42 protein-coding genes and 2 pseudogenes are annotated in these 45,428 nt (G+C 42.0%); 18 read left to right on the forward strand and 26 right to left on the reverse strand.

Annotation, left to right across the window (positions count from 1 at the left end):
- Position 1: 1 nt before the first annotated feature.
- The 4 genes from H6H03_RS32530 to H6H03_RS32545 all read right to left on the reverse strand — a co-directional run bounded on the left by H6H03_RS32530 (position 2) and on the right by H6H03_RS32545 (position 2,398).
- On the reverse strand, positions 2-229 hold the full coding sequence (locus tag H6H03_RS32530; RefSeq protein ID WP_190959205.1) for a hypothetical protein: 228 nt from the start codon (positions 227-229) through the stop codon (positions 2-4).
- A 130-nt stretch (positions 230-359) separates the two neighbouring features.
- Positions 360-1,094: a DUF6753 family protein gene (locus tag H6H03_RS32535; RefSeq protein ID WP_190959165.1), complete on the reverse strand. Its 735-nt coding sequence runs from the start codon at positions 1,092-1,094 to the stop codon at positions 360-362.
- Positions 1,094-1,870 (reverse strand): hypothetical protein, encoded by a 777-nt coding sequence (locus H6H03_RS32540; RefSeq protein ID WP_190959166.1) that lies wholly within the window; start codon positions 1,868-1,870, stop codon positions 1,094-1,096. Before H6H03_RS32540 ends, H6H03_RS32535 begins: the two co-directional genes overlap by 1 nt.
- Positions 1,871-2,398: a hypothetical protein gene (locus tag H6H03_RS32545; RefSeq protein ID WP_199339168.1), complete on the reverse strand. Its 528-nt coding sequence runs from the start codon at positions 2,396-2,398 to the stop codon at positions 1,871-1,873. It lies immediately after the preceding gene.
- Positions 2,399-2,854: 456 nt separating this feature from the next.
- Between H6H03_RS32545 and H6H03_RS32550 the strand changes: the two genes are divergently transcribed.
- The 6 genes from H6H03_RS32550 (at position 2,855) to H6H03_RS32575 (ending at position 9,409) form a co-directional block, all read left to right on the forward strand.
- The gene (locus H6H03_RS32550) at positions 2,855-3,253 is read left to right on the forward strand and encodes a plasmid mobilization protein (RefSeq protein WP_242058098.1); all 399 of its coding nucleotides are present in this window, start codon (positions 2,855-2,857) and stop codon (positions 3,251-3,253) included.
- Positions 3,234-4,412 (forward strand): relaxase/mobilization nuclease domain-containing protein, encoded by a 1,179-nt coding sequence (locus tag H6H03_RS32555; protein WP_190959167.1) that lies wholly within the window; start codon positions 3,234-3,236, stop codon positions 4,410-4,412. Before H6H03_RS32550 ends, H6H03_RS32555 begins: the two co-directional genes overlap by 20 nt.
- Positions 4,413-4,444: 32 nt before the next feature.
- Complete coding sequence (locus H6H03_RS32560; protein WP_190959168.1) at positions 4,445-5,125, forward strand: hypothetical protein; 681 nt, start codon at positions 4,445-4,447, stop codon at positions 5,123-5,125.
- 6 nt (positions 5,126-5,131) lie between these two features.
- On the forward strand, positions 5,132-6,715 hold the full coding sequence (locus tag H6H03_RS32565) for a type IV secretion system DNA-binding domain-containing protein (RefSeq protein WP_242058099.1): 1,584 nt from the start codon (positions 5,132-5,134) through the stop codon (positions 6,713-6,715).
- Positions 6,716-6,741: 26 nt separating this feature from the next.
- Positions 6,742-7,257, forward strand: coding sequence for a hypothetical protein (locus H6H03_RS32570; RefSeq protein WP_190959169.1), 516 nt, complete (start codon positions 6,742-6,744; stop codon positions 7,255-7,257).
- 85 nt (positions 7,258-7,342) lie between these two features.
- Entirely contained in the window at positions 7,343-9,409 is a 2,067-nt protein-coding gene (locus H6H03_RS32575) for a DEAD/DEAH box helicase (protein ID WP_190959170.1), read from the forward strand.
- A 129-nt stretch (positions 9,410-9,538) separates the two neighbouring features.
- Here H6H03_RS32575 and H6H03_RS32580 read toward each other — a convergent pair whose 3' ends face one another.
- The 7 genes and pseudogenes from H6H03_RS32580 to H6H03_RS32610 form a co-directional block, all read right to left on the reverse strand.
- Positions 9,539-10,498: a ParB/RepB/Spo0J family partition protein gene (locus H6H03_RS32580; RefSeq protein WP_190959171.1), complete on the reverse strand. Its 960-nt coding sequence runs from the start codon at positions 10,496-10,498 to the stop codon at positions 9,539-9,541.
- The gene (locus tag H6H03_RS32585) at positions 10,498-11,250 is read right to left on the reverse strand and encodes a ParA family protein (protein ID WP_190959172.1); all 753 of its coding nucleotides are present in this window, start codon (positions 11,248-11,250) and stop codon (positions 10,498-10,500) included. Before H6H03_RS32585 ends, H6H03_RS32580 begins: the two co-directional genes overlap by 1 nt.
- 893 nt (positions 11,251-12,143) lie before the next feature.
- Positions 12,144-12,623, reverse strand: coding sequence for a mannose-binding lectin (locus H6H03_RS32590; protein WP_190959173.1), 480 nt, complete (start codon positions 12,621-12,623; stop codon positions 12,144-12,146).
- A gap of 127 nt (positions 12,624-12,750) precedes the next feature.
- Positions 12,751-12,933 (reverse strand): group II intron maturase-specific domain-containing protein, encoded by a 183-nt coding sequence (locus tag H6H03_RS32595; RefSeq protein WP_190959200.1) that lies wholly within the window; start codon positions 12,931-12,933, stop codon positions 12,751-12,753.
- Positions 12,934-13,245: 312 nt separating this feature from the next.
- On the reverse strand, positions 13,246-13,881 hold the full coding sequence (locus H6H03_RS32600) for a response regulator (protein ID WP_190959174.1): 636 nt from the start codon (positions 13,879-13,881) through the stop codon (positions 13,246-13,248).
- Positions 13,881-15,446, reverse strand: a complete 1,566-nt coding sequence (locus tag H6H03_RS32605) for a GAF domain-containing sensor histidine kinase (protein WP_190959175.1) — start codon at positions 15,444-15,446, stop codon at positions 13,881-13,883. The genes H6H03_RS32600 and H6H03_RS32605 overlap by 1 nt, the downstream gene beginning before the upstream one ends.
- A gap of 200 nt (positions 15,447-15,646) precedes the next feature.
- A pseudogene (locus H6H03_RS32610) lies at positions 15,647-15,796 on the reverse strand (IS5/IS1182 family transposase); the annotation flags it as partial.
- Between the two features lie 91 nt (positions 15,797-15,887).
- On the opposite strand from H6H03_RS32610, the gene H6H03_RS32615 reads away from it, so the two are divergent.
- A complete protein-coding gene (locus tag H6H03_RS32615) occupies positions 15,888-16,130 on the forward strand; it encodes a hypothetical protein (RefSeq protein ID WP_390842912.1) in 243 nt (80 codons plus the stop codon).
- A 1,173-nt stretch (positions 16,131-17,303) separates the two neighbouring features.
- The gene (ltrA, locus tag H6H03_RS32620; protein WP_190959176.1) at positions 17,304-18,977 is read left to right on the forward strand and encodes a group II intron reverse transcriptase/maturase; all 1,674 of its coding nucleotides are present in this window, start codon (positions 17,304-17,306) and stop codon (positions 18,975-18,977) included.
- A gap of 73 nt (positions 18,978-19,050) precedes the next feature.
- Here the strand turns inward: ltrA and H6H03_RS32625 are convergent, their stop codons facing one another.
- Positions 19,051-19,644: a tyrosine-type recombinase/integrase gene (locus tag H6H03_RS32625; protein ID WP_190959177.1), complete on the reverse strand. Its 594-nt coding sequence runs from the start codon at positions 19,642-19,644 to the stop codon at positions 19,051-19,053.
- Between the two features lie 253 nt (positions 19,645-19,897).
- Here H6H03_RS32625 and H6H03_RS32630 point away from each other — a divergent pair, with 253 nt between their 5' ends.
- The 5 genes from H6H03_RS32630 (at position 19,898) to H6H03_RS40750 (ending at position 24,163) form a co-directional block, all read left to right on the forward strand.
- Positions 19,898-20,164 (forward strand): hypothetical protein, encoded by a 267-nt coding sequence (locus H6H03_RS32630; protein WP_190959178.1) that lies wholly within the window; start codon positions 19,898-19,900, stop codon positions 20,162-20,164.
- Between the two features lie 138 nt (positions 20,165-20,302).
- A complete protein-coding gene (locus H6H03_RS32635; protein ID WP_190959179.1) occupies positions 20,303-20,878 on the forward strand; it encodes a 7-cyano-7-deazaguanine synthase in 576 nt (191 codons plus the stop codon).
- On the forward strand, positions 20,856-21,854 hold the full coding sequence (locus H6H03_RS32640; protein ID WP_190959180.1) for a hypothetical protein: 999 nt from the start codon (positions 20,856-20,858) through the stop codon (positions 21,852-21,854). Before H6H03_RS32635 ends, H6H03_RS32640 begins: the two co-directional genes overlap by 23 nt.
- A gap of 5 nt (positions 21,855-21,859) precedes the next feature.
- Positions 21,860-22,798, forward strand: a complete 939-nt coding sequence (locus tag H6H03_RS32645; RefSeq protein WP_190959181.1) for a CBASS oligonucleotide cyclase — start codon at positions 21,860-21,862, stop codon at positions 22,796-22,798.
- Positions 22,799-22,804: 6 nt separating this feature from the next.
- Positions 22,805-24,163 carry a TIR domain-containing protein gene (locus H6H03_RS40750; RefSeq protein ID WP_242058100.1) on the forward strand — a complete coding sequence of 453 codons (1,359 nt, stop codon included), beginning with the start codon at positions 22,805-22,807 and terminating at the stop codon, positions 24,161-24,163.
- 124 nt (positions 24,164-24,287) lie between these two features.
- On the opposite strand, the gene H6H03_RS32655 is transcribed toward H6H03_RS40750, so the two are convergent.
- The 5 genes and pseudogenes from H6H03_RS32655 to H6H03_RS32675 all read right to left on the reverse strand — a co-directional run bounded on the left by H6H03_RS32655 (position 24,288) and on the right by H6H03_RS32675 (position 29,165).
- Entirely contained in the window at positions 24,288-25,283 is a 996-nt protein-coding gene (locus H6H03_RS32655) for a ComEC/Rec2 family competence protein (protein WP_190959182.1), read from the reverse strand.
- Positions 25,270-25,971: a hypothetical protein gene (locus H6H03_RS32660; protein WP_199339170.1), complete on the reverse strand. Its 702-nt coding sequence runs from the start codon at positions 25,969-25,971 to the stop codon at positions 25,270-25,272. The genes H6H03_RS32655 and H6H03_RS32660 overlap by 14 nt, the downstream gene beginning before the upstream one ends.
- 5 nt (positions 25,972-25,976) lie before the next feature.
- On the reverse strand, positions 25,977-27,989 hold the full coding sequence (locus H6H03_RS32665; RefSeq protein WP_199339171.1) for an ATP-binding protein: 2,013 nt from the start codon (positions 27,987-27,989) through the stop codon (positions 25,977-25,979).
- A gap of 309 nt (positions 27,990-28,298) precedes the next feature.
- Positions 28,299-28,454 (reverse strand): annotated as a pseudogene (locus tag H6H03_RS40755) (tyrosine-type recombinase/integrase); the annotation flags it as partial.
- 108 nt (positions 28,455-28,562) lie between these two features.
- Entirely contained in the window at positions 28,563-29,165 is a 603-nt protein-coding gene (locus H6H03_RS32675) for a tyrosine-type recombinase/integrase (RefSeq protein WP_190959183.1), read from the reverse strand.
- Between the two features lie 633 nt (positions 29,166-29,798).
- Here H6H03_RS32675 and H6H03_RS32680 point away from each other — a divergent pair.
- The gene (locus H6H03_RS32680; RefSeq protein WP_190959184.1) at positions 29,799-30,881 is read left to right on the forward strand and encodes a pYEATS domain-containing protein; all 1,083 of its coding nucleotides are present in this window, start codon (positions 29,799-29,801) and stop codon (positions 30,879-30,881) included.
- Positions 30,882-31,209: 328 nt separating this feature from the next.
- Here the strand turns inward: H6H03_RS32680 and H6H03_RS32685 are convergent, their stop codons facing one another.
- The 7 genes from H6H03_RS32685 to H6H03_RS32715 all read right to left on the reverse strand — a co-directional run bounded on the left by H6H03_RS32685 (position 31,210) and on the right by H6H03_RS32715 (position 36,668).
- Complete coding sequence (locus tag H6H03_RS32685) at positions 31,210-32,661, reverse strand: hypothetical protein (RefSeq protein ID WP_190959185.1); 1,452 nt, start codon at positions 32,659-32,661, stop codon at positions 31,210-31,212.
- The gene (locus tag H6H03_RS32690) at positions 32,658-33,227 is read right to left on the reverse strand and encodes a hypothetical protein (protein WP_190959186.1); all 570 of its coding nucleotides are present in this window, start codon (positions 33,225-33,227) and stop codon (positions 32,658-32,660) included. The genes H6H03_RS32685 and H6H03_RS32690 overlap by 4 nt, the downstream gene beginning before the upstream one ends.
- 64 nt (positions 33,228-33,291) lie before the next feature.
- The gene (locus H6H03_RS32695; RefSeq protein ID WP_190959187.1) at positions 33,292-33,933 is read right to left on the reverse strand and encodes a hypothetical protein; all 642 of its coding nucleotides are present in this window, start codon (positions 33,931-33,933) and stop codon (positions 33,292-33,294) included.
- A gap of 260 nt (positions 33,934-34,193) precedes the next feature.
- Positions 34,194-34,832: a hypothetical protein gene (locus H6H03_RS32700; protein ID WP_190959188.1), complete on the reverse strand. Its 639-nt coding sequence runs from the start codon at positions 34,830-34,832 to the stop codon at positions 34,194-34,196.
- A 12-nt stretch (positions 34,833-34,844) separates the two neighbouring features.
- On the reverse strand, positions 34,845-35,354 hold the full coding sequence (locus tag H6H03_RS32705) for a hypothetical protein (protein ID WP_190959189.1): 510 nt from the start codon (positions 35,352-35,354) through the stop codon (positions 34,845-34,847).
- Positions 35,355-35,942: 588 nt separating this feature from the next.
- Entirely contained in the window at positions 35,943-36,512 is a 570-nt protein-coding gene (locus H6H03_RS32710) for a hypothetical protein (RefSeq protein ID WP_190959190.1), read from the reverse strand.
- Between the two features lie 3 nt (positions 36,513-36,515).
- Positions 36,516-36,668: a hypothetical protein gene (locus tag H6H03_RS32715; RefSeq protein WP_190959191.1), complete on the reverse strand. Its 153-nt coding sequence runs from the start codon at positions 36,666-36,668 to the stop codon at positions 36,516-36,518.
- A 333-nt stretch (positions 36,669-37,001) separates the two neighbouring features.
- Between H6H03_RS32715 and H6H03_RS32720 the strand changes: the two genes are divergently transcribed.
- The 4 genes from H6H03_RS32720 to H6H03_RS32735 all read left to right on the forward strand — a co-directional run bounded on the left by H6H03_RS32720 (position 37,002) and on the right by H6H03_RS32735 (position 40,593).
- Positions 37,002-37,181, forward strand: coding sequence for a hypothetical protein (locus tag H6H03_RS32720; RefSeq protein ID WP_190959192.1), 180 nt, complete (start codon positions 37,002-37,004; stop codon positions 37,179-37,181).
- Positions 37,178-37,390 carry a hypothetical protein gene (locus H6H03_RS32725; protein WP_190959193.1) on the forward strand — a complete coding sequence of 71 codons (213 nt, stop codon included), beginning with the start codon at positions 37,178-37,180 and terminating at the stop codon, positions 37,388-37,390. Before H6H03_RS32720 ends, H6H03_RS32725 begins: the two co-directional genes overlap by 4 nt.
- The gene (locus tag H6H03_RS32730) at positions 37,383-37,622 is read left to right on the forward strand and encodes a hypothetical protein (RefSeq protein WP_190959194.1); all 240 of its coding nucleotides are present in this window, start codon (positions 37,383-37,385) and stop codon (positions 37,620-37,622) included. Before H6H03_RS32725 ends, H6H03_RS32730 begins: the two co-directional genes overlap by 8 nt.
- 253 nt (positions 37,623-37,875) lie before the next feature.
- On the forward strand, positions 37,876-40,593 hold the full coding sequence (locus H6H03_RS32735; RefSeq protein WP_313931983.1) for a DUF3854 domain-containing protein: 2,718 nt from the start codon (positions 37,876-37,878) through the stop codon (positions 40,591-40,593).
- Positions 40,594-40,736: 143 nt separating this feature from the next.
- Here the strand turns inward: H6H03_RS32735 and H6H03_RS32740 are convergent, their stop codons facing one another.
- Positions 40,737-45,014, reverse strand: coding sequence for an NB-ARC domain-containing protein (locus H6H03_RS32740; protein WP_190959195.1), 4,278 nt, complete (start codon positions 45,012-45,014; stop codon positions 40,737-40,739).
- A 24-nt stretch (positions 45,015-45,038) separates the two neighbouring features.
- On the reverse strand, positions 45,039-45,188 hold the full coding sequence (locus tag H6H03_RS41875) for a hypothetical protein (RefSeq protein WP_190959196.1): 150 nt from the start codon (positions 45,186-45,188) through the stop codon (positions 45,039-45,041).
- Positions 45,189-45,428 lie beyond the last annotated feature (240 nt).

The following is a 45,428-nucleotide window of genomic DNA, read 5'->3' on the forward strand; positions in this document are numbered from 1 at the left end:
TTCAGTTGCAATTAATCCTGGCTGAAGCGTAATTATAGTTGCAGTTAATCCTGGTTTGAAAATCTCTTGATTGCAGGTTTGAGCGATTAGTATTGCAGGTCGTTACAGTTATGAGGAACTGACCAGTCTTATCCCATAAAGTTTCGCCTACCTTTTCGCCTGTTTTTTCCAAAGCCTTAGTCGCAATGACAGTCGCAATGGCGATCGCACCAGCAGTTAATGGTTCCATGTACTACCTCGTCAGCGCAGCCTTCTATTTATACCACATGGTTTTGAGTGTGAATTCCGTAGTTACACGTATGGGCTAATTCGTGTAATGCTGACACAGTTGTTTGAAATCACGTTTCAACAGCAAATTTTTACCGCCGTCTAGAGTTAGGATCTGTCCCTAAATTTTTCTCAACCCGTTGAAGCTTGGTATTAGTCCAGCCAGTCTGCTTCAAAATCTTCTGTAGAGACTCAGTAGTTTCAACAGGGGTGGGTATTGGGGTAATGTGTGAATAAAACCAAAACAGAATAAAAAATGTAACGGGAGAGACAAGCCAGATAATAAAAGCTCTACCCCAACCTCTAGCGACTGATTCCGCGTCTTTTTGGTTCAATAGAGAAATCTTCGCCTGAATCTCGTTCAATTGTTCTTGCAACGGTTGGCTCAATGTCTCTGGTTGCCTTGGGGAGGTATTGTTCAAATTCTCGGAGAGTTTGGTTAAGCTCGTCAATTGCTTGAGCTGTTGCTGCGACGTTAGATTTAATGCGCTCAAGGCTGTCCCTAGCTGACTGCAACTGTTCGCTAGATTTTTGATGTTCTCCGTGTGGTCGGCTTGAATCTTCAATTGCTCCGCCGTCAGTTGACTCCATTCGTTTAACTCATCTTGTAAATTTTCAAATAATAATTTCCAATCATTGGGTGCAGTTTCTGTCAACTGCGCCAAATAACCGATGTACTGCACTAACCTAAAAGCTGGGTCATCCTGTTTCATCCCAGAATCCATAGCAAACCGCAGCACTTTCGCTTGAAATTCTGGCGGCTTTTCTGACAGCAACCTATCTAAATGAGATACTCCGCCATTACCGTTACCATTTGCGATCGCCATTACTCTAGCCCCAATTGCACAGCAGCCTTAGCAAACTCAGTTTCAACCGTATCAATCCAGCCATAAACTCTCGATTGATTACTCAAACTGAAATCTTCATGCTCTAACGCTTCCCTGAACGTTAGATCCTTCGAGTCAATCAAATCAAAAATATCGTCATATAACTCAGGCAATAAAAGTTCAATTGCCCCCAATGCTTCTACAGATTGTTTCACCTTAGAATTGTTGTAGCGAGTAAATTTGTGTTCATCACCCCAGTAAAGATTTTTCACAACCACATAATCAACACGGTCGCCACAGAAATCTACCAGCCGTTTTAACTGCAAAACACTATCCTTTACCCGACCCAAAACCGATACCATAGTGATGCGATAACCCAAACGCTGGGCATTCTGAAAAAGAAAAATATCCTTCGCCACCGACTCAAAATACTCAGCAGCCCCAGCAGGCAAATCCACCAGAGAAACTTTAGGAGAAAGACGCTTCAAATCATCCTGCAAAGCATCAGCACCACCGCGCTGATTAAGTTTCAACCCTGACACCCCAGGAGCCACCTTATTGTAATGCCGATAAAGCTGAGGATTCGACTGGTCACATTCGTAAGCAATACAGTTAATATTTCTGTGACGATAAATATCAAGCAGAATTCGAGCAACGACACTTTTACCAGTCCCGCCCTTATCACCAGTGACCAAAACTAATCGCCCAACAGTTTTTGGCTCATTATTCGGTTTTTGGTCAGCCGAATCAGTCGATTCTTTTGCTTTAACTACCATTTATAAATCCTCATCTGATATCAATTGAGGCACAAAAGCAGGGCGAGAGGAATTTTGATACTCACTGCCGTTACTATCAGAGATTTTTTGAGCCGTTTTAGTGTTTGTTGAGTTTGTTGAGTTTGATGAAGCGGATTTTGATTTTGCTTGTGATTTCGACTCAGGTTTTTTGGCAGATTGAGTATTGCTTCGTGTTCTGTCAGAATTCTCGCTCTGAAGAGGCTCATCAATAACTGGAGTATTGCTATCCTCAAGACTCGGAGTAGAAGAAGGCTTTTTGCGCGTAGACCTTTTAATATCGTTAAGTAAATAACGGATACGTTCGGGACTGATATTGATATCCAAAGGGGCTAAAGTTTTAGACACTTCCTCGTAGCTATAGCCCAGACGAAGTACCCGTTCAATTTGACGGCGCATTTTTCTAATAGCCTCTCGTGCCGGAATATCATCTAATTCCTTAGCATTTAAAGCCCGTAAAGCATCAAGAGCCTCTGGAATCTTCGACTTAGGAATATTATCTTTAGTCACAAAGAGTAAAAACCCAATTAATGTCTATGTTTAAAACTTTACTTTCCCTTGAAGCATCTATCTAAAGACAGGTAATTATCAATGCAACAAATAGTTAAGAGACAGCAACAGATATTAACGTAAATGATTGAAGAGTGATTAGTAATAACGTGTAAGATAACGAGAAAACAGTTAATCAAAAATAAATCACACAGTTATCAGTAAGAATTGACCATGCCTAAGAAGCGCGTGATGAGTAGCTCGTTTTCGTAGCAGTAGCCGCACTTCTTTCTGCTGTGTCCCCACGCTGGCAGTTGCCCCCATCCTTCCCTCTCCCGCCCGCGTCTGGTTTGGAGCAAGCCATGCCTACCCCTGCGGGGTGCCGTCGCTGCGCTCGGCTCGGCAGGCTTGCCAAAGGGGGAGGTATCCCCGCTTTGGAAACCCCCTCAAAGAGTTGCCCATCATTTGGTTTGACTTATGCCTAAGCGTTCTTCTCAGTCACTCATCCGCACCAAAATGTTGCAAGCGCGATTCAGCCCAATTGAGTATGAAATGATTCGCTCGAAAGCAGAAGATGCGAGCATGAGCTTGGCAGAGTTGACAAGACGTTGTGTATTACTGCGGCCAATCCCACCACCACCGCCGCGACTGGGCAGAGTTACCGTTGCCACTTACCTAGAACTTTCTCGCATCGGCAACAATATCAACCAACTGGCCAAAGCCACCAACACTGCCATTAAAATGCAGCTGCCACCACCGGCATCGCCAGAACTATTACAAGAACTTCTAGAACTGCTACGACACTGCCAACGAGAAATAGCCAATACCTTCATCGAAGAATCGGAGGAGGAAACAGATGATTGGCAACCAGACTAAAGGGCGAGGATTCCGCGGACTACTGGACTATCTCGAAAAGCAAGAAGATGCCAAACTCATTGGTGGCAACATGGGTGGCAACGATGCCATAGCACTGGCCAGAGAATTTAAAATTTCCCGACAACTAAACCCAGAAGGCGACAGAGTAGTGTACCACGCATCACTGTCACTACCACACGGCGAGCGGCTAGACGATGCAACCTGGAACGAAATCGCCAACCGCTACCTTGAAGAGATGGGATTTGACAGCAACCAGTATGTAGTCTACAGACACAGCAACACTGAACATGACCACGTACATATTTGCGCCAGCCGCATTCGTTTAGATAACGGGAAGATTGTACATGATGGCTGGGATTACAAACGCAGTGAAACTATTATTCGGCAGCTTGAAAAAGATTATGGCTTACAACAAACCCCCAGCAGCCATGAGAAATTATCGCGCAACCCAAGTATTGGGCAACAAAGACGCTTAGAAAGAGAACAACAAGAATACATTAGTGGCGATCGCCCAACACCTCAAGAACGCCCCATCAAACAACAGCTTCAGGAGCTAATCGACCGCGCCACCGCAGATAACCCGACAATGCCCCAACTGATTGAACGGCTCCAAATAGAAGGTGTGAAAGTTCGCCACGGTCTAACACGCAATGGTAAAAGTAAGGGCATCTCATACTCATGGAAAGACCAGCAGTTTAGCGGCACACATTTGGGAGCAGCTTATACATTCCCCGGATTGCAGAAACACAAAGGAGTTAACTACCAACCAAAACGCGACGACGCACGCATTATTTCACTGCTGTTAAATCCTGCCAAACCAACACAACAGTCAAAACCAGTTGAATCATTTAAATCTAAGGAGCATCAAGAGAACGCTGAACAAGAACCTCAAAATCAACCTGAACTGAACCACTGGCAGCAGAGATATCAACAGCTATCACTGACTCTGAAGCTAACAGCACTGTCACCCAACGACCGGGATAGAAAAATCATTTGCCATTTAATCAACCAAGAACAATCAGTTCAAGATATCAAAGACATCATCAAAAATGGTTCAATACAGCGCACCCAATCAGAATTCAAACAGTTAGTGGAATTGGCAATAGATGAGTCAGAGAAACAAGAACAAAAGCCCATTCGACGCGGATTGAGCAGATAAATCAACCACCAAAAAAACTGAGAGGCATTTCCATGAGCTCTAGCCCAGACCATCCTCAACCAAAACGCACCTCTGCCCAAAAACAAGAGCAAGAACCAGATTTAACAATTGAGCAGTTAAGACTCATCCAGCAGCAGTCAACGGTTAACCAACAGAACAACCAGCTTCAATCACAAAAACCTGACCCCGAAACCGATAAACGAACCGACCCTCAAGAACTCAACAAACACGCTAACTCTCCCAAGCTGGGCAAAGAATTTGGATACCTCCCAGCTTCTTATTATTTAGAACCTGCTTCAGAGCAGATTCCCGGCTTAGGAGACAAGGGAAAGAACATCACCCCAGCAGGTTTAGCAGTATTCGGCCGACTAGGGCTTGACCTCACAAAATCAGACCCAGCCCCAGAACGCCCCACATTAGATTCGAGGCTGGCAGCAATTCGCGCTCAACGCGACTCCTTGAGTACACCCCCAACACCAGAACCAGAACAAATAAAGCAGGGGAGTAAAGAAGCAGAGAACCAAGAGAAAAACTTGGATGAAAATCTCCCCTTAAACTCAACACTCCTACAGCCCAGCAGTCCAGATGCAGAAACCCACCAGGAGCGCGTTGACCCCTCAAAGATGACCTTAGACGAACGCATCGCACATAACAGGGCGAAAAGTGCAACACCAGAACAATCCAAACAAATTAATCAAGACTTAAATCGGTAAGAGCAAATGTTTGGTCAAAATCAACAACCTGACCCATCAGCTTTAGTAGGCTTGGGCATAGCATTTTTCTTCGGTGCTGTAGCTTACGGTATAGCTAAAATCAGCGGGCCTATTTTCCCTATGATGCTCTGTGGTATCTATGTATCGTCGGTTGCTACTAGTAAAGAACTGGCATTAAAAATTGGTCTAGGGATATCCGCAATTGAACTGCTACTCACACCTTTTGTAGGTTGGCAGAACTTTTGGAGCTACAACTTAATTTTGGGCTTAGTGCTTGCGGTGATTCCAGAAAGATTGGTGTCGGGAGTTGTGCGCGGTTCCCAACTGCAAACACCAAAACAGCTACAGAAACAACTGCGTCACAAAGAACAAGTGATGCAAAGAAAGCAGCAAACGCCACCGCCGACACTTCCCAAATTAGAAATTGCAGATATTCAACTACCAGACGACCTAGCGCCATTATCATTTCTGTTCTTGGGTTCCCCCGGTTCCGGCAAGACCCAAGCCATTTTAAAAATGCTTGACATTATGCGCCAGCGCCCAGACTACCGCGTTATCTGCTTGGACAGGTCAGGCGAAATTTTGGAAAAATTCAGCGATCGCAATACCCTAATCTACAACCCCAGAGACAGCAGAACAGTTCACTGGAGCCACCGCAGCGAAGGGATTGATTTTGAAACTATAGCCGCTGGTTTAATTCCTCCCAACCCAGATGCCAAAGATCCGTTTTGGAATGAAGCCGCCAAAGGGTTGTTGTCTGATTTGTACGCCCAAACATATAACAACGCTGAAGTTTGGGAGATGATGGCCAAAAGACCCTTGCAAGATTTAAAAGACTTACTGACTGGGACATTAAGCGCCACTTACCTAGAAGCAGAAAACACAGCCGCAGGCATTAAAAGTTCAGCCATTAACTATCTGCGATTCTATAAAGTCCTAGCTGACAATCAAGCCACAGCTAACTTTTCTTGGAGTCGATGGGGAAGAGAAGATGATCCGCGCTGGATATTCTTACCGATATTTGAAAATGAGGCTGAACTCTTTAAACCTCTGTACACAATGGCATTTTCATTAATGCTCAGGGGACTGTTGAGCAATGAGAACCACCACATCAAAACCGTGATTTGCATTGACGAACTCTCAGCACTGGGTAAGCTGGTTGGTTTAGAGCGTTTATTAGCAGAGGGGCGGAAGTTCTCAGGTATCGGAATGCTCGGTACTCAACTTACAGGACAGATAGCCAACATTTACGGGGAGTACGGGATGCAAACCATCCTCCAGGGCTGTTGCACCAAACTCATCCTTAATTGCCGGGATTACAACACGGCTGAATTATGCTCCAAATTGATTGGTGGACAGGAACGCTTAGAAACGACTCAAGGCAGAAGTAGTAACAGCTGGTTCAGTGAAACACGTTCTGTTAATCAGCAAATACGAGAAACTTTTGCTGTACTACCCAGTGAGTTGCAAGCACTGCCACCCCTGGAAGGATATTTATTAATTGCTGATGGTACAAAACCAGCAAGAGTCAAAGTAACCCCAACAGACTATGCTCCCAAAGCTCCGAGATTTGTAGATGCTGCTATTTGACAATTGAGAGGGTGCAAATGATGTTTATGTCTCGTGGTCTTTTAGCCAAAGCTTGTATCTTGGGCTTGTTAGTTGGGTCGTTGACTGAACTACCCAAAAATTATGCAAATTCCCGTCAATCCAAAATCGAACATTTATTGTCACAGACTGATAGTAAACGCCAATCCTCACCAGCAGTAAGAGCAACAGCCGAGAATGAACTGCTAAGAGAGGCTAATATTAGTGACAACAATGAGGCGATCGCTATTTATCAGCAGATGCTTAAAGTTAATCCCAATTCTGCCAAAGCACATTTTCTCTTGGCTAAAATTCAACTACTTAATTGGTTCTATCAGCAAAGAAAGCAGCCAGTAGGAGCTAAACTCAAGCAGACAGGGTTGAACCATTTAAAAACAGCCACATATTTGTATCAAAGGCAAGGAGATACTGTAACGGCGGCACAGTTGCAAAAAGTATACAGTCAGGTGGAACAGGAAATAGACCCAAGACAATGGCTATTTCCAGAATGGCACTACATTAATGTTCAGCTTTCAACGCAGTAAGAACTTAAACGTTAAGACCAATGAAATGAAGCAAAACGCTACATTTTAAATATCCAAGCTTGACAAAGTATTACGGGTGTAAATTATGCAGCTAGAGGCAATAACTGACAAAGTGGTTGAAACTGACACTCTTGAAAGGCAGTCGCTACTTGTCGGAAAACCCAATAGCTCAAACTTAGTTTCAGTCAACCGAACTGGGGAGCCAATTCATCAACACAGTGGCTTATTGCCGACCCCCATAGTGACGGCGGGTGCTGCTCAATCTGCATCAATTAAATTGCGGGACTATCAACAACTTGCTATTGCCCAAGTTTACGCTTTTTTTCGCAAAGGCATCAAAGCCGTTCTGCTTTACGCACCCACAGGAGCAGGCAAAACAGTACTGGCAGCAAAAATGATTGTTGATGCAGTCAAAAAAGGTCGCCGAGTCCTGTTCCTTGTCCATAGAGCCAAACTCGTAAAGCAGACAGTCAAAACTCTACTTACTCAGGGAATTGAGCCGAGTGTCATTTGGGCTGGATGGGACGAACTGCCAGACTACTCTTCTCTAGTACAAGTGGCAATGGTACAGACTTTACAGAATCGAGAACTACCACCTGATATCGGCTTAGTCATTGCCGACGAAGTGCATACTACAGCTTTTTACAAGTTGTATAGTGAAAAAGTAGTACCCACCTATGGCGGCAAGATACTAGCTCTATCTAAATGCTTTTTTGTAGGGTTGTCCGCATCACCTTGGCGCACCAAAGCTACAGAAGGATATTGCCATCTATTTCAAGCACTCGTCCGCGCACCATATCCCCAGGAACTGATCGACATGGGATACTTGGTACGCAGTAGGCAGTTTGGCTATGATGGGCTAATCGATTTTAAAAAGCTCGACACTGGCGGCAATGGCGACTTTACCCAAAAATCAATGGAAAGTGTCTGCACTCCAGTTTACAACCGTGAAGTAGTCAAGCGTTATCAAGAAATTTGTCCAGAACGCAAAGCCATCGTATTCTGCGCTGGTGTCAACCAAGCTTTAGATATCACCGCCAAATTTCGTGCTAGTGGGATAACTGCTGAGTGCATCATTGAAGCAACACCAGAAAAAGAACGGGATGCCATCTTTGAAAGATTTCAGGATGGTACCACACATATTCTCATATCAGTCAATGTCCTTTGTGAGGGTTTTGACGAACCCACCGTTGAAGCTGTTCTGCTGGCCAGACCCACCAAAAGCCGCGCCTTATTAGTGCAAATGTGCGGTAGGGGACTGAGGCTATCACAAGGCAAGGAGAATTGCTATTTTCTCGACTTTGCCGAGAATTTTAAACGCCTGGGACTGCACACCAAACGATTTACAACTCCTTTGTGTCCCAGAGGCTCAAAGGAAACTGTTAAAGAAGAAGAGTCAATAGAACTAAAAACCTGCCCGAATTGTGGTGAAATTATTCCAGCAATGCTTGGGGTCTGTCCCAATTGTGGTTACATATTTCCTAAAAAAATCAAAATTGCCCCACCACCTAGACCTTTTGGTGAAATCCTCAGTCCCGAACAGGAGAAACAAGCCAAGTACCTGCGTAAGTACCTTTACAATGCCTACTGGAAGGAAAAACAAGGAATATTAGAAATAGAAGCGAATTTCAGTAAGCGATTTAAGTACCAGATACCTAACTCTTGGTGCATGGATGCTATATTCCAGGGCGATACTAAGTTGATGCTCTATCATCAACAGCTTTATATACGATTTTTACGTCAAGAGTGCAGTCATAAAGACGATCGCTTGAGCAATGAGTGGATTAGGCTGATGATGTATCGGGAATTTGGCGACAAATCAAATCCAGATTATCAGCCTTGGTGGTCAATTTTGGGGCTGAGTAAGCCAATAAAGGATGTTGAGGAAATCAAATTCCTTTACCGCAACAAGTGTGAATATTACGCCAACACAACCTATGGGCGAGATATGTTAGAGTTGCTTTCTTTAGCGATGTGTGAAGCACTCGACAGGGAAATTAGACCAGGAGTTGTTGTTACCTGGATTAAATGTCCTGGCTATTTGGAATGGATGCAGCCTTTTAGAGTGATACGTGTAGATGTCCATGAGGAGCAGGCTGAAATTGAGGGTATACATCACAAAGTACCAATCAGTCAACTGTCGGCTGCTTAAGAAAGCATTGCGGCTGCCTCTGGATACTGCCCAAAACGTTTTGGGCAATTTTTATTACAGCTAAGTTCCAGGTTGAAAACAAAACACAACTATCAAATTCGTTAGGTTAATGCTCACTAAAGATGCCGTTCACTCTGACTGAGAATCTGTCTGTTCAAAATCCTTTTCATCTGTAACTAAGGCTTCCAGCCTTTTCAAGAGTGTCTGCACTTGTTTCCATTTTTTGGGGTTTTCCCAAACTTTTGACTGCGTAATGCGACGGGTAATAGTTTGAATTGTGGCTTGCGGCGACTCGGAATCTGTTGCAGGTTGTAGTGCTTTAACTCGCTCTCGAATTTCACTAAAAGATAAATCGGCGGCTATCGCTTCTTCTAACAGATTATGTCTCTGTTGTTGATCTTTGACTCTGGCAATCAGTTGAGCTTTGGTGTAAGCGATTTTCCCGGCTCGGAGTGCTGATAAAATCTCTGCTGGCAACTTCAGCAGTGGCAGACGACTAGAGACAAAAGATTCCCAACTTAGCTTTCCTAATTCCTCAAAAACTGCCATTATTGTCTGTCCTTGTTCATTGCCCAAAACGTTTTGGGCAACTTTCCCTTTGGCTTCATGTTGCATCCGGTAAAGTAGATTAGGGACATCGGCTACTGGCACAGAAAGCCGGATAGCCAGCAGTTGCAATATGCCTTCTGTCTCTTCTACTGGATTGAGGTCTTCACGTAGCAAGTTTTCTACCAGAGCAAGCGAGAGTGCTTGTTCAGCCGTGAGTTCACGAATAGTAACAGGAACTTCCTTGAGTCCAGCCGCGATAGCTGCTCTATAGCGTCTTTCTCCTGCTACCAACTCGTACTGATTTTCTTGGTTAGGAAGGGGACGGACAAGTAGGTTCTCTAAAACTCCGTGAGTTTTGATAGATTGAATTAGCTGCTCGGTCTTCACCGGGTCGAAGTAACGGCGAGGTTGGCTATCAGGTAAAGAGATAGAGTCAATTGGCAACATAGAAGGCTCTGTCAAGGGTAGTTCCGCACCCATCAACACACTGATGTCAGCTTTGGCTTTGTAAGGTTGCTCTGTTTTGCGGGGTCGGGCCATTATAATTGCTCCATTTTTTCTGCTATCTTGTCTAATATTTTGAGAACTGGATGCTTGGGATCGTAGACAGCTAAGGGTACTTGTTGTTCAGAAGCATCTACAAAAGCTGTAGCCCTGGGAATTGGATCGTAAACGGGGGCAATGTCAGAAAATTGTTCTGAGATAGCTTTGAGGGTGCGTTGGTCTTGGGAGTTAGAAGCAGCATAGCGAGAAGGAATGAACCCAGCTATTTTTAAGTGGCGATTTCCCCTTTTTTTTACTTGGGCTATAGTTTGCAGCAATAGATTTGTTCCCTGGAAAGCCTTGTAGTGGGTTTCAATGGGAATGAGCAAGTGAGAGGCAGCGACAAGGCTGCTATAACTTAACAGCCCTAAACTGGGTGGGCAGTCGATGAGGATAAAGTCGTAGCCATTGCGAATTGGCTCAATAGCCTCTTTCAACCGGACTTCACGAAAATCCATGTTAACGAGTTGAATTTCAGCGACGCTGAGGTTGATATTAGTAGGAGCTATATCCATACCATGCTGTTTTGGCTGGATGAATAGTGGTTCCTCATTTATAAGTGCATCAAAAGGAGTTTTGTCTAATTTTTCTGGGTCAAGACCCATAAAAGAAGTTAGGGAAGCCTGGGGGTCAAGGTCAATGAGAAGAACTTTGTGACCCCGTAACAGCACTTGATAGCCCAGGTTCATGGTCAGGGTCGTTTTACCAACCCCTCCTGCTTGATTGAAGAATGCGATGACCCGACTCATTTAATTACTGGTACTCTGCATCTAATTTGATTGCCAGCATAACCTAAATGAGTGAAACTGGTACTTTTATACTCTCAGTTGGTGTCACAATCCTTGTATAGCAAGGTTATTGAGAGCCAATGCTGCTCAGGCGTATTGCCCTGTCGTGGCTATAAGGATTGAATATTTTTTTACTAAAGCAGAAATTACAAAAAATAATAGTATATATCTTGATTTTTTTATCTATTAATGATATGTTACTTTTCTGAATTTAATAGTATTTTTGTACTAAAAATCATGAACAGTCAAAACATTATTGAATATAAAGGGTATTCTATACAAATCGGACGAACACCAGTAGATAAGATGACTGGTGAGCAATATTGGACTTTCAGTATAGGGTATCCGCCGAGATATGTGCAAAATGGGACACGTTGTAAAGTTTTGTAAAGCTAAGTGCCAAAAACCTTGATTTACCGTGGTTTCAGCCTCAGCCAAAACTTGGCTATTCAAATGAAGACATTCCCTAAGAGGGTCATTTTTGGGCAAGTGTCAGGGACAAAAAGAGGTGAAAGCTTGGTTTTATCGTGCAAAAGTTTGATTTGCCCATTATCATTTTTGGGCAAGTTAGTAAATTAACAAGGGATTATTTGCAATATTTATTTACAACGTGTCTCTTTTTGCACGTATCTCGGCGGCTACCCTAGTTCGCGCGATGGTACGCAAATGGTTCTAAAACCCAGGTTTTTGACCCGTGAAAAAAATTTTGACTTGAAAACAGTTCTAAGATAGTTCGCAAATGGTTCGCGCGTTAGTTCGTAAATGGTTCCAAAATGGTTGGATGCCATTTGAGGAGATTTTGACTTAAATAAGTGCTGTACACACAGATTTAGTTATTAAAAGTTCATTGATGACTAGTATTGTCCTCGCAACCTACCAGGCATACCATTCCAAATACTATCGATTCCTAAAACACCATCATGATTATGATATATTTTATTTAAAGGAAGTACAGTTTCTTTCCATCTTCCGTTTACTTTTCGACAAGTCGCGTATAAGACAGCGTTTCTATTTAAGCGTATATTGTAACAGCTACGAGAGAAATTACCATAACCTTTAAAAACATCCCAAGTTAAACGACCATCTTCATTCCAAATACTCTCATCTAAATTTACTGATGTTCTAGTATATTCTTTATTAAATGTTCTACAATCAGCAAATAATCTTACGTGACGCATTTTATTATTATCTGAGAGACTAATATTTTTACAAGTAGCCATAAAATTATCTTTCCAAGCTATAGCTTTATTATTCAAAGAATTGAAAATTATAACTACTAAAAATATTACAAATGTAGTACTTAACTGTACTAAAAGTAATTTTGTTTTTTTCATTATCTACAATCCTCACTCTCATTATTTGATAGTTATGGGGTTTAAATACCCAATTATCAGACCCTACAGTTTGCCAATACTTTTGATAACTCCATCGGGAAGATTTATTGGGGTGACGATGTTCTGCCTATGCTTTTAGCTGGCTGAATAATGTTGTATCAGCCTGGTTAAATATGCGTTTACTAACGACACCTGAGTAGTAGTTTGTCCATCCACGGATGACGGGATTTAAATGAGCGATTAAATCAGATTGTGGTACTGACTTATGCCCATCAATCAATTTACCTATCTTCTGCTTACTGTAGGCAATTTGCTTGACTTTGTCGCTAGTCTTTCTCTCAGTTTTACAACTAGGATGACTGCCAGGTTTTGACTACACTAAGTCGATGGGGACTCGACCCTAACTATTGGTCAGGTAATACTAACTATTTGGTATGGAGCCGGATCTGATGCTATTGGCGAAAGTGTTACAAACGCATAAACAAAAGTGTTACAACTAAAAGCCACAACCACAGATTGAAGGTTTGAACTTACGTTGTACTTGAAAATACAAATATGTATTGCATTCGCCAACAGTATTTACGCTATATCTATGCCTGTTGGACTGTTACGTGCAAAGTTTTTACAGAGTGATGATGCCGCGCTTCAGAGCTAAGATAACGGCTTCAGTCCGATCATTCACCTGTAACTTTGAAAGAATATTATTGACGTGAAACTTGACTGTACCTTCACTGATTCCCAAGACCTCTGCAATTCCTTGATTCGTCCGACCTGTTGCGATCAAGCGCACTACTTCGCGTTCTCGTTCACTCAAAGTTGGCAGGTTCATGCGTTGAAAGAACTTGGTGCTGATTTTGGGTGGAATGAAGGACTCTCCAGAGTGAACGGCGCGGACGCAGTTGAGCAAGTCCTGATGTGGCGCATCTTTAAGCAAATAGGCTTTTGCTCCAGCATGGAGTCCGCGATAAATATCTTCTTCGCTGTCATAAGTCGTTAAAATCACCAACTTTGCCGTGGGAAATCGTTGGCGAATGGCGATGATCACTCCTACTCCATCTACTTTTGGCATTCGTAGATCAATTAAGGTGACATCTGGTTGCAGTTGGGTGAACAGATCAATTGCTTCTTGTCCATCACTGGCTTGCCCAACCACCACAATGTTTTCTTCTGGGTGAATTTCCAGGATAGCTGCAAGTCCTGTACGCACAACTGGATGGTCATCAGCAATCAGCACGCGGATTAGGGGATTCTGATTCATCACGACCTCCGAATCGGAGCATTGCTCTTAGCAGACAGTGGCGCAGTAATAAGAACCATTGTTCCACAACCTGGTTGACTGGTGAGGGTGAATTCCCCGTTGATACAGTCAGCCCGCTCTTGCATACTTATCAGCCCAAAGCCGTGTCCTCGAACAGCCATTGGCTCAAATCCCTGCCCATCGTCGCGCACGCATAATTCGACTTTTTGAGTGCCAAACGTTAATTCAATTTGAATCGTGCTGGCTTGAGCATGAGTGAGGGCATTATTGATGGCTTCTTGAGCAATTCGCAATAAATGAGTTTCCACCTCTGGCGTGATCGCACATTCTATCCCCTGAATTTGTAGGTGAATTTGAATCAAGGTGTTATGAATCAGGGCTTGTAATAGCTGTTCCAATGCACTCCGCAAGTTGTTGTTCTCTAGAGCTTGCGGGCGCAACGACCAAACCGAGCGCCGGGCTTCGACTAACCCAGCCCGTGCCAAATCTTGTGCTTGAGTCAGGAGCGGCTGTAGGGGTGCATCTTGAGGGGTGATCATTTTTGCTGCTTCAAGATTTACAACCACACCAGTAAATGCTTGGGCAAGAACATCATGGATCTCCCGTGCCATACGGTTGCGTTCTTCTAAGATGGCAGACTGTTTTGCTTGGATCGCCGCTTGCTTCTCCTGTTCTGCCTGCAACAAAGCTTTCTCTTGTTGCTGACGTTCAATTGCGGCTGTAATACTATCGGCGGCAATTCTCAGAATGGCAATTTCGGCTGTATCAAATAATCGAGGCGCTCCGCAGTTATCAAAACTAATCACACCCCAACAGTCCTCCTGCATCATAATTGGAACAAGTAGCATTGAAGTGTTGCCTTGCCCGACAAACACATCACGAACAGGGGGTTGTAAATCAGCGATTAAAACATTAACAATCTCTCCATACAAAATCTGAACACCCAAGTCAGCAAATATCTCTGTGGGCAGGCCTAGTTCTAAATCAGGCGTACATTCGATTGACGTGGAGACTCCTGGCTGACACCATTCCGCCACGGCCCTAACCATACGTTTTCCTGACGCTGGAACAATCAGTATTTGTGAAAGACCACACCGATGGCTCCCCACTGTTTCGCCTAATAGCCGCACTACATGAGGTAGCACGGAAGTGTAATCGGACGCTTGCAACAACAAATTTGCTACTTGCGCGATTGTCTCCAGGAGTTTGATCTGTTTAGTAGCAGCATGATCACGCTCTTGCTGTAATTTCTGCTGTGCTGCCAATAAATCAGAAAAGTTAGTCCTAATTTTGACAATTTCTCGTACCACTTCTGCTTTGTCTCTAATCGGGAAGTAATGCCCCTTACCGTAAATTAATTGGCCACTGTCAGAAATTCTGGAACTATCGTAGTAAGTTGGTTTTTCAATCACTGTTTCCCCTACTATTGTTCGCAACAGGTTAGGTAACGGCCATTTTCGACAAGCAGAGCATTGGTAAAAATTGAGCAAACTTGCTGATTTAACTGCTATAATTCCTAAGTAATCTGAGTTTTTACTCTCTAAGTTTTCTTTTCGGTCATTCATATTTTTTGGCATTCTTATTTAATTAAGATTTATTTTCTCATTTTTTCTCCTGATTTTATTGTCAATAAGTTCAAATAGCCACAATTTACAAAATCTCTAATATTAACTTTTGTTGGAGAATCCTAACCTAAAAAGTTGAGATAACGAAATGATTCAGCAATTATTTATTTGCTGAATTATGATGATTAATTATGCTGTATTTAAGCTTTTAAAGCTAATTCATAATTATAGATTCCGGCAATCAGATTAGACCTTAAGCCAAATTTGTAATGGCGATTTCGGTATTGATTAGATAAAATATTGAAGATTTTTAGCCGACGGTTAACGTGTTCAAAGACAATTCTTAATTGGATGCCTAAGGCAGGAAGTCACCCCAATACGGTTCGGTTAAGCTCAAAAGCAGGTAGACTGAGAGTTGTTACCCAAGTGTACTGATGTTGAATGCAACTCAAAGAATTCTCACTGATCTCGTCAGCAATTGAGTCGGGTACAGTACTCAAAGCTTTAGAAACAGCTATACCAGCAAAGGCAATTACGCAAGCGATCGCAGACACACACAGTAATGAAGAAAGGAAGCGAGCTTTACCAACACCTAAGCGTGATTTGTTTGGTGGTAGCAATGAGCTTGTGGTTAAAAGCATCAATGAGAACAGTGTTGAAAAATCTGGTAGATGGGTTGAGTGAAGTGGGGATAAGTATGCTTTGAATCATAATATGAGAAAAATTTTGAACCATAAATTAGAAAAAAGTTAACGAAATTTCAGGCTTTTGCGCCAATCACAAAATTAAACTTTGCATTCATACATGAGAGAGAGTTGAAATTCTGAAGTATAACTAGAGAATGAGTTGGGGTCATCGTGCCGAAACGGGAAAATCGCACGCTAAGAAATTTAGATAATCGCCTCAATTATTGCCCAGACTGAATTACAGCTTCTTAAATTTGAAAATTTTTGATTTTTTAGGTTTAAAGCTCTGAAGTGGCATTGATCATTGCCAAAAGAACTATTTATGGATAAGTTTTTGACCTGAAGTAGTCTGAAAAGTTGATTCTACCGTACCCAGATTCACAGCACCCAAGCATCGTTTATGAGCAAGTTAGTTTTAAAACCTAGTTCTGCCCCAATATTCAAAAAAAATCAATCAATTAGCGTCTGTAAGTCAAGCATAGTAAGGATTTGAGAGTCTGAAAGTATTCCTTAACGTACAATTTTCCCAAAATGGGTGCGATACGATGGCGCACGAAGGGCTGGAAGCCCCTATATACAAAGCTTCCAGAAGATGAGTGAGGAACCGATTCCTCCAGTCTAGTGTCCAAGGCTGTTCCTAACATTCCCATGCGCCACTGATAACGGTGGTGTGTGAAGCGGAAAGTAAAGCCCAAGGAAGCATTTAGCCTAAAAATGTAACCGGGCAAAGGAAAGATTGGATGGGTGAATGTAAATGAATCCTTATTGAGGCATCGTAAGAAAAGGTCATCGAAAAGGCTGACACGGTGATACGAGTGAATGTACTGAATACCTCAGAAATACTCAGTCAAGGTTCAACTCCCCATTTTAGTTGAACTGGGACACCAAACACTCCGGTGTAGAGAGGACACCCTACCCAATTACATCTCATCCGTGCGTAACGTAGTAACCCCAATGAAGTCTGGGATTTACCCAGTAAGCAACCCGTAAGGGAAGCCTAATTCTTCAGTGGGTCAAGGATGCTTCCAAAAGCGAAAGCCACCAGCCGAAAGGTTCGGGGAATCCATAACCCGGTGGATAAGACAGATGTCTAACCTGAAAGGGTGCTGACGGGAAGCAGGTGAGTCAACCAATATCCGTTGTAATGATTTCAAACCGAGGTGTAAGTTAGATGCAGGCAACTGTAAACCGAACCAAGGGACAGACTGATTGGAATTGTGTTAATTGGCGCAAAGCTAATCGGATTGTTCGGAATTTGAGACAGCGAATCTTTAGGGCAAAAACTGAGGGCAAACTGAAAAAGGTACGCTCTCTCCAGAAACTGATGCTACGCAGCTATTCTAATCGCCTAGTTAGCGTTAGAAAAGTGACGCAGTATAACAGAGGTCGAAACACACCAGGAATAGATAAAGTAGTAGTCAAAACTGCTACAGCCAGGGGTCAGTTAGTAGATAAATTAACTGATTATTCCCCCTGGAAATCATCACCAGCACGACGAATTTACATCCCAAAAGCTAATGGAAAGAAACGACCTTTAGGAATTCCAGTAATACAAGACCGTACCATCCAGGCAATGGTTAAAAATGCCTTAGAACCCGAATGGGAAGCAATTTTTGAAAGGTCAAGTTACGGTTTCCGACCAGGACGTAGCCCCCATGATGCCATTGAAAGTATCTATAACCTCGCACGTCCGAATAAACGGAAGAAATGGGTGGTAGATGCAGACATTCAAGGATGTTTTGACAACATCTCACATAATTTTCTGTTAGAGCTTTTAACAGGCTTTCCAGCCCGTGAATTAATTAAACAGTGGCTACTAGCAGGATATATGGAAGCAGGTTCATGGCATCCAACAGATGCTGGTACACCGCAAGGGTCTGTTGTCAGTCCGTTGTTAGCAAATATAGCTTTGCACGGTATGGAATCTGCCTTGGGAGTTAAATATAATAAAGACGGAGAACTCCGTGCATCTAGAGCTTTGGTGAGGTTCGCCGATGATTTTGTGGTATTCTGTGAAACACTTGAAGATGCAAAAACTGTTCTTCAAATCCTGAATAACTGGATGCAAGCTAGAGGGCTTACCCTCTCTCAGGAGAAAACCAAAATATCGCATCTCACAGAAGGGTTTGACTTTTTGGGTTTCAATATCAGACACTACAAAGACCAAACTACTAAAACTGGATGGAAGCTGTTAATCAAACCTAGTAAAAAGTCTGTGCTAAATATTCGGAGTAAACTGCGTTCTGAATGGCTTAACTGTAAAGGTAAGTCAACAGATGCAGTCATTAAAAAGCTCAACCCGATTATTCGGGGACAAGCGAATTACTTCCGAATTGGGGTATCCTCAAAAATTTTCAATTCTCTTGACCACTGGTTATATGAGAAACAGAAAATGTATGCCAAACGCACTCATCGCAATAAATCTGATAGCTGGTGTAAGGCTAAATACTGGGGATATCTAAATCTTGATAGACCATTTGACCGATGGGTTTTTGGTAATAAACAAACCGGAGCCTATATGTTGAAATTTACTTACTTCAAGATTAAAAGGCACATTCTTGTTAAAGGTAAATCATCACCCGATGACCCCAAATTAAGGGACTACTGGATTAAACGGCAAGAAGCTAAAACTAAATCCGAATTAATCAAAAGTAGGCAGAAGATAGCCCAAAGGCAACAATATGTCTGTCCTGTCTGCGGGGAATCGCTATTAAATGATGAAGAGTTACATCTTCATCATAAAAAGCCAAAATCCCAGGGTGGTGGTGATAATTACGGCAACCTACAACTCGTACATCTGTACTGCCATCAGCAAATACATTCTGGAACAATTTGTAGTTTATGACTTGCTTGAGCCGGATGCGTTGCAAGGCGCAAGTCCGGTTCTGAGGGGGCGGGATTATAGCGATATAGTCCTGCTACCCGACCACGATGACCCCTGACAGCATAGCTAAACTAGCCGCTGCGCCTAACACCTGTTCGTCAGTCACTTCCAAGTATCTCTGCAACTGCTCCAAATTCCGATGCCCCGAAATTTCCTGAATAACTCTCAACGGTATGCCAGCGTTACTCATCTGGGTGAGCGCGGTACGCCTGAAGCTGTGACTACTCACGCCAATTATCCCAGCTTGTTTGCAAGCTCCTCTCAAAATCCTAGCGGCTGAGTCTTCGCTGATGTGTCCATCACTGCGACCGGGGAACAAATAAATCTCTCCGGCCAGTGGGTAGTATTCAACCAGTAACCGCCGTAAGTCTTCAATCACTGGGATTGACCTAGTAGCCAGCTTCCCCTTCGTGTTTGCTTTCCGAATCACCAGCCGGGGTCTGACATTGCCCTTGGGTGTGTAGATGTCTTGGGTGAACAGGGTACAGCATTCACGGATACGGCAAGCGCTAAACAGGCAGACACCGAACAAAGCGCGATCGCGGTCATTGTCTAAGCCATCACTGAAAATTAGCTGTATCTCTGACTGAGTAAGAACCTTAGCGCGTCCGTACCGATTGATTTTCATTACAAGACTGTTGACCCTGTGATCCACAGCCTACAACCATTTGACCGTAATTAGTGGTGAGTTAAGCGATATCGACACAATCAGTAGTTAGTTTTCGATCGTCACGACGTGCCACCCTTGAAAACGACCTCAGAAAATAAATCATCGACCCCGACCCCGTGCCGACAGGTAAGGGGTTTTTCACTAATTGTTACAATAGGCGAGATGGCTTCTATTTTATAGTCCTTTGAAAGAGATAGTTGGGATTAACATTATGCATGAAGTTTCAAAGCCGACTATAGAGCAAGCACAGAAACATGCTCAACAATCAATTGAGCATAGTAAACAGATACAAGAGTTGGCTAAGAGTTTAGAAACAAATGACCAAATAGAGCCGGAAGAAAAAGAACGTATCAAAGCGTTTGCAGAAACCATGCACGAACACGCGCAGCAATTTCAAGATTTGGTGGACAGACTAACAGAAGATCCTTCAACAGAGTTGTATTCAGAAGCAATAACCGAGCATATTAGGCTATATTAAGCGCAATCTTGAAAAGTGTAGTATACATATATTATGTATTTATTTTTTGGGAAAAACGCATGAATATGCGTACCTAAACTGGTATCAAAGGCGGCTAAATATACTCAAGCTTTACACTTAGAGGGAAACAAATAATTAATGCTTCAATCGGAGGCACAAGTAAATTTACTACTTAGCGGAGGCGTAGATTCCGCAGCGTTAATCGCCTTCTACCTTTCACGAGGTTCAACAGTCAGGGGTGTCCACTATAACTACAACCAACCCAGCTTTGAAGGAGAACGCCGTGCAGTCCTAGCATTAGCTCAACATTACAGTATCTCCCTTAAGACAATTGACTTAGGGTTGAAAATTGCTTGCACTCAGGGAGAATACCATTGTCGCAACGCAACCTTACTGCTAGCATCTGCCAGCATTCTTCCTACTAAACAGAGCAGATTTTCTATAGGAATTCATGCCGGAACACCTTATTACGATTGCTCTAAGGAGTTTTTAAAAGATATTCAACGAATTTTTAATGGTTATTTTTCTGGTTCTGTTCAAGTAGAAGCTCCATTTATAGAATTCACCAAAAAAGATATTTTCAAATATTGTAAAAATGCAAAAGTGCCAATAGACATTACGTTTAGTTGCGAACGTCGTGGTGATATTCCCTGTGGAGAATGCCCATCATGTTTAGACAGGAGAGCATTGGATGAGAGTCTCGGAAACCTGTAAAGTTCGTCAGATTTCTATTATTGATGTTTCTACTCCCCTCATTGTTCCATCCTTTTCCAGCCGGGGATTTACTGAATTTAAAGAAATTTACACATCTCTAAAAGACTATATTTCTGATGTCTCACTTCTCAGTGCTTATGATATCTATTATGAAATGCAAGAAATGGATATTTATGCCTCTGATATTATTTTTATAGACAGTGGTGGTTATGAAACTCAAGCAATTAAATTAACTGCTACTTCAGATGATGTCTATGCAAACAGAGACAGTTCATCTATTCGTACTTGGTCTACAGAATTACATCAGTCTGTACTTGACAATTTACAATCTTTATCTCAGTTAGTTCTCATAAGTTATGACAATTGGGATAAACATCAATTAACACTCAGTCAAATAGAAACTGCTAAATCTCTTTTTCAGCGATATCCATATTTTGCATCAAATTTTCTTTACAAACCGGAAACACCTGAATCAGCAGTAATCAACATAGATAACTTACTCAAATATAGTCATCACCTAACTTCATTTTCGGTATTAGGGATCACAGAAAAAGAACTAGGTAATTCTATCCTTGAAAGGTGTCATAATCTTATAAAGATTCGCTCCGCTCTCCAAGAACAAAGTATCGAAATACCAATCCATATTTTAGGATGCCTAGACCCAGTTTTAATGATTTCATACTTCCTTTGTGGAGCAGACATATTTGATGGACTTGCTTGGCTGCGCTACGCTTTTGTTGACGGTCTAACCTTGTACCAATCAACAGCTATCCTTATGCAGGAAGACTGGCATTATTCTGAATCAGAGCTAAATCAACTTTATAGTATTAAAAACCTTCAAAATCTTAGACAGTTATCTCATGCAATGAATAAATTTTGTAATACAAAACTTATCCAAGAATTTTCTGCATGGGAAAAGGTCATGCCACAAGTGCTTAATTTAATAAAAAATGCTGGACTAGAAGTTGAGGAGTAAGAGTTATGGGTAGCAGTGGTGGAAGTTATAGCTGGTCTTCTAGTAGTTCCTCAGAAGACATCAGCCAAATGCTCAAACGTGCAGGTGAAAGCACAGACACTTCCTCTTATAACGCAGAAGTCAACAGTCTACTTCAAGCAGCATTAAAGGAATTTAATGATAGAGATGTAGACGCGACTCAGCAGCATTTAAGTGTTCTTAAGGAAGTGATTGAGTCAGAAATAGAAAATAGCGTTGACTTATTATTTGGTGGTTCAATTCGTAAAAATACATTCATCAACGGTTTGAGTGATGTAGATACGTTAGTACTTCTTAATAACACGTCTTTAGAAAAAAATTCTCCTCAAGAAGTTTTAGACTACTTTGCACAGCGAATTCAACAACGACTTCCTAATACTGATGTTTCTGTAGGTAAATTGGCTGTAACAGTCCGTTATTCAGATGGACAAGAAATCCAAATTTTACCAGCCATAAGAACTGCAAGTGGTTTAAGAATTTCTAATCCAGAAACAGGTAAATGGAGTAATGTAGTACGTCCTGATTCATTTGCTCGTAAGCTAACTGCTGTCAATCAAGAATTCTCTGGAAAAGTTGTACCAACAATCAAACTTTTCAAGGCAGTAGTCAAAGATATTCTACCTAAAAGCCTAAAAATATCTGGCTACCATGCAGAATCACTAGCTATTGAAGCCTTCAAAAACTACCAGGGTAGCAGAACATATAAAGATATGCTGACACATCTTTGCCGCGAGGCAACCAATCTTGTCAAATCACCGATTAAAGATAAAACAGGGCAATCACTACACGTGGATGACTCATTAGGAGAAGCAAATAGTCAGGCAAGAACTCATATATCAGCATATTTGAAAAGATTAACGAATAAAATCGAGGCAAGCGACAAGTTTAAATCTAAAGAAAAATGGCAAGAGTGGTTTGGAGAATAGTTATCAATGTTAATCAAAGGACTACGAATTCACATTACGGGTAGTGCAAATACAAGCATAGACTCAAATATCCTTCGTTATGCCCATGAGTTGGTTGCAGAACTGGTAAAGACACTGTTAATAGAGGGTGCAATGTTTATCACAGGCGTTGGCAAAGAACCTCTCTTAATACCAAATGACTGTAATTCATTGCCAATCATTTTTGATTGGACTACACTGAGCGCCATACATGACTGTTTGCAGCAAGGGCTGATCAGTACCTTCGATTTTTCAGAGCGTTTAGTATATACAACAGGAACAAGTAAGACAGAAAGCCAAATCCCCGATTCCCGACGCAAATTATGGGAATCCCTTCAAGATAAGGATGCAGTTGAAATAAATTTTCTTAAGGTAGGTTTGGCATCAGCAGCCTTACGTCGGGAACGTCAAGCACCACGAGGAGATATCCTCATTATTATTGGTGGAGGGGAGGGGGTCGAACACCTGGCTAGCTTATACATGGAAAATGGTAAACCTGTTATTCCCCTTGACCTTCAGATTGGCTCTAGCTGCAATGATGGGAGTGGAGGAGGTTCACGTTTAGCAATGGAAATGCGTGGAGAACCTAATCGTTTCGTCCATATTTCTGATGTCAGTACTGTTGGCAGTTTGGTCTCTGGTTTAACCACCCGTCAAGGCAAAAGACCTGTTAAAGAAGTAGTACGAGGTATAGTAAAGTTAATCCAAGCTCTAGAATCTGTGACTAAGGAGGAAGATAAACAAGAACACTTACAAAAGGAACTAGAAAAAGAGAGAGAAAAACCCAAATATGAGAAAGAAATTTTCATCTCCTATGCTTGGGGTGGAGACAGTGAAACCTATGTCAATCGCTTAGACGCAGTTTTACAATCCAAAGGTATCAGCATTATTCGAGATAAGCGAGACTTGGCTTACAAAGGACTAATCAAAGCTTTCATGGAAAAGATTGGACGCGGTAAATGTGTAATTGCTGTGATTAGTGATAAGTATTTAAAATCGCCAAACTGTATGTTTGAACTGGTGCAAATTGCTAACAATGGTGAATTTTATAACCGAATTTTCCCGATTGTGTTAGCAGATGCCCAGATTTATAACCCTATTCAAAGAATTAAATATATTAAACATTGGGAAGACCAAATTAAAGAATTAGACGAAGCCATCAAAGGTGTTTCTGCCGCTAATTTACAAGGATTTAGAGAAGAAATTGATTTATATACCAAAATCCGCCACATCATTGCCGAACTTACCAACCTGCTCAAAAACATGAATACGCTAACACCAGACATTCATGAAGAGTCAGATTTCGAGGAATTATCAAAAGCAATTGCACGACGTTTAGATGAGTAAGAAGTTTGTCTCCAACTAGGCAATGTTTGAAAGACATAAATACATAACTACTTTACACCGTGATACATTTTGCGCGTATCTTGCCTTTACCCCAGAATTACTACCTTATAGGGATACTATCTGGTTAAACGATAGTACCAAACTTTCGACATATTGGGCTAGTTACTTGATTAATAATAAACTCTTTATGTAAAGCCATTTCAGCATAAGTTGTCCTGCTACCATCTATTTTAATACTAATAGTTCCTCCACAACAGCTATTACTATTAAACCCTCTGGCAGGAAGTGTATTTAAATGTGTAGGCTTTGAACTAGGAAGACTAGCAGCACATTGTTGAGATAATTGAGTACATAAAATATGAGCATCTGAAATTGAAGAAATAATGCCCTTTACTATTTCTATGCGGGGATTATTAAAACGATTCCTATCAATTGAGAATATTATTAACTTTGGTTGAACAAAAGTACAAATTTGCTGGGCAAATGTTCTAGCATCTGCACTCCCAGGTTTTCCACCATGATGAGGAAAGACAAGTATATCACTACTCAAATTCTTCTGGTCTTGAATCAAATTGTCAAGTCCTACATTATCAATATCTGCTGCTAATATAGCTACTCTATGAGAATCGTGAACTATACCTATAACGGCTGATATTGAATTGGAAGTTAATCGCCGCCCCTGTAAATCAGTTCCTCCAGCACCACTTAAATTTAATTCAGGTGTTGGTGCAAGAACTTCTATATTAACTGAACCAATGTTCAAACTTCCCGTTTTTGCTGTTGTTAATTCTGATGAAACTTTAGTTCCACGTAGGCGTGCGTCTTTTAAAGCATAACGTACATCCTTCCAAATTTCACTTTTCTTAATTGCATCAGGGTTTATATGTACGTTGTGAATTTTGATATATTCATTTGAGAGTAAGTCAATCATACCTGCAATATGATCTGCGTCAGAATGGGAAATAAGGATATGTAAAATTTCTTTAATAGATAGATGTTCAAGAGTTTCTACCAACGTACCTCCAGCTGGACAGTCTATAACCATTACATCATTTGCATCTCTAATTAACGTACAATTTCCATGTCCAACATCTAAAATAATCAGTTCAGGTGAGTCCATCGTCTTCATCTGGTTCAGGTGCTAATTCAAATTTTTCAAAATACAAGTCATCAGATTTTTCTGCTCCTGTGTTTACGTGAGCAAATAAACGGATATTTGGTTTTAATACAACTTTAATATTTTCTGGTATCAGAGAAGCTGGAAAACGAATAGCCTTATGGGGATTCCAAGCTGGAACAAATGCATCTACAACACCTTCACCAGATTCTTCATCGATATCAGTAATCCTAACTATTGTTCTACGAGGTTTTCTAGTACTCGGTATTTTACCAGAAAGCTCTAAAGTACAATCTTCTATTCCCTTAGCAATGCTTGAAGCATCGGCTTCTTCTCGACTCAGTAGTACAGGTATTTTATGTCTCCATTTTCTAATCGAAAAAGACGTATCCATTTCTGTATACTGAGTTATTAACACTGATGGAAATTTCAAATCGTATAGATTTGCAACTAATTCTGCTCCATAAAAGTTAGCAAATCCAGAATTCATCAATCGATGATCGCATACAGCACCTTGAGTATTTTCTCTAATCAAAGATACTAAATCATTGACTTTTAGAAAGTGTCTATTGTCTAATAAAAAGGGTTCATATCCTGCTTCTTCTACTTCCCAAGCTGTTAATTCGGCTAGGTTTTTATCATCATCAATGATAGCTATTCTTCTCTCATTCAAAACTGGTGTCATGAGCATAAAAATTATTCTCTAATAAGTGTTAATTCTACAATAAATTCGGCTCCACCTAATTCCCCCTTTGGAATTGCATCTACCGAGCCTCCCAGATCAGTTACAGAATCTCTCACAATCGTCAATCCTAAACCTGTACCACCTTCCCTAGTGGTTTTACCAGGTAGCCAAATTTCGTCTATTTTGATATTATGAATTCCTAAACTGTTATCTAAAAATTTAATTTTTAAATTACTTTCTTCAATTTCAGTTCTAATAATTACTTTGCGTTCTTCTATGCGTCCGCCTTCAACATTAAAAGCATTTATAGCATTTGTTAAAATATTTGCAATAATTGCTTCTAGCAAAGCATTGCTTCCATAAATACAAGGTTTACCATCAACTGTTTCTTTGATGACTTGAATTTTACCTTCATCAAAAAAAGTTTGAAAAAGTGCAACAATATCATCAATAACACTATGGACATCTACAACACCTGCACGACGTTTTTCTCGTTTCAAAAGATGTAGGGGAAAATTAGAAAAGCGTAGCAATGATTTACTTACTTGATAAAGCTTTGTAACTGGTTCTCCTAAATAGTGTTCATATTTTTCTCCCAGAATTCTTTTACCCATTTTTTCTATTCTGTTAGCTATTTTTTCTATTGAAGTCACTGGTTTGCCAGATTCATGAGCGAAAACTGCTGCGGTTGTTCCGGCTGTAGCCAGACTACGATAAAGCTGAAGGTCTTCACGTAATACCTTGGTTTCACGTTCTGTTACAGTTTCGTATTGCTGAACAGCTTCTAGGACTTTAGGACGAGATTCTTGAGGAACTTCTTCTTCAATAACTTCTTCAATCCTGGCTTTAGCTTGTGTAATATCACGAGGAACTTGTTTCTTAACCCTTTGTCTTTGCGTTTCAGTGACTTTAAGCCTTTCTTTCGCCATCCATTCCAACACATCAATTGCGAAGCGTTTTAACTCTAAAAAAGCTTCATTTTCAATAAAACCAAGCCGATCAGTTTTCTGAAGTAACATATCGTCAGGGTCATTAACAATTACTCTACCAATAACTGTTTTTGTTGAAGGACGAACCTCCGGATTTCTTGCTCGTGCATAATTTAAGTTCAACCAATCATCGTCCGGATCTCCATAGGGTTTTACCCGCAAACCTCGATGGTAGAGACGAACATTTCCTACTTGAGCAAGCCATTCTCTTACTTGTGCGACAGAAATAGAAGTTTTTCTAGCTGAGAAACTTTGAGGATTTAGCAGGAATACCCACAGTTCAAATTTGGTTGGAGGTGTTTTGTAAAGCTCTTGAGAAATATCACTATTTTTTGCCTGAAAAATTACGTTATTTTGCCAGTCCAGCAAATTTGCTTCAGCAATTCCAAGTTCATTTATACTAGCTTGCAAATGATATTCCGCATCATCAAAGTAAGCATTGTTTACTTGCTTTTCAACTTCAGAAAATTCTGGAGCAACAAGTTTCAGGCGAAAACCTGCATTATTGTCAAATGGATCTGCTAGGAGTAAAAGTTCCCTAGCTAGTCTTTGAATATCACGTTTATTAAATATATTTTTAAGATTGCTGACGATAATATCAGTTCCATACCGTTGATTCGTACTACTTTTTTGGACATCAAAAGGAACATCTTCTACTACATCAGCTTCCTGAAAATCATCCCAAGTAATCGTTAGAGAATATTCAATACCTGGTTCATCTTTAGGTCTAGTTTTCAAAAGTACTTGAGAACCCATCTGTAGAGCGGCTAACCTACCTAATCCTTTATTACCTACAGGTAAGCGACCTAATTGAGTAACTTCACGGATAGCCTTTTTCGAGCGCCCTAGCACCAGCCATCCCTCGCTAATGGCATCTTTATCCATTCCTACACCGTTATCTGAAATAATAATCGAGCCACCTATGGCACTAGTTTTGATAAGTTCTACTGTGCATTCAGTAGCATCAGCATCATAAGAGTTCTTAACTAATTCGATGATTCCTTGGTCTGGATTTGGTACGAGTTCTTCTCCCAACCTTTGCAGAATTTTTGGTGAAAACTTAAAATGCATCATTATTTAGCTACAATCTCAATAATTTTTACTTGATTAATTTAATTTGCTGTACCAATAAACTCTAGTCTTATCTAAGGCCAATACTCAGCAAGTATAAAGAGTTGACATAATGCAGTGAGGTATAGAGACTATTTAGCCTTAATTATCTACCTAAATTTTAAATCTTCCGCTTTAGCCTAGCAAACAATACCCTATCTTTGAGCGATCACTAATATTCGCCTGCTTCCTTCTTAACAGAAAAGTCGTTTAAGCTATATCTCCCTACATTGCTCAAAAATCCAAAGCAGAGATAGCGTTTTGCTTCTGCTTTTCAGTTACCCCCAAATAACGCTCCCTAGCTGTCAAAGTCCGATGCCCCAATATCTCCTGAATGTGGCGCAACGGTATCCCGGCATCGCTCATCCTGGTTAATGCAGTCCGACGAAAGCTGTGGGTACTAACCCCCTAAATAAAGAGCCGCACACAGGTATCTCTGAGGATTTTATCAGCACTGACCTTATGAATATGACTTAAAAAACCAATTTCGTCCAAATTTTACAAATCACCCCAATCAAAATTCAGGAAACGTCGAGCATTCAGCTTGGTATATTTTTCAGTGTGTTTGATATCCCGATGCCCTAAGAAGTCTTGAATTTCCCTAGTGCTGTAGCCCTGATTCACCAGATAATAACCGCAAGCATGGCGCATCATGTGACAGTGGACTTTGATATCAAGCCCTGCCTGCACTGCCAGCCGCCCAATCAGCTTCCGCACCGCATCAGTAGACATCACTTCACCACGCTCAGAAACGAAAATATATTTACTATCCGGGAACTGTTCTCTGAGTTCCTTGAGCAGAGTTGTTTCATCATCTCTCAAGGGATGCACCCCAGAATCACTACCTTTCTCCCTGGTGATAAAAATCTGACGTTCACCCCACATAACCGCATCCCAACGCAACCCACACGCCTTACCCACAGCTTCACCCACCCTCAGACCGTGGCGAAACATCATCAGCATGAGTGTGTAGTCACGGTGGGCATAACGAGCTTTGCGATTAAGTGCCGCATCGAGTAGCGATCGCACCTCGCTTGGTGTAAGGTATTCTCTAGACCTGTAATGCTTGTTAGGTTTACGTCCTGGCGGGGTGGTCGTCATTTGTTTGGGATAACTGTCCGCTTTACGCGTCATATTATGGACACTATCAATTGTCCCAAAAGCCGATGAATTCGTGAAGAACTACCCCGAAACTGACCTCTGTTAACTTAAACTTATCTTTTAAGCACCGAAAAATTCTCTACACAGGGCAATTGATAAATATTGCTTATATATATATTGATGAGTGGCTTGTCCAATTGGCTGTACTCGCTTTTATATCTTTGAATGGTAAATCGTTGCTGTTAATGAGTGATATTAATGCTGTACCTAGCAGTCATATACACGAACTTTGTACCAAAGTCAATAACAAAGTTTACATATCACAATATGTATATTTAAGGTTTTGTATATTTTAAGGCAGTAAACACGTATAGAACAGTTCTGATATTATGACATAGCAAAAAAGTAAAACTAAAAAATGTATAATTTAAAGCCATAAGAGGTAAAGATTTTCTGTATAATAAATCGTTAAACTGCGAATTATTAATGGCAAAGCAGCAAAACTCTATCTTTATATCTGCGAGTGCATATGTTAATAAGTAGCAATTTTTAAACTAATGCAAATCTCTATTTTTAATTTAAAAATAAAGATTTGCTTATTAATTATAAAATCTATTTAAAAATTTGTAAAATATGTCAAGCAATCCAGAAGCTAGTATATGTTTATTCTCCAGTGTGGAAGATCAATCCTTTGCAGATGATTTAGAACGTGTATTAAGTAGTTTTGGTATTAGAGTCTGGCGAGCAGAGAGAGACTCCAAGGCGGGTAGGACAATTTTTCATGAACAAGAAAGAAAATTGGAAGATGCAGAATGTATTATTATTTTATGGTCTAATAAATCAGCCCAATCCGATACTTTGAGAGAAATAGCAGGTAAAGCCAGAGACAGACACGCTTTAATACCAGTGCTAATTGAACAAAATGTACTCGAACCCCGCGAATCTTATGGATTACCAACAGAAAATTTATCAGATTGGAATAGAAGAACTAATGATCACTCTGGTATTAGAAGGTTGCGTAAAAAAATAGACGAATTGAAGTCTAATAATCAAATCAAGCCTCAGAATAGTAATTATAATAATTTAATAAAACAACTTAAACCAGAACACTGGATATCCATAATTGGATTGATTATAACTGCTATTTTAGGTATTACTAGCAACGAATGGATAAGATGCTCTTTAGGTGTAGACAAATCTTCCTGTATTAAAAATAAAGGATCTTCCTCTAAACCAACAATAACATCAACACCAAAGCATACGTCAGGAAAAGTTCAACCTGACGTAACATTATCTTCAAATACATCTACTACACCAACACCAACACCAAGGTTTACAACAACACCGATACAACCTGACGTAACATTATCTTCAAATACATCTATTGAACCTATTCAATCATCCTTTTGTTCTCGTAGTTTTAACTTTGTTCAAAGCCAAACAACTCCGTTTTCTGGTCGTTACAATAACGACGGTCAGCCCCTTTATATTTTTGAAATATGGATGACTGAAACAGAGGATGTACGTCAGCAAGTAAACTATGTTCAATATCAACTACATCCAACTTTTGACCAGCCATTTCAAATTAGAAATGATCCAAGTGATGGCTTTAAACTAAGTGGGTATGCATGGGATGGGTTTCGTATACCTATCACTATTAATTGTAAAGATAATACAAGCAGGCAACAATTAATCGATCTTATAATAACTCGTTAAATTATATCTTCTTTTGATACTTTCTTGTACAGACGCATCATTTTAATAAAACTATTAAATTCTCAACAGGATATAAAATAGTCTCATGAAACCCTATTAACTGTAAAAAATTTAGGAATTTACTTGAGTAGGAAGTTGAAGAGAAGATTCGGAAAATGTCTGCAATCCTGCCGAACTGGGGACACTTCGTTTAGAGCGGGTGGTGTCGGGGACGGGCAGAAAGCCTATCGTGAAGTGGCCAATAACTCGGCAGCCCGCCCCCGACACTCCGCTGTCGCCACCCCCTCTACCCCAGTTCTGAACACCTAAAGAATTGATTTTCTAACGATTAATTATCAAAATCAATTGGCTGGCCATTGAAATGTTTGTGAATATTTTCAGGAGTCAACCAACTAGGAATTGTCACCTTTTTATCTATTTCTGCATCCCCATCAGAATTGTTTAAACCGTTAACTATTGCAACTTTTAAAGGTGTCTTACCATCTGCTGTTTTCCGGTCAATTTGAATAGTGCCTCTAGCTCTACCTTTGGCTGTTCCATCACTGCCACCAACAGCAGTATTAGTGAAGAAATGGGCAATACAGACTAATCTTTCTGAAGCTTTTCTAGGGTCGCTCAGAGACGCTTTAACAAACTTTTTGGCAGGTTCTTTGGTGATGTCTGACTCAGAATAGTTAGTGAATTCATCAACTAATAACTGTTGCGGTTGCTTATCAGGTTGGTTATTAATTCTGTCCAGCCATCGCTCACGAGCATCATCAAAAGCTTGTCCTATCTCTGATTCTGTTTTAGCTATCAACTGGGGGCTTAAATATTTCCATGCGTTTCTCAGATTCTCCCCAGCGTGAGCGTCGAGAAGCTGATACAAAGGCATACCAAACAGATATTCTCTGAGCATGACAATCGAAGCTGCTAGGGTTGATTTACCGCTTCCAGCTTCTCCTAACACCCAAATGGGCTTTTGATTATCAATAACTTTCCACAGCCAGCCATCTTCATGATTCTTGAGTGCTTCGATTAAATCACATTGGAGGCGCTGGTCAGTCAAAGGATGATTGTCACCGTTTGCGATCGCGCCCTTGGTCTTCCCCTCAATCTTGCCGCGTTCCTGTTCCGCTTTCGCCTTATCTCTCAGGTTTTCAGCAATGGTCTTATCCATCACAGAATGATTGACAGCACGGGCTTTCATAAAATCCTCTAACTGAATTCGAGCCTTAGCGCGTTCGTTCTCCTCATCAGTCAATCCCAGTGCTTTGCGTTCTTCTGTGTCCAGTCCTGACAGCCCATCTTTTAGGCGCTCAGTATAAAGCTGGGTCGAATGCTGCTTAACTTCTCGTTTGTGCTTATTATGCTGCCAAATTGCATAGTCACCAGTCTTTTCAAGCTCTCCCAATTCATAATCCGTGCGCTTGAGGCGGGAGCAACGCACAAGCAAGCAACCCACAATACCCCATAGCCCTATAACTGCAACCCCATATCCTAGCAACTGATTAGGGTTGTCTGTGGGCAAATCACGCACCCATTGAATCGCATCTCCTTTGTAGGGAATGATACTGCCATACAGCCCGTAGCGTTGCCATTCTTCAGTCAGAACAAAACGCGGTTGATTACAAAAACGCTTATCCAGTTTTATTTGACTTTGTACACCATTAATTGACCTTGGGCAGAACTGAATCTGTGTCAAATCGTAAGGCTGGCGTGTTTGCGATGTTGCTAGCCCGATGATTGCAGCTACACCACATACACCAGCCAGCGTTAACTCGAAAACACCTTGTTTCATGAGCGTCCCCTAAAAATAATTGCAATGGAACCAATGAATAAAGCCAACGCGACTGCAATACTTAACCAAGGGTCTGATTGTGGATTTTGTTTTTCAATGGTTTGGATGTCTTGGTTAATCTGGGTCACTGTTTCTTTAGTTAAATTCTCAAAATATTGATAGTCTTTGACTGCTAACCAAGTTGTGATACCTGCAAACACTAAGCCACCAGCAGTTTTAAAAAGATTTTGCATATTATCTACCTCTAGTCCGTCACTGTTGTAATTAACTCTTAAGCCAGTCAGCCCAGCTAAAGAGCCAACACTGCATATAGAAAACGAGAGCGTAATTGCCAGCCACAAGTTAACGCCACCGCCAGTTATTAATAGATATTTAGCTATAAAGAATCCTGTAGAATTTAGCGACCAGCCAACAAAGAAGCGGGTCAATTTATCAGTTGTATTGATAACATCTTTACGATGCTGCTTGCGTGACTCCAAGTGTTCTATCAAGTCTTTTGGTAACGGGGTATCAGGAGCGATTTCGCTTACTAATTCTTCTTGGTCGGACTCAATATCGTATGTCATGTTAGCACCAAGATATTTACTTGCCCGACAGTAACTTTATGCGGTGGCTGTCGGGCGTGAACTGTCAAAAGCCTATTAGGGCATCTTTGATTTTTTGTACAATTGAGCGCCCTACATATTGCTTTTTCGGCTTGAAATCATCACGAGCGTTATCACCCATTTCTAAGTAATACTTGCCTATTTCTTTATCATGTTGCAGGTCAATTGTTTGCTGTCTAATGTCTGTCTGTAATTCTGTCTGCAACATCTTATATTCACCATCAACTTGCATCATGTGTTTCTCAACCCATGATTTCAGTTTGATGTGATTTGTTGCTTGTTGATGGCGTAGCACTTCTTTATCCTGGGATGAAGCGAAATCCAGCTTCATCTCTTCTAGGATGTTCGCTAAATGAGTGTCAGCTAAAATTGCTGATTGCACTGCTCTTTCAATCTTCTCGCCACTAACACCAGCCTGTTTGTAGATATCGCTTAGGACTATATTTAAGTCCTCAGTCCCTTTGATAGCAGCTAGCATTTGCTCTCTAACCTGTGGGGCGAATTCACTAATCTTTGCCCCGTCATTACCCATTTGTCCTATCAGTTTAAGGGCTGTTTTATCCCCTGTTAATGCTCTTACTACTAAGTTAGTAGATGCATTGAATTTAGTTTTTAACTGGCGCTCTAGGTGTCGTGATTTTGAAGTTACCAGATTTTTTAGCTTCATTGAACTTTTCACAGCGATATTCCTTCTCTGGGGTAAAAATTTGAGTGCAGTGGTACTCCATTCGCCTCACATATTGCTCAATAGCTGACTTACGTTTGAGATATTGCTGATAGCTTAAATGCTCTTTCAGTGGCAGATATACCCAGTAATGTAAGGGTAAAATGAAAGCAGCAAGCGCACATAAACTAACAGCAATTCTTGAGAAGTAATTCATCCTTGTCCAGTAGATTACCAAGCACTCAAGCAGTGTTAATTCATCGCTATTGAGCCGCGTTGAGCCTGGCGAGGATGCCTGAAAGTTGGCTTTTAGTTTGATTACGGCTAGCCTCCAAAGCCGCACTAATGCCAGTTAACCCAAGTGATAGCTTGTCTCTGCTTTGCTCGTGACGATTAACTACTCGTTCTTGTACTCTGGTCAACGTTTGGTCAATCTTTGCGTCAACCTGATTTGCGGAAAAGTCAGCATAAGCCAGTAATGCTGTTTCCACCTGTTCTAGAATTTCATCAAAGGTGTTTGCTGAGGTGTCAACGCTATCGGCTATGTCATTGATTTGTTGTTCTGAGAGGATGACACCCATAACAGCAGCTTTATTCGTGATCATCTCTCCTACATCTTGAGGAGCCACCGCGAGCGCACCTGTTTCAAGTTCAGTCTCGGCTTGAAGTGACTCTATTTCTGTTAGCAATTTTTCTTCAACGGGTTCATCAGCTATGGATAATTGGCTGGTCGCTTTGGCTTTCAGATAGTCAACGGCTTGGCTCAATTGGTCTTTGGTGGGATTGTTCAGGTCATCGCACTCTACAGCCAGAGCTGCCGACGTGTAGTCATCTTTAGTGAATCCTTGATAGCCCTGTTTGTACAAGCGAGCGCGGACGTTATTAGTAAATTTGTCAGGCATGGTGATTGCTCCTCAGAGGGCTAGTGCTAAAACTTCGATGGTTGCAGATTTCATTGGTTGCGATCGCTTATTGATTGCCCATTTGGCAGCGACGAACGCGACAAGCGCTAAATCTTTGCTGTGATAGATGCCATGAGCGCTGTAAGACAAACCAGCTTGACTAAACCAGTAGTAACGAGTGCTTGATGGTACGTCGTCAAGATTGATTTTTAGATAGTTTGCCAGTGCTGTTAGTGCTTCAATACCGCTGTAGCCGCCCTGTGAATCATAAAAATGCTTGAATGCTTGCCAACGTTCCTCAAATCCCTCCCTAGTTGGACTTAGCGCACCGTAACGCCGTTTCAGTCCCGCGAATGTCTCAACTATGGTGTCTGCATCCTTGGATTCCACCCTCAAGTTAAAACGCTGCTTGAGAAAAGACACCACCCGATACCAAGTCTCGTCTGAGATGGTCTTGCCTAGCGCTCGCTCATACGTCTGTCTGAGCTGGCGATACTTAGCTAAATACTTCTTTGTTGCCACATTGCCTCTGTAATCTTGTTTAAGTGTGTATAAAATCAACTGACTGTCCGGGCATTCTCAGGTATTTGACTAGCCCCCAAGATTGATTCAGAGTTATGGATATGCCCCTGTTATTAGAGGCTGTCAATAACCTTAGAAAATAACTTTTTAGAAGCCGATGACGGTTTGCACTCAATGGCTATAACCACGTAATAACAAAGCGCTTACCGATTGAAGACTTACTGAATTATCGATTTTACCCCCGTAAAAGCGCCCCTTTTGGACTAGTTGACGCGCTTGTGCCAAAGCCTTTGGATGCTTTGCGCGGTAGTAGATGTTACCAAAAGTTAGAACAAACTCAACTGCACACTCGTGTTTGTGATCTCTGCTGTGTGCTGTTTATATAAGCTCGGAATTTCGTAGCAGCGTCTTAGCACCTTGTCCCGATTGAGCTTTAAGTCAGCAGTCTTAGACTGACGCGGTAAAGGACGGAAATAATATTGTGTGTGTCTGATACTATCGCTGCTTGTTAAATATCTGTATAGCGTTCCATCGATCCAATAAGTTTTGCTCTGGGTCAACAGCGTGACGCATCCCACAAGCTCTTTATCAATCATTATTCTTGTCTCCAGATGCACACGCGCCTGTAAGACTTGCACCCAGGAAGACCGCTATAGATGCGATGGCGCTTCCTTCAAAAATTTTGGCGTTGTAAATCCATGTGGGCTGATATTGGTCGCCTTTGCTTTCTTCAATCCTGTCAATGCCGTGACAAAAGATAGTACCAACAACCATAAAACCTGTTGTTAGTAAGCTCAGAATTGCTACTTCTGACGCTGCATCGAGTATGAATGAGTTAATCTTTTTACGCCAAGGAATTACACGGCGAATGTGCATTACTGGCTTTTTTTCTAGATACGAATCCCACTCTGGATCAGTAAAATTCAAGGGCTTGGAATCACAATGTTCGTGTTCGTCAAGTAGTTCGCCTACTGCTTGTATTGCATCACCAAGAGTACAATCTGGAGAGTATTCCAGTTGTCTGAATTCCTGTGAATCTCGGATTTCTCTGAGCCAGCGATCTATTGCTTTTAACCTTCTTCTTTGATTTTGATTAAGCATTGTTCTCTCAAGAGGTAGTTCGTTGATTGCTTCTAAATTGCGTAAATTGATATGCATCGTTTAAGCCTCTTTTATTGCTTTGACAAAGCGTTCGCCGTAATTCTTGAGCAAAAGCACAAATAGCTGACTGTGTGTTGAAACGCCTGTTTCCTTGCAAATGTGGTCGGCAAGGGGTATCAAGTCTTGAGGTAATACAATTCGTTTCTGATTCATGGCTTTTCTACTAGCTAATTACTGCCAACTACGGCAGTAGAAAATCAAGAAAATATGACCGTACTCTCGCCGTCTCCATCACGGTGCAGAAGTCTATCACGAACGCAGATATAAGCCGCGACCGCAGATTCAGCTTGAATTTATAAGATGTTTATTGTGTGAACGTTTCAGAGTTTTAAACAACCTCGTCTTGAGGAGTCCGCAGTGTTTTGCGTCTAGCCCTTACTGTTTTTCGTTCTCTTGTGTGCTAATATAGCACAATAAAGCACGAGCATGTCAAGGAGTGGCGTGATAAATTGTGTGATGATGGCACAAAAGAGCTAAAACTCACACATGGAGAAAAAGAGAGTAAATGTTTATTTCAGTGAAGATGACGAGATAGAGCTTTACGCAACAATCGAAGCACTTGCAAAAGAGGAAAAGCGATCAGTCAATCAGCAGATAAAAGTCATGCTGGCTGAGGCAGCAAACGCACGCCGCGAACGCTCACAACAAAATAAGGAGATAATTTGACAGAAGAAAAACAGCCAAACGACGGTATAGAGCGCGTTGAAGGGAAATTTGATCCTTTAGCCGAGACTAGATATTGGCTGCCAGCTGCTTCAGAACAACACTGCAAAAGGATAGGCAGAAAAAGGGGAATACGATTAGTTAAAGTTGTTGATACCAAGATAGAACCTTTACCAATAATTTGTATTTTTGAGGGCTACCCAGATGAGTGAAACAACTACCCAGATACCAGTTAGCGAATTAATCCCAATGCTGATCGCGATCGCCGAGCGCAACTGGGAACGCTTTAAAGAAGTTGAAAAACAATTCGTTACACAGCACGGTATAGAGGCTTGGGAAGATTTTTTTGCTTTCCGCCTTAAGCCAGCTTTAGACAAAGAATCTGACAGATGGCTGTTAGTTCAGTGGTGTAGCAAGGGTTTTACAGTAAAGGATGTAGCGTAAAACTTGCGACTGCTATACATCAGCATCGTCAAGAAAACCTACGGATATCCCCTTCTAGGTGGAACTAAAAGGGGATTCGTACCAGCGAAAGCTGGATTTCATTAATTGTCTTGTCATAACGCGGGTAACTCCGAACTGAAAATGTCCTGGCAGACGTTTCGGAACCGCGATCGCTGACTCTATGTTAACCAGTTCTGCGGTCGCGTTGCAATAAGGAGTTACCCGGATTTGAAAAAATTCGGAGTAATAAAAAGTGAACACTACACAGACAACTGTAAACCTGACTGCTAACAGACTGACAGACAGACATTATAAGGAGTGCGTCACAAAGCGGGGCCTGTGTCCAGAATGGATAGCTGCTAACTGTCGCTCAATGGAAATAAAAGAAGCGAGCGAACGCTTAGGATACCAAGCGCTTTCCTCTGGCATCTGGCTAGAAGGAGTCAACGGTTTTGGGCAGTATCGCCCTAACAAGCCCTGGAAAAGCGTAGACGACAACAAAGCACCCAAGTATCGAACAGCAACACTGGAAGAATATGACGCAATGCTACCGCGTCATCCTCATAATCCGCGCTACTGGCAAGATTTAGAGGCACTCAAAGCACTTTGCTATTACATCAATGGTCATCCTTGCTTACTTATAACTGAGGGCCTATTTAAGGCGATCGCTGGGTGTTCTCACGGATTCCCTACAGTTGGACTTGCTGGTGTTGAACAGGGATTAACATCCGCCAAAAATGACCCACAAGGGAAACGTTACCTAGTCGATACCCTAGAATTGTTAGCCCGTGCTAAGTTTGGATGGATTATTGCATTTGATGCGGACGAATCCGCCAAAGCTAACAAAAATGTGATTGCAGCACAGAGAAAACTGGCTTGTCAATTAGCTAAGTTTAAAGTGCCTGTGTACATTGCCACGGGCTTATGGAGTGCAGCAGAGGGGAAAGGGATGGACGATTACATTCAGTCCAACGGCGGCGACGCTTTCAGAGACAAGGTGTTACGATTAGCTGTTAACTTTGAAACTTGGGAACGTCAGTTCAAAGAAGACGATTCTGATAACAAAACCTTGTCAGAGTCGGTTTTTGCTGCACAAATCGCCGAAGATTACCGCGCAAGACTGGCTTGGCACGTAGCAAACAAAGCTTGGTACTGGTATGAAGCAGAAAATAAACGCGGGGTCTGGGGTGAAATTCCCGTCGAAGAGGCGATGTCAATTGTTTTAACAGAGTTAGAAACGCGGACACGCCATTTTTCCAGCAAGTTTGTCAACGGCGTTTTGACTTTACTCAAGGCCAAGCTCAGGGTTAATCACTGGGAAGTCCGCAAAGGCTTTATTTGTCTTCAGGATTGTGTGCTTGATGTTAATACCCTCAAAGAGTATCCACATGAGCCGGGATACAGAATGCTTAGTCAGCTACCTTTTAAATGGGCTGACCGCAGTGTAGGTTGTGAGCCTGTTAAAGAATGGTTGCTCGAAGCTTGTGAAGGTAAAGCTGACTGGGTGCAAGTAATTCGCGCTGGCATCAATGCGACCGTCACCGAACGCGGCGGAGAGTTACAACGATTCATGGAGCTAGTGGGCGCTGGCGGCACTGGCAAAGGTACTCTATTGCGGCTGGTACAAGCGCTACTTGGCAGGGAAAACTACGCAATTACAGAACTGAAGCAGTTGGAGCAAAACCGTTTTGAAACTGCGGCTCTCTACGGCAAGAAAGCTGTGTTTATCACTGACTCTGAGCGCTACACAGGTGATGTTAGCACTCTCAAGAAATTGACGGGCGATGATGAGCTGCGACACGAGAAAAAAGGAATCCAGCAAACAGGCAGCTTTAGATTTAGTGGGGTGGTCTGGATTGCCGCTAACGAAATCATTCAAAGCAGTGATTACACTAACGCGCTGGCCCGCCGTCGTCTGTCAATGCCTTTTGAGCGGGTGGTTCCTCAAAATGAGCGCCGCCCTTTAGAAAAGGAATTTCAACCATACTTGCCTGGCGTATTGCAATGGGTTTTAGAGATGCCTGCTAATGATGTCGCCGCTTATGTAGGTGACACTAACAAACTAGTACCTTCACTCGCCTCATTTAGCACAGAGGTATTGTTAAGCACTAATCCTCTGGCGGATTGGGCTAATGACTGTCTTTACTATGACCCCAACGCACAAACGCAAATCGGTGATAACGGTCAAAGTGCTGAATTGTTCCTCTATCCTAACTACTGCGAATGGGCGCAGCGTAATTCTCACGGCATCATGACCAAGCAACGATTCTCAGCAATTTTGCTCAATCTGCTGAAGTCTCAACTCAATATTAATGCCGCAAAAGTCAGAAACAAGAAAGGACGTTTTATCACTAAAATTGCTATTCGGCAGCCAGGACATGACTTTCGACTCTTAATCTCGGAAAAAGATGCTGACTTAGATGCTGACCTTAATAAAAATGGTGCTAACTCTGTGCTGACCCAGATGCTAACTGAAAGTATTGATAGTGCTGATTTTCAGAGCGGTGCTGACATGAGTGCTGATAGTAACGCAGTTGACGCCACCAACCAACACTACTTGAATACTACTAGCAGTCAAAATCAGCAGGATAACTCAGCACAGTCAGCACAGCCAGCACCAGTAACGGTTCCAGTCAGCACCACCGACAGCACCACACAAAAACAAGTCAGCACCAAACAACGAATTATTGAGGCTTGGGATAACAAGTCAACCTTGGGCGAAATTGTTCTAAGCCTTGATAGTGCTGAATTACAGCAAATAGCTAAAGGTTTCAGTCCTGAACAACTGCAACATATTAAGGACGCAGCTAATAGCGTGTGGCGATTAGGTGCAGATTCATTAGCTGATTACAACGGTGAACTAGTCTACGTTTGGGAGTGCGGACAATCAAACGATGTTCGCATCGGTACTAAGACTCAGCCAGGGGTGAAGGTTAGACGCGCTCATCTGCGTCCTTGGTTGGACATTTGATTAAAAATCGACTCTCGAAGCATGAGTGAGAACCAATGAACCGCATCGCTGTTGCGCGATCGAAGTTTTTAATAACTTTGAGCCACCGATTACACGTATTGGCTCAAAGGTGTAACGCGATCGCTAACCTTCGATGTTTTTCTTTAGTGCCACCATCGTGCCACATTCTGGATAGCACTATTAACTTCTGCTATTACAGCCTGATCACCTAATGCAAAGATAACTGGAACTAGTTTTTGTATATCTTTCAGTAAATTCTGACGAGTACGAAGAGATAACTCATGAAGTGCCTGTTTCCAAACAGAAAAAAGTTGAGTAGTTGGCATCTTTAATAAAGTGACCGTTAAGGTTCCTAGTACCTGGGCACGATACTCCAGTTCCTCAATCTGTGTGGCGGCAGCCAGTGCTTCTGGTAATAATTCCTGTGGCAGTTTGTCAGCTAAAGCTCCAAGTACAGCAGCACGATACTTCTCATCCTGAATCTGTTTGGCAGCAGCCAGTGCTTCTGGTAATAATTCCTGTGGCAGTTTGTCAGCTAAAGCTCCAAGTACAGCAGCACGATACTTCTCATCCTGAATCTGTTTGGCAGCAGCCAGTGCTTCTGGTAATAATTCCTGTGGCAGTTTGTCAGCTAAAGCTCCAAGTACAGCAGCACGATACTTCTCATCCTGAATCTGTTTGGCAGCAGCCAGTGCTTCTGGTAATAATTCCTGTGGCAGTTTGTCAGCTAAAGCTCCAAGTGCAGCAGCACGATACTTCTCATCCTGAATCTGTTTGGCAGCAGCCAGTGCTTCTGGTAATAATTCCTGTGGCAGTTTGTCAGCTAAAGCTCCAAGTGCAGCGGCGCGATACTTCTCATCCTGAATCTGTTTGGCAGCAGCCAGTGCTTCTGGTAATAATTCCTGTGGCAGTTTGTCAGCTAAAGCTCCAAGTGCAGCGGCGCGATACTTCTCATCCTGAATCTGTTTGACAGCAGCCAGTGCTTTTGCTAATAATTTCGGTGGTAGTTTGTCGGCTAAAGCTCCAAGTGCAGCGGCGCGATACTTCTCATCCTGAATCTTTCTGGCAGCAGCCAGTGCTTCTGGTAATACAGATGGCAGTTTGGCAGCTAAAGCTTCTAATGCAGAGGCACGATATTCCTTATTCCGAATCTGTTTGGCGGCAGCCAGTACTTGTTTTAATAATTTCTCTGGCAGTTTGTCAGCTAAAGTTCTCAAAGCATCAAGGCGATACTCCTCATTCCGAATCTGTGTGACAACAGCCAGTACTTCTGATAATAATTCCGGTGGCAGTTTTACGGCTAAGGCTCCTAGTACAGAGGCACGATACCTCGAATCCTGAATCTGTTTGACGGCAGCCAGTGCTTCTGATAATAATTCCGGTGGCAGTTTTACGACTAAGGCTCCTAGCGCCTGATCGCGATTGTAATAATTTTGAATTTGTTTGGCAGCAGCTAGTGCTTCTAACAATAATTTCGGTGACAGTTTTACGGCTAAGGCTCCTAACACAGAGGCGTGATACTTCCTGTTCCGAATTTTTCTGGCGGCAGCCAATGCTTGTGGTAATAATTCCTCTGGTAGTTTGTCAGCTATAGCTCCAAGTGCGGTGGCGCGATAATACTCATTCTGAATCTGTGTGACGGCAGCCAGTAATTCTGATAATAATTTCGGCGGCAGTTTTACAGCTATAGCTCCAAGTGCAGTGGTGAGATAATACTCATTCTGAATCTGTTTAACAGCAGCTAATGCTTCTGATAATAATTCCTCTGGTATTTTGTCGGCTAAGGCTTCTTGGGTAGTGACGTGATACTCCTCATTCCGAAACTGTGTGGCGACAGCCAGCGCTTGTTTTAATAATTCCTCTGGCAGTTTGTCAGCTAAGGCTTCTAGGGTAGCGGCGCGATACTCCTCATCCGGAATTTTTCTGACAGCAACCAGTGCTTCTGATAATAATTCCTGTGGTAGTTTGTCAGCTAAAGCTCCAAGTCCAAAGGCTCCAAGTGCAGAAGCACGATATTTCGCATCCCGAATCTTTTCGATGGCAGCCAGTGCTTCTAATAATAATTCCTGTGGCAGTTTGTCAGCTAAAGCTCCAAGCGCAGCAGCACGATACTCCTCATTCTGAATCTGTGTAGCGACAGCGAGTGCTTCTGATAATAATTCCTGTGGCAGTTTGTCAGCTAAAGCTCCAAGCGCAGCAGCACGATACTCCTCATTCCAAATCTGTTTGACAGCAGCCAGTGCTTCTGGTAATACAGATGGTAGTTTGTTAGCTAAAGCTCCAAGCGCAGCAGCACGATACTCCTCATTCCGAATCTGTTTGGCGGCAGCCAGTGCTTCTGGTAATACAGATGGCAGTTTGTTGGCTAAGGCTCCAAGCGCAGCAGCACGATACTCCTCATCCTGAATCTGTTTGGCAACAGCTAGTGCTTCTGGTAATAATTCCTGTGGCAGTTTGTCAACTAAAGCTCCAAGCGCAGAGGCGCGATACTTCTCATCCTGAATCTGTTTGGCAGCAGCCAGTGCTTCTGGTAATAATTCCTGTGGCAGTTTGGCAGCTAAAGCTCCAAGTGCAGCGGCGCGATACTTCTCATTCCGAATCTGTGTGGCGGTAGCCAGTGCTTCTGATAATAATTCCTGTGGTAGTTTATCGGCTAAAGCTCCAAGTGCAGCGGCGCGATACCTATCATCGCTAATGGAGCAAGCCGTCTTCAGGGCTTCTTGCAATGCCCGCTTTTTTAAAGATAGTTCTAGATGTTCAGCTAAATTTATAAGTGAGTTCGCTTTCTTCTGTCGGTCTGGAATCTGCAAAGCATAGGCCAAACCCTGCTCTGGCATCCATACTCTTTTTTTGACCAATGCAATCAGTAAATTTTCTGGTATGCTCGCAGCTAAACTGTTTAAGGAAGCTGTAACCAAAGCATAGCGACACTGTAAACCAACAACTGTGAATAATGTTGCTTCAGTCCAAGACGCTTCTGCTAATTGCCAAGCACGAGCAACATCAGTTACAAAGTTGGCAGTTTGTCCCAAGTGATCGCAAGCCTCATACCAACCATTACCTTTTTTTTCCGAATCTTCCCGCAATAAGGAGTGAATCTCTTCTATCTGTTCAGCCTTTTCCAAGTGCCAGACTAGACGCTGATGGATATAACCGTCATTTGGGAGGGTATGCCAAAGATTTTTAGAGGTTTTATTTTGGTACTTCTCCAAGAATTGGGTATGAGCTTGAGGCAGAGTTATACCTAATCCTGGTAGATTACCTTTGCGCTTCGGGCAAGGTGGAGCAGTTAGCAAATTACGTGCAAGGTCATGAAATAAGTCATGTAAACGGTAGGTTGGTGTTCCCGAAGCCAAAGGGACACCAGACAATAACAGTGCTTTCGAGTGCAAGTAGCGCAACTCATCCTCTGCATCCCGCTCATTATCCATATCCCAGAGCGTTGCAGCCATTGTCTGAGTAATGTTTACATCCTCCGGTAATATTCCCAGCCAAATGAAATTTTCTCGCCTTTCATCTGGCAATCGCTGTACGCTCAAATTCAATGATGCAGTCAAGCTGAGGCGTTTTAAGCTCACTTCATCAGTAATATCTCTCGCTCCTGGTCTGTCAAATGTTTTTAACCGAGCAATTTCTCTTTGAATATCTTGTAACAGGACTGCCCAAGATACACCACTTTCAACTTGAGTTGCTGCCAATTCCAATGCTAGAGGAAGATACCCAAGTTCTTTGGCTAAATCGGACGCTAACTGACGTTCTGCTTCTATGATCTCGCGTCCTAACTTCTTAGTTAGCAGTTTTATAGCCTGGGATGGTGTCATGACATCCAGGCGATAAGTGCTGGCTCCTAATACATCAGCGATCGCAGCGTCACGGGTTGTTACCAAAACTTGACAACGCGCTCCACCAACATTAAATGCTTGTGCATCCTTTGTATCCCAAGCATCGTCTACTACTACCAGCACAGCTTTATCATACAGCAGTGTACGCAGTTGATTGGAAGCACCTTCTACGCTAGTAGCTTTAAAGTTGTTGTCCCCTAATACCTGTACCCAATCACTAAGCAAGGATAGAAGATTAGGCTGCTGACCTAATGTTGCCCAGAGAATCCCATCACAAAAATGAGCTTGCACCTCTTGATCGCGTGCTAAAGCCGTTGCGAGGGTAGATTTACCAACCGAACCCAAACCGTGAATAGCTGTTACTACCAAAGTACGGACATCACTCGACTCTGTAAGCAGACGAGTTTTTAAGTCTTGGCTGTATTCGGGACGATCTACATAGTAAGTTGGTAATGGTGGTGCTTGGAACGGACGTAACTGTTTTTGCCCTTCAATATTCTGAGTTCCGATAAAAGCATGTCCACCTGGGGCAACATAAACACCAATTTTCTCAGCAAACTTCCCAGAGTCGTCAGACATTTATACAGTTACCTGTCACGAAGTTTAAAAGGACTGATTGCCGACATTTCCTGTTCCACCTGGCATAACCACCTGACCAATTTTTTCTGCCAATTTTTGCAAATTAGGCATGGTTTGAATTTCATGAAATTTGGAATTGGGTTCTGCTTTCGCTGCTGCTACTAATTCCTGCACAGCAAGATTTAGTTCAAGATGAGCTTTTGCTGCTGATTCTACCTCTAATACAGCTTGACCATAATCAAGTGGTTGAAAGGGCGCTTTCTCAATCGCAACTACAGTATGGGGAGAGTATTTTTTCAGAGTTATGTGTAACGACCTGCAATACTAATCGCTCAAACCTGCAATCAAGACATTTACAAACCAGGATTATTTGCAACTATAATTACGCTTCAGCCAGGATTAATTGCAACTGAA

The sequence above is a fragment of the Nostoc paludosum FACHB-159 genome (assembly GCF_014698835.1).
Lineage (GTDB): Bacteria > Cyanobacteriota > Cyanobacteriia > Cyanobacteriales > Nostocaceae > Nostoc > Nostoc paludosum.

What these genes read in the sequence shown, in the direction of transcription:
- H6H03_RS32535 (WP_190959165.1), bottom strand. Translation starts at nt 1,094, where the DNA reads ATGGCGATCGCAAATGGTAACGGTAATGGCGGAGTATCTCATTTAGAT.
- H6H03_RS32660 (WP_199339170.1), bottom strand. Translation starts at nt 25,971, where the DNA reads ATGCTCATGACACCAGTTTTGAATGAGAGAAGAATAGCTATCATTGAT.
- H6H03_RS32565 (WP_242058099.1), top strand. Translation starts at nt 5,132, where the DNA reads ATGTTTGGTCAAAATCAACAACCTGACCCATCAGCTTTAGTAGGCTTG.
- H6H03_RS32580 (WP_190959171.1), bottom strand. Translation starts at nt 10,498, where the DNA reads ATGGCCCGACCCCGCAAAACAGAGCAACCTTACAAAGCCAAAGCTGAC.
- H6H03_RS32590 (WP_190959173.1), bottom strand. Translation starts at nt 12,623, where the DNA reads ATGAAAAAAACAAAATTACTTTTAGTACAGTTAAGTACTACATTTGTA.
- H6H03_RS32675 (WP_190959183.1), bottom strand. Translation starts at nt 29,165, where the DNA reads ATGACGACCACCCCGCCAGGACGTAAACCTAACAAGCATTACAGGTCT.
- H6H03_RS32740 (WP_190959195.1), bottom strand. Translation starts at nt 45,014, where the DNA reads ATGTCTGACGACTCTGGGAAGTTTGCTGAGAAAATTGGTGTTTATGTT.
- H6H03_RS32690 (WP_190959186.1), bottom strand. Translation starts at nt 33,227, where the DNA reads ATGACATACGATATTGAGTCCGACCAAGAAGAATTAGTAAGCGAAATC.
- H6H03_RS32720 (WP_190959192.1), top strand. Translation starts at nt 37,002, where the DNA reads ATGGAGAAAAAGAGAGTAAATGTTTATTTCAGTGAAGATGACGAGATA.
- H6H03_RS32695 (WP_190959187.1), bottom strand. Translation starts at nt 33,933, where the DNA reads ATGAAGCTAAAAAATCTGGTAACTTCAAAATCACGACACCTAGAGCGC.
- H6H03_RS32555 (WP_190959167.1), top strand. Translation starts at nt 3,234, where the DNA reads ATGATTGGCAACCAGACTAAAGGGCGAGGATTCCGCGGACTACTGGAC.
- H6H03_RS32530 (WP_190959205.1), bottom strand. Translation starts at nt 229, where the DNA reads ATGGAACCATTAACTGCTGGTGCGATCGCCATTGCGACTGTCATTGCG.
- H6H03_RS32700 (WP_190959188.1), bottom strand. Translation starts at nt 34,832, where the DNA reads ATGCCTGACAAATTTACTAATAACGTCCGCGCTCGCTTGTACAAACAG.
- H6H03_RS32710 (WP_190959190.1), bottom strand. Translation starts at nt 36,512, where the DNA reads ATGCATATCAATTTACGCAATTTAGAAGCAATCAACGAACTACCTCTT.
- H6H03_RS32615 (WP_390842912.1), top strand. Translation starts at nt 15,888, where the DNA reads ATGCAACTCAAAGAATTCTCACTGATCTCGTCAGCAATTGAGTCGGGT.
- H6H03_RS32575 (WP_190959170.1), top strand. Translation starts at nt 7,343, where the DNA reads ATGCAGCTAGAGGCAATAACTGACAAAGTGGTTGAAACTGACACTCTT.
- H6H03_RS40750 (WP_242058100.1), top strand. Translation starts at nt 22,805, where the DNA reads ATGTTAATCAAAGGACTACGAATTCACATTACGGGTAGTGCAAATACA.
- H6H03_RS32645 (WP_190959181.1), top strand. Translation starts at nt 21,860, where the DNA reads ATGGGTAGCAGTGGTGGAAGTTATAGCTGGTCTTCTAGTAGTTCCTCA.
- H6H03_RS32635 (WP_190959179.1), top strand. Translation starts at nt 20,303, where the DNA reads ATGCTTCAATCGGAGGCACAAGTAAATTTACTACTTAGCGGAGGCGTA.
- H6H03_RS32730 (WP_190959194.1), top strand. Translation starts at nt 37,383, where the DNA reads ATGAGTGAAACAACTACCCAGATACCAGTTAGCGAATTAATCCCAATG.
- H6H03_RS32680 (WP_190959184.1), top strand. Translation starts at nt 29,799, where the DNA reads ATGTCAAGCAATCCAGAAGCTAGTATATGTTTATTCTCCAGTGTGGAA.
- ltrA (WP_190959176.1), top strand. Translation starts at nt 17,304, where the DNA reads ATGCAGGCAACTGTAAACCGAACCAAGGGACAGACTGATTGGAATTGT.
- H6H03_RS32560 (WP_190959168.1), top strand. Translation starts at nt 4,445, where the DNA reads ATGAGCTCTAGCCCAGACCATCCTCAACCAAAACGCACCTCTGCCCAA.
- H6H03_RS32715 (WP_190959191.1), bottom strand. Translation starts at nt 36,668, where the DNA reads ATGAATCAGAAACGAATTGTATTACCTCAAGACTTGATACCCCTTGCC.
- H6H03_RS32625 (WP_190959177.1), bottom strand. Translation starts at nt 19,644, where the DNA reads ATGAAAATCAATCGGTACGGACGCGCTAAGGTTCTTACTCAGTCAGAG.
- H6H03_RS32685 (WP_190959185.1), bottom strand. Translation starts at nt 32,661, where the DNA reads ATGAAACAAGGTGTTTTCGAGTTAACGCTGGCTGGTGTATGTGGTGTA.
- H6H03_RS32540 (WP_190959166.1), bottom strand. Translation starts at nt 1,870, where the DNA reads ATGGTAGTTAAAGCAAAAGAATCGACTGATTCGGCTGACCAAAAACCG.
- H6H03_RS32550 (WP_242058098.1), top strand. Translation starts at nt 2,855, where the DNA reads ATGCCTAAGCGTTCTTCTCAGTCACTCATCCGCACCAAAATGTTGCAA.
- H6H03_RS32605 (WP_190959175.1), bottom strand. Translation starts at nt 15,446, where the DNA reads ATGAATGACCGAAAAGAAAACTTAGAGAGTAAAAACTCAGATTACTTA.
- H6H03_RS32630 (WP_190959178.1), top strand. Translation starts at nt 19,898, where the DNA reads ATGCATGAAGTTTCAAAGCCGACTATAGAGCAAGCACAGAAACATGCT.
- H6H03_RS32570 (WP_190959169.1), top strand. Translation starts at nt 6,742, where the DNA reads ATGTCTCGTGGTCTTTTAGCCAAAGCTTGTATCTTGGGCTTGTTAGTT.
- H6H03_RS32600 (WP_190959174.1), bottom strand. Translation starts at nt 13,881, where the DNA reads ATGAATCAGAATCCCCTAATCCGCGTGCTGATTGCTGATGACCATCCA.
- H6H03_RS32640 (WP_190959180.1), top strand. Translation starts at nt 20,856, where the DNA reads ATGAGAGTCTCGGAAACCTGTAAAGTTCGTCAGATTTCTATTATTGAT.
- H6H03_RS32585 (WP_190959172.1), bottom strand. Translation starts at nt 11,250, where the DNA reads ATGAGTCGGGTCATCGCATTCTTCAATCAAGCAGGAGGGGTTGGTAAA.
- H6H03_RS32655 (WP_190959182.1), bottom strand. Translation starts at nt 25,283, where the DNA reads ATGGACTCACCTGAACTGATTATTTTAGATGTTGGACATGGAAATTGT.